Source organism: Streptomyces sp. R818 (assembly GCF_056172735.1).
The window spans coordinates 23,561-80,894 of the sequence record NZ_JAOCNE010000006.1; the positions used below are offsets into that span (position 1 = coordinate 23,561).

The following is a 57,334-nucleotide window of genomic DNA, read 5'->3' on the forward strand; positions in this document are numbered from 1 at the left end:
GGACTCGGCCAGGTCGATCGTGGTCAGGAGCAGGTCGACGGCGCGGCGCAGGGTTCCGGGCCGCAGGCACTGCATGACGCAGGCGAGCAGGCACTCGGCCTCGGTGTGCAGCCAGTCGAGCGCCTCGGCGGCGTCGGCGAAGGCCCGCCCCGGGTAGGCGGTGGCCTCGAGGTGGGTGACCGTACGGTCGCCGGGCCGCTCGGCCGCGTAGGAGTGGGTCGCCGTCGCCAGGTAGAAGTCCAGCAACCGCGACAGCGCCGCCTCCCGCTCCGCCGCCGGCAGCTCGTCCCGCTGGGCGCACGCACGCGCGTAGAGCCGGACCAGATCGTGGAAGCGGTAGCGGCCGGGGGCCGCCGATTCGAGGAGGGAGGTGTCGACGAGGGTCTCCAGGAGGTCCTCGGTCTCCTCGACGCCGAGGTCGAGGACGGCGGCCGCCGCGGCGAGCGAGATGTCGGGCCCGTCGGCGAGGCCGAGGAGGCAGAAGGCGCGGGCCTGGCCGGGCTCCAGGTGGCCGTAGCCGAGTTCGAAGGTGGCCTTGACCGCGAGGTCGCCGGCCTGGAGTTCGTCGAGGCGGCGGCGTTCGTCCCCGAGCTTCGCGGCGAGGACCGAGACCGTCCAGGTGCGGCGGGCCGCCAGGCGCGAGGCGGCGATGCGGATGGCGAGGGGCAGGAAGCCGCACGCCGCCACCACGTCGAGCGCGGCCTCGCGCTCCGCGGCGACCCGCTCCTCGCCGACGATCCGGGTGAAGAGGAGCAGCGCCTCCTCGGGCGACATGACGTCCAGGTCGACGAGGTGCGCGCCGACGAGGTCGACCATGCGGACCCGGCCCGTGATGAGCGCCGCGCACCCTTCGGTACCAGGGAGCAGGGGTCTGACCTGGGCGGCGTCACGCGCGTTGTCGAGCAGCACGAGCACGCGGCGGCCGTCGAGCGTCGAGCGGTACAGGGCCGCGCGCTCCTCCAGGGTGTCCGGGATCGCCGCGTCCGCCGTGCCGAGGGCGCGCAGGAACGAGCCGAGGACCGTCTCCGGCTCGGTGGCGCGGGCGCCCGCGCCCTGCAGGTCCACGTACAACTGGCCGTCGGGGAAGGCGGAGCGGGAGGCGTGGGCGACGTGGACGGCGAGGGTCGTCTTGCCGACGCCGCCGATGCCCGCGACCGCCGAGACCGCCATGACCGAGCCGGTGCCGTCGTCGGAGGAGGCCGCCGCGAGGACCTCGCTCAGCTCCTTGACGAAGGAGGCGCGGCCCGTGAAGTCCGGCACGCGGGCCGGGAGTTGTGCGGGGCGCAGCGGTGTCGAGGCGGGCTCCGGGACCGGTGCCGAGGTCTCCGCGAGCGCCGGGTCCGCGCGCAGGATGCGCTGCTGGAGTTCGGAGAGGCCGGGGCGCGGGTCGACGCCGAGCTCGTCGGCGAGGAGGCGGCGCGTGTCCGCGTAGACGGCGAGGGCCTCGGCCTGGCGCCCCGAGCGGTACAGGGCGAGCATCAAAAGTTCGCGCAGGCGCTCGCGCAGGGGGTGGGCCGCGGTGAGCGCGGTGAGTTCGGAGACGGCGTCCGCGTGGCGGCCCTGCTCCAGGTCCATGTCGAGGCGGGACTCGATGAGCTGGAGGTGCCGTTCGTCGAGGCGGGCGCGCTGGGTCTCGGCGTGCGGTCCGGGGACACCGGCGAGCGGTTCGCCGTCCCAGAGCCCGAGCGCCTTGTTGACGAGGGAGCGGGCCTGGCGCAGGTCACCGTTGTGCCGGGCCTTCTCCGCGTCGGCCCACAGCTCCTCCGCGACGGCCACGTCGAGGGCGCCCCGCCCGAGCGAGCGGATCGCGTAGCCGCCCGACTCGCTGACCAGGATGTCCGCGCCGAGTGCCTTGCGCAGCCGGGAGGCGTAGGTGCGGATCGCGGCGAGGGCCTGCTGCGGGGACTCCTCGCCCCACACCGCGTCGATCAGCTCGCCCGCCGTCGCGGTGCGGCCCTCGCGCAGGAGGAGCGTCGCGAGGAGCGCCCGCTGCTGCGGCGAGCCCGTCGCGAGCGGTTCGCCGCCGCGCCACGCCCGCACCGGGCCGAGCACGCTGAAGCGCAGGCCGGACGCGGCGGAGGGCGCCGCGCCCGGGCCGTCGCCGGACGCGGCGGGACGCCGCTGCTCCGGTACCCGCGCTCCACCGTCCATCACTGCCCCCTGCCGCCGCACCGCACCGGTTCACCTGTGGTTCCGCCGTCGTCCAGGCGGCGCGCCGTCGGAGAGACGGACCGGCGAGGACGACCCCGCCAGTTTGCCTTGTTCATGGCGGATACGTCAGCCGTGGGAGACAGCCATCACAGACACCTCACGCGTACGGGGCTCCTTGCGGACCGTTCCCGCTAGCTGACGGGTCGTCAGATCGGCGCTACCGTGACCCCATGGAGACCACGGAGACCGGAAACACGAGCAATGCCCTGATATCCGATGAGTTCCCCCTGATCATTTCCGTCGACGACCACACCGTCGAACCGCCGGCCGTCTGGTCCGACCGCCTCCCGAAGAAGTACCTCGACACGGGCCCGCGCGTCGTGCGGGCGCCACTGAAGGAAATGACCTTCCTGGGCGGCAAGTTCGCCCCCGTCATGGGTGAGAAGGGCGACGAAGGACCCATCGGCGACTGGTGGATCTACGAGGACCTGCACCGCCCGCTCACCCGCCTCGACACCGCCGTCGGCTACGACCGGGACGAGATCAAGCTGGAGGTCATCACCTACGAGCAGATGCGCAAGGGCTCCTACGACGTCCCGTCGCGCCTCGCCGACATGGACGTCAACCACGTCCAGTCCGCCCTCTGCTTCCCCACCTTCCCGCGCTTCTGCGGCCAGACCTTCACCGAGGCCCCGGACCGCGAACTCGGGCTGCTGTGCGTCCGCGCGTACAACGACTGGATGGTCGAGGAGTGGTGCGGTCCCGAGGCGCACGGCCGCCTCGTCCCGCTCACCCTCGTCCCGCTCTGGGACGCGGATCTCGCCGCCGCCGAGGTCCGCCGCAACGCCGCGCGCGGGGTGCGGGCCGTCGCGTTCTCGGAGATCCCGCCGCACCTCGGCCTGCCGAGCATCCACGGTGACGACTGGGACCCGTTCCTCGCCGCCTGCGCCGAGACCGGCACCGTCATCGCCATGCACATCGGGTCCAGCAGCAGGATGCCGTCGACGTCGGCGGACGCGCCGCCCGCCGTCGGCTCGACCATCACCTTCGCCAACTGCTGCTTCTCCATGGTCGACTGGCTGATGAGCGGCAAGTTCGAACGCTTCCCGCAGTTACGGGTCATGTACGCGGAGGGCCAGATCGGCTGGATCCCGTACATCCTGGAACGCGCCGACGTGGTCTGGGAGGAGAACCGCGGCTGGGGCGGCGTCGCCGACAAGGTCAGGAAACCGCCGAGCGAGTACTTCGCGGACCACGTCTTCGGCTGCTTCTTCGACGACGCCTTCGGGCTGCGGAACCTCGACGCCATCGGCCTGTCCAACGTCCTCTACGAGACCGACTACCCGCACTCCGACTCCACCTGGCCGAAGTCCAGGCAGGTCGGCGAGGCACAGATGGGCCACCTGGACCCGAGGACCGTCGAACGGATCGTCCGGGGCAACGCCATCGACCTGCTCGGCCTCACCCCGGAGGGGCTGTGGCAGCGGTGACCTCCCGGGGTGGCCGCACGGCGTACGGGATGCAGCTGCCGATCCAGTCGCAGAGCATGATCTACGCCGAGCCGTGGGAGGCGGACGCGGGCGCCGCCGAGCTGGCGGAGGTCGCCCGCGCCGCCGACCGGGGCGGCTTCGACTACATCGCCTGCTGCGAACACGTCGCCATCCCGCGCAGGCTCGCCGACGCCATGTCGACGGTCTGGTACGACCCGGTCGCCACCCTCGCCTTCCTGGCCGGCGTCACCGAACGGGTCCGCCTGCTCACCCACGTCGCGATCGTCGGCCTGCGCCACCCGCTCGCCTCCGCCAAGAGCTACGCGACCCTGGACCACCTCAGCGGCGGGCGGCTGATCCTCGGGGTCGGGGCCGGCCACGTCCAGGAGGAGTTCGAGGCGCTGGGCGTCGACTTCGCGCGCCGGGGCGCGGTGCTCGACGAGACGGTGGACGCGCTCCGGGCGGCGCTCGGGCCGGACGAGTTCCCGGTGCACAAGGGCGAGCGGTACGCGTTCGAGGGGCTCGGGCAGCGGCCCCGGCCCGCGCAGGCACGCGTCCCCGTCTGGGTCGGCGGCTCGTCGGCGCCCGCCGTCCGCCGCGCCGCGCTCAAGGGCGACGGCTGGCTGCCGCAGGGCGACCCGCGCGACCGGCTCCCCGAGAAGATCCGGACGCTGCGGCGGCTGCGCGCGGAGGCGGGCGTGGAGGCGCCGCTCACCGTCGGCGCGATCACCGAGCCGCTGTACGCGGGCGTGCCCGGCTGGGACGTCGGGCGGCGCACGCTCACCGGCGCCCCGGAGGTGCTCGCGGAGTCGCTGCGCGCGTACGCGGCCATGGGCGTCGACCAGATCCAGGTCCGGTTCCGGAGCCGGGCGTGCGCCGAACTGCTCGACCAGATGGCGGCCTTCGCGGCCGATGTCGTACCGCAACTCGACTGAGGGGCAGGAACCCATGGGCAAGCTCGACGGGCGCGTCGTCATCGTCACCGGTGGGGCGCGCGGGCAGGGGGAGCAGGAGGCGCGGCTGTTCGCGGCGGAGGGGGCACGGGTCGTCGTCGCGGACGTGCTCGACGACCAGGGGGAGACGGTCGCCAAGGAGATCGCGGAGGGTGGGGGCAGCGCCCTCTACGTCCATCTCGACGTCGGCGAGGAGGACGACTGGGCCGCCGCCGTCACCGCCGCCAAGGACGCCTTCGGCAAGATCGACGGCCTGGTCAACAACGCGGGCATCCTCCGCTTCAACGAGCTGGTCTCGACGCCCCTCGACGAGTTCCAGCGGATCGTGCAGGTGAACCAGGTCGGCGCGTTCCTCGGGATCAAGGCCGTGGCACCGGAGATCGCGGCGGCCGGGGGCGGCTCGATCGTCAACACGGCGTCGTACACGGGCCTGACGGGGATGGCGTACGTGGGCGCGTACGCCGCCACCAAGCACGCGATCGTCGGCCTGACGCGGGTCGCGGCGCTTGAGCTGGCGGCCAAGGGGATACGGGTCAACGCCGTCTGCCCCGGCGCCGTCGACACCGCCATGAGCAACCCGGCCCAGCTCGACCCGGACGCCGATGTCGCGCGGTCCGGCGAGGCGCTCGACCGGTACTACCGCAAGCTCGTACCGCTCGGGCGGGTCGGGAAGCCGGAGGAGGTGGCGCGGCTCGCACTGTTCCTGACGGCGGAGGAGGACTCGGCGTACATCACGGGGCAGCCGTTCGTGATCGACGGGGGGTGGCTGGCGGGGGTGTCGCTGCTCTGACCGCTGCCGTGGCTGTGACCGCTGAGCTGACGACGCGTCAGGTATTGACGCTCCACGGGGTCGGTGGAACAGTCGGGACATCCGATCTGACGTACCGTCAGAAACTGACGAGGACGGTGAACCTCCTTGGAATTCGGCCTCTTTGTACAGGGATACGTGGGCAAACAGGCGCTGACGGACCCGGCCGCCGAGCACCGCGCGCTCATGAACGAGACCGAGTACGTCATCCAGGCGGACAAGTCCGGCTTCAAGTACGCCTGGGCGTCCGAGCACCACTTCCTGGAGGAGTACTCGCACCTCTCGGCGAACGACGTCTTCCTCGGGTACCTGGCGCACGCCACCGAGCGGATCCATCTGGGTTCGGGGATCTTCAACCCGCTCGCCCAGGTCAACCACCCCGTGAAGGTCGCCGAGAAGGTCGCCATGCTCGACCACCTCAGCGAGGGCCGGTTCGAGTTCGGCAGCGGGCGCGGGGCCGGTTCGCACGAGATCCTCGGGTTCATACCGGGCGTCACCGACATGAATTACACCAAGGAGATCTGGGAAGAGACCATCGCCGAGTTTCCGAAGATGTGGCTCCAGGAGGAGTACCCCGGGTTCCAGGGCAAGCACTGGTCGCTGCCGCCCCGCAAGATCTTCCCCAAGCCGTACGGGAAGTCCCACCCGGCCATGTGGTACGCGGCCGGGTCCCCGCCCTCGTACGCGATGGCCGCCCGCAAGGGGCTCGGGGTGCTCGGGTTCTCCGTGCAGAAGGTCTCCGACATGGAGTGGGTCCTGGAGCAGTACAAGACGGCGATCCGGGACGCGGAGCCGGTCGGGGACTTCGTCAACGACAACGTGATGGTCACGTCGACGGCCATTTGCGCGGAGACGCATGAGGAGGCGGTGGAGATCGCTGTGAACGGTGGTCTCAATTACCTGCAGTCGTTGGTCTTCCGGTATCACGACACCTTCCCGCGCCCGGACGGGATTCCGGAGTGGCCGGAGATCCTGCCCGAGTACACCACCGAGATCATCGAGCTGCTCATCGCCGAGGAGCTGATGATCTGCGGGGATCCGGACGAGGTGCTTCAGCAGTGCAAGCGGTGGGAGCAGGCCGGGGCCGATCAGCTGTCGTTCGGGCTGCCCATCGGGATGGGGCACGAGGAGACGCTGAAGTCGATCCGGCTGATCGGGGAGCACGTCATCCCGAAGATCGATACGGATCCGGTCCACCGGACCAGCCGGTTCAGGGCGGCCGGGGTCTGATCGTCGCTGAGCTGCCCCGGCTTTCCTCCTCCCGGACAGGAGAGTCGGGGCCCTTTGTCGCTGAGGTCACGGGGGCTCCGCCCCGGACCCCGCTCCTCAAACGCCGGAGAGGCTGGATCGTCGTGCTTGATCACCTCATCAAAGGGGCCACTGTCGTCGATGGGACCGGGGCGCCCGGGTTTCTTGCCGATGTCGGCATCCGGGACGGGCGGATCGCCGTCGTCGCCGAGGCCGGGGCCGTCACCGAGGAGGCCCGCGGGACCGAGGACGCCACGGGGCTCGTGCTCGCGCCCGGGTTCGTCGATCCGCACACGCATTACGACGCCCAGCTGTTCTGGGACCCGTACGCGACGCCGTCGCTGAACCACGGGGTGACCACCGTCGCCGGCGGCAACTGCGGTTTCACGCTCGCGCCGCTGAACCCCGACCGGCCCGAGGACGCCGACTACACGCGGCGGATGATGTCGAAGGTCGAAGGGATGTCGCTGGTCGCCCTCGAACAGGGCGCGCCGTGGACGTGGAGTTCGTTCGGGGAGTACCTGGACGCGCTGGAGGGGCGGATCGCCGTCAACGCCGGGTTCATGGTGGGGCATTGCGCGCTGCGGCGGTATGTGATGGGGGCGGAGGCCGTGGGTGGTCAGCCGACGCCGGAGCAGTTGCGGGCCATGCTCGATCTCTTCCACGAGGCGATGGAGGCCGGTGCTTGGGGCTTCTCCACCACCCAGTCCTCGACGCACTCGGACGGTGACGGAAAGCCGGTCGCCTCGCGGCACGCGCTGCCCGCCGAGCTGATCGCGCTGAGCCAGGCGGTCGGGGAGCACGAGGGGACGCAGATCGAGGCGATCGTCGCCGGGTGCCTCGACCAGTTCAGCGACGCCGAGATCGATCTGCTGGTGGAGATGAGCGCGGTCGCGGGCCGCCCGCTGAACTGGAACGTCCTGACCGTCGACGCCGCCGTGCCCGAGCGCGTGCCCCGCCAGCTCACGGCGAGCGAGCGGGCGCGGAAGGCGGGCGGGCGGATCGTCGCGCTGACGATGCCGATCCTGACGCCGATGAACATGTCGCTCGGTACGTTCTGCGCGCTGAACCTGATTCCGGGGTGGGGGGAGGTGCTGGGCCTGCCGGTCGACGAGCGGATCGCCCGGCTCCGGGACCCGGAGGTGCGGGCGGAGATGCTGCGGCGGGCCGACAGCAAGGAGGCGGGGGTCTTCCGGCGGCTCGTCGACTTCGGGCGGTACGTCATCGGGGACACGTACGCATCGGCGAACGCCGGTCTGACGGGGCGAGTTGTACGGGACATCGCGGCCGAGCGGGGCCAGGAGCCCTTCGAGTGCCTGGTCGAGATCTGCGCCGCCGACCGGCTGCGGACGGTCCTCTGGCCGATGCCGACCGACAACGACCCCGGCTCCTGGGCCCTGCGCGCCGAGACCTGGCTCCACGAGGACGTCCTGCTCGGCGGCTCCGACGCGGGCGCGCACCTGGACCGGATGTGCGGGGCGCCGTACACGACGCGGTTCCTCGGGGACTGTCTGCGGGGCCGGAAGCTGATGGGGTTGGAAGCAGCGGTGAAGATGCTGACGGACGACCCGGCTCAGTTGTTCGGGCTGCGGGAGCGGGGGAGAGTGCGGGAGGGCTTCCACGCTGACCTGGTGTTGTTCGATCCCGAGACGATCGACGCGGGCAAGGCCACCCTCGTCCACGACCTGCCCGGCGACAGCCCGCGCCTGGACTCGAAGGCGGTCGGTGTCCGCGCCGTGTGGGTGAACGGCGTCGAGGCGATCCGTGACGACGTGGTCAGCGGGGCCGTGCCCGGCAAGGTGCTCAGGTCGGGGCGGGACACGCGGACGGTGAGCACGAGGTGAGCCGGCTGTTCGTGGGGGGTGAGTGGGTCGAGCCCGGCGGCGGGTACTACGACGTCGTCGACCCGGCGAGCGAGGAGGTCGTCGGGCAGGCGCCCGAGGCGTCCCGGCGGCAGGTGTACGAGGCGGCGCGGGCCGCGCGGGACGCATTCGGGGCGTGGTCCCGTACGTCGCCGGGGGAGCGCGCGGCGATCCTGGACCGGGCCGCCGACCTCATGCAGCGGGACTTCGCGGAGCACGCGCGCGTGGCGCAGGCCGAGAGCGGGGCGACGACGCCGACTGCGCGGGCGATGCAGGTGGGGGTGGGGGTGGCGCGGTTCCGGCGGTATGCGCGGGGGGCGCTCGAACCGGTGGAGGAGGGGTTGCCGCCGCAGATCAACGAGGCGGGCCCGATGGGCAGGGCGGCGGTGATCGGCGCACTGGCGGTCCGCCAACCGGTGGGGGTCGTCACCTGCATCACCTCGTACAACAACCCGTGGGCGAATCCGGCCGGCAAGGTCGCGCCCGCGCTGGCGATGGGCAACACGGTCGTCGTGAAACCGGCGCCGCAGGACCCGTTGTCGGTGTTCCGGATGGCGGCGGCGTTGGAGGAGGCGGGTGCGCCGCGTGGTGTGGTCAACGTCGTCAGCGGGGTGGATGTGGGGGTGGGCGAGGCCGCCGTCGACTCCCCGGACGTCGACATGGTCAGCTTCACGGGCTCGACGGCGGTCGGGCAGCGCATCGGCGAGGTTTGCGGCCGGTCGATGAAACGGCAGTTGATGGAGTTGGGCGGGAAGGGTGCGGCGATCGTCTTCGGTGACGCGGACCTCGACGCGGCCGTCGCCGGGATCGGAACGACATTCTCCTTCTACAGCGGGCAGATCTGCACGGCGCCGACGCGGGCGATCGTGGCTCGGTCGGTGTACGAGGAGTTCGTGGCGCGGCTGGCGGCGTACGCGGGTCGGTTGCGGGTCGGTGATCCACGGGCCGAGGGGACGGTGATCGGCCCGGTCATCTCGGCGGCGCACCGGGAGCGGGTGGAGGCGTATGTGGAGCTGGGGCGGAAGGAGGGGGCCCGGGTCGTCACCGGGGGCGAGCGCCCGGCCCTGGAACGCGGGTTCTACGTAGCCCCCACCCTCCTCGCTGACTGCACGCCCGACATGCGCGTGGTCCGGGAGGAGATCTTCGGCCCGGTCGTGGCGGTCGTCCCGTTCGACGGCGACGAGGACGAGGCGGTGGCTCTCGCGAACGACTCCGAGTACGGGTTGATCGACTACGTCTGGACGGGGGATGTGGCGCGTGGGTTCCGTGTCGCCCGGCGCCTGCGGTCGGGCGGGGTCGGCGTGAACACGATCGGCCGGAACATGGAGGCGCCGTTCGGGGGGTTCAAGAGGAGCGGCGTGGGCCGGGACGTCGGCTCGTACGCGCTGCACGCCTACAGCGAGGTGCAGTCGATCGTCTGGCCGGGGTGAGAGCCGCCGGAGCCGGTGTCGTGCAGGCCGGGGCGCTGGGCCCCGGCCCGGGTCGTTCTGTGCTCAGTCCCCCAGCACCGGCAGCAGCTCCGGCAGGTGTCCGTCCGATGCCGCCGCGGCCTGGACCCGCTCCTCCGGGACGGGGCCGTACAGCGTCGTCCGGGGCTTAGCAGGGCGGCCTGCCGCGTCCGCTACCGCGATCAAGTCCTTGACCGACTTGTAGGAGCCGTAGGAGGAGCCCGCCATGCGGGAGATCGTCTCCTCCATCAGGGTGCCGCCCAGGTCGTTCGCACCGGAGCGGAGCATTTCCGCCGCGCCCTCCGTGCCGAGCTTCACCCAGCTCGTCTGGATGTTGGGGATGTGGGGGTGGAGAAGGATGCGGGCCATCGCTGTGACCGCCCTGTTGTCGCGCATCGTCGGGCCGGGGCGCGCGATGCCCGCCAAGTACACCGGGGCGTTGGTGTGGATGAAGGGGAGCGTCACGAACTCCGTGAAGCCGCCCGTCTCCTGCTGGATCGCGGCCAGGGTGCGGAAGTGGCCGAGCCAGTGGCGGGGCTGGTCCACATGCCCGTACATCATGGTGGAGGACGAGCGGATGCCCAGCTCATGGGCTGTCTTCACCACCTCGATCCACGTCGCCGTCGGCAACTTGCCCTTCGTCAGGATCCAGCGGACCTCGTCGTCGAGGATCTCCGCCGCCGTGCCGGGGATCGAGTCGAGGCCGGCCTCCTTCGCCGCCGTCAGCCATTCGCGAATGGACATGTTGGTGCGCGACGCCCCGTTGACCACCTCCATCGGGGAGAACGCGTGGACGTGCATGCCCGGGACGCGGTCCTTCACGGCCTTCGCGATGTCGAAGTACGCCGTTCCGGGCAGGTCCGGGTGGATGCCGCCCTGCATGCAGACCTCGACCGCGCCGACGTCCCACGCTTGTGCCGCCCGGTCCGCCACTTGGTCCAGCGAGAGCGTGTACGCGTCCGCGTCCGTGCGGCGTTGCGCGAAGGCGCAGAAGCGGCAGCCCGTGTAGCAGACGTTCGTGAAGTTGATGTTCCGCGTGACGATGTAGGTGACGTCGTCGCCCACCACCGACTTGCGGATGTCGTCCGCCACCCCGCAGAGCGCGTCCAGCGCCGGTCCGTCCGCGTGGAGGAGGGTGAGGGCCTGGTCGTCGGTGAGGCGGGTCGGGTCGGCCGCCGCCACGGACAGGGCCTCGCGTACGTCGCCGTCGATGCGGGACGGGACCATGCCGGGGGCCGCCTGTTCGCGCAGGGCCTCCCAGTCGCCGTAGACCTCGTCGAAGTCGTCGCGCCGGTCCGACGTGCGGCCCTCGGTGTCGATCGTGCGGTGCAGGTCCGTGCGGCCGGTGGCGGTGAACTGCTCGTCCGGCTCCTGCCAGGGGCGGCCGACCACGGGCGCGTCCGCGATCGCCAGGCCCGTCTCCGGGTCGGCCAGGGCGCGTACGTGGGGCTGGAGGCGCGGGTCGAGCCACGGTTCGCCGCGCGTGACGAACTCCGGGTAGACGCAGAGCCGCTCGCGGAGCGTGAACCCCGCCTCCGCCGACTGCCGGGACAGTTCATCGAGGCGGGGCCACGGCTTCTCCGGGTTCACGTGGTCGATCGTCACGGGGGACACCCCGCCCCAGTCGTCGATCCCCGCGCCGATGAGCCGCGCGTACTCGCCGTCGACGAGGTTCGGCGGGGCCTGGAGGTTGCCCGACGGGCCCATGATGTGGCGGGCGACGGCCACCGTGGCGACCAGGTCGTCGAGGTCCGCGTCCGGCATACCGCGCATCGCCGTGTCCGGCTTGGCGCGGAAGTTCTGGATGATCAGCTCCTGGACGGAGTGGTACGAGCGGGCCACGCGACGCAGCGCGAACAGGGAGTCCGCGCGCTCCTCGTACGTCTCGCCGATCCCGATGAGCAGGCCGCTGGTGAAGGGGACGGAGGAGCGGCCCGCGTCCTCCAGGACCCGGAGCCGTACCGCCGGCTCCTTGTCCGGGGAGCCGTAGTGCGGCATCCCGGGCTCGGACCAGAGCCGCTCCGCCGTCGTCTCCAGCATCATGCCCATCGACGGCGCCACCGGCTTGAGCCGCTGGAAGTCCGTCCAGGACAGCACCCCCGGGTTGAGGTGCGGCAGCAGGCCCGTCTCCTCCAGGATGCGGATCGATATGGCGCGGACGTAGGCGATCGTGTCGTCGTAGCCGTGCGCGTCCAGCCATTCGCGCGCCTCGGGCCAGCGGTCCTCCGGCTTGTCGCCGAGCGTGATCAGCGCTTCCTTGCAGCCGAGTTCGGCGCCCTTGCGCGCGATGTCCAGGACCTCGTCCGGCGACATGAACATGCCGTGCCCGGCGCGGCGCAGCTTGCCCGGCACCGTCACGAACGTGCAGTAGTGGCACTTGTCCCGGCACAGCCGGGTGAGCGGGATGAAGACGCTCTTCGAGTACGTGATCACGCCCTGGCGGCCCGCCGCCTCCAGGCCCGCGTCGCGCACCCGCGCGGCGGACGCCGTCAGGTCCGTCAGGTCCTCGCCGCGCGCCTGGAGCAGGACGGCGGCCTCGGTGACGTCGAGCGCGACGCCGTCCCGGGCCCGTTTGAGCGCGCGGCGCATCGCGTTGGCGGTGGGGCGGTCCGCCTGTGGCGGTGTCTGGGGTCGGTCCTCGCTGCGTACGGCGTCGTCCGGATCACTCATGTAGCGAGCATACGAGTGCATGTGTCTCATACGTACTGGTCCAGGTCGTCCAGTGCCGTCAGCACGGTCCGCTCGTCGCCCGGCGGCAGTTGCAGCACCACCTCCCTCACGCCCAGGCCGGCGTAGTGCGCGAGCTTGCCGGGCGTCGGCACGACCGCGTACGGGACGACCTCCAGCGCCGACGGGTCCCGGCCCGCCGCCTCCCACCGGGCACGCAGCCCGGGCAGCGTCCGGCTCAGGCCGCCGCCCCCGATCGGCATCCAGCCGTCCGCGTACGCGCAGATGTGCTCGAAGAGGACGGGGCCCGCGCCGCCGCCGACGAGGATGCGGGGCGCGCCGCCGCGGACCGGCTTGGGGTGGGCGTGGCTCGCGCGCACGGACCGCTGCCCGGGTCCGTGCTCACCCGTGTACGGGGTCGGGTCCGGGGCCCACAGCGCACGCATCAGGCCGATCCGGTCCCGGGTGAGGTCCCTTCTCGTACGCCACTCGACACCGTGGTCGGCGGCCTCCTCCTTGTTCCAGCCGAAGCCGACGCCGAGCGTGAGGCGGCCGCCGGAGAGGTGGTCGAGCGTGGCGACCTGCTTGGCGAGGACGATCGGGTCGTGCTCGGTGACGAGGGTGACGCCCGTGCCCAGCGCCAGCCGTTCGGTGACCGCGGCGGCCTGGGCCAGCGCCACGAGCGGGTCGAGGAGGCGGCCGTACTCGCGGGGCAGGTCGCCGCCATTGGGGTACGGGGTGGTGCGCTCGGCGGGGATGTGGGTGTGCTCGGGGAGGTAGAGGCCGGCGAAGCCGCGCTGTTCGAGTTCGCGGGCGAGGCGGACGGGGGTGATGGTCTCGTCGGTCAGGAAGATCGTGGTCGAGATCCGCATGCGGCATTCGTAGCGGTGGGGGGTCGAGGAGTCCATGGCCGCGCCCGTGGCCGACAGCGAACGCGCAAGACGCAGGCCCCCTTCCCTTGCACGGGAGTTCACGGCTCAATGCCAGGGTCGCACCCGTCACGCGCGGCACACGTCACGCGCGACACCCGTCACGCGCGACACCCGTCACGCCAGACACCCGTCACACCTGACCTTCAGGGGAGCCGCGATATGTGCACCGATGACACGAACCAGCACGCGCCAGGTATCGGCAGACGGTCGTTGCTCGTGACCGGAGCCGCCGGCGCCCTTACGCTCACCACCATGAGCTTCGCCAGCGCCGCCGAGGGCTCGCCCGAGGGCTCGCAGTCCACGAAGACGCTCAAGGGGACGTTGCCGCCCGGCGCGCCCGACTACGTGTACCTGCCGGTGGAGGTGCCGCGCGGGGTACGGGAGATCAAGGTCGCCTACACGTACACGAAGGCGACGGTTCCGCCCGGCACCCAGAACAACGCGCTCGACATCGGCATCTTCGACGAGCGCGGCACGGCGCTCGGCGGCAAGGGGTTCCGCGGCTGGTCGGGCGGGGCCCGCACGGAGTTCTTCCTCCGCGTGGACGACGCGACGCCGGGCTACATCCCCGGGCCGGTACGGGCAGGGCTCTGGCACATCGTGCTCGGGCCGTACACGGTCGCGCCGGAGGGGCTGCCGTACGAGGTGACGGTGACGCTGACGCACGGGGCGCCGGGGAAGGCGCCCGCCCGTACGTATCCGCCCGCGCGTGCGCGGGGGCGGGGCCGCGCCTGGTACCGCGGCGACTGCCACCTGCACACCTGGTACTCGGACGGGCGCCGCACCCCGGCCGAGATCGGCGCGCTCGCGCGCGAGGCGGGCCTCGACTTCATCAACACGTCCGACCACAACACGCACTCGTCCCATGCCCACTGGGCGGACGTGGCCGGCGACGACCTCCTCGTACTGATCGGCGAGGAGGTCACGACGCGCAACGGCCACGTCCTCGCGCTCGGCGTCGAACCGGAGACGTTCATCGACTGGCGGTACCGGGCGCGGGACAACCGCTGGGCGAAGTACGCGCAGGAGATCCGGCGCGCGGGCGGCCTGGTCGTGCCCGCGCATCCGCACGCGACGTGCATCGGCTGCGGCTGGAAGTTCGGCTTCGGCGAGGCGGACGCCGTGGAGGTCTGGAACGGCCCCTACACCCCCGACGACGAGATCTCCCTCGGCGACTGGGACAACACGCTGGTCTCCTACGCCCGATCGGGACGCCGGTCGGGCTGGATCCCCGCGATGGGCAACAGCGACTCCCACCGCGACCCGGACCGCATCGGCGGCCCGCAGACGGTGGTCCTGGCCGACGACCTGTCCCGCGACGCGATCCAGGCGGGCATCAAGGCGGGGCGTTCGTACGTCGCCGAGTCCAAGGACGTGGAGGTGCGCTTCACGGCGACGGGCGGCAAGGGCGCCCACGCGGGCATCGGCGAACGGCTGTCGGTGCCTCTGGACACCCCGGTGACGGTCCGTCTGGAGGTGAAGGGCGCACCGGGCTGCACCCTCCACCTGGTCACGGACCAGGGCACCCTCTTCACCTCCCCCGCACTCCCCGCCTCCGGCGAGTCGACGGTGACTTGGCACACGACCCCGTCCTACGCGGCCTACGTCCGAGCGGAGATCCGCCACCCTTCGACGACCCCGGGCCTCCCCGGCGCGCTGGCGGCGTTCACGAATCCGGTGTTCTTGGGGGCGTGACGCCGGGTGAGTCCCGTACGCGGGGGTCGCGGCTGCGTGGGGCGCGGTTGTGTGGGGCGCGGTTGTGTGGCGCGCCCCCGGAGGCGGTGTCCGGTCAGCGGCCCAGGTCGCGGCCCAGTTGGGCGTTGGGTTCCGGGGCGTGGAGGGTGGCGGGGCCGAAGGAGGTGATGGCGGTGGTCGTGAGGCCCGTTGTCGTGCCGTGGAGGAGCCAGGCCGCGCCTGAGTCGCGGTAGGTGCCGTCCTCCAGGGGGGCGGCGGCGGTGAGGTCCGCGTGCTGGTCGCCGTCGAGGTCGGACAGCAGGACCTGGAGGCCGAACTGGTCGCCCTTCTCGCTGGCGCCGGGGACGCCGGGGGTGGACTGGTGGAAGGCCTGGGCGCCCGCGCCGGTCAGGCCTCCCCTGCCGCCCTTCAGGAGGACGACGGCGCCCGCGTCGGCCACGTCGCCGATCGCTTCGCCGGGGACGCCGACGGCGATGTCGGCGAACCCGTCGCCGTTGACGTCACCGGCGGCGATGTCCGTCCCGAACTGGTCGCCGCTCTCGCCGCTGCCCGGGACGCCGCTCGTCTCCTGGGTGATCGCCGTCGTACGGGTGGTGGAGGGCCCGGCGGCGCTGCCGTACAGGACCCGGACCGTGCCCTTCTCGTAGGCGATGTCCTCGTAGTTGCCGCCGATGTCGTGGACGACGAGGTCGCCGTAGCCGTCCCCGTCGACGTCGGCGACCGCTCCCGCGAGGCTGGAGGTGAGGGAGGTGGAGGTGTGGGCGACGCCGTTAGCCCCGCCCTTCCAGAACTTGCTCGCGTACGCCGCCTCCTCGAACCCGTGGCTCGTGACGATGTCGTCCGCGCCGTCGCCCGTGACGTCGCCGACGACGAAGTCGTGCGGGCCGAAGGTCTGGCTGGTCACGATGGTGTCGGTGCGGGCGGCGGCGCCGGTCGCCCGGTCGAAGGGGCCGTACGAGAGGGTCATGCCGGCGTCGTCGTCGTCCGGGTCGTCGCTGCGCGGGTAGTCGTCGGTGACCAGGTCGCGGTGGCCGTCCCCGTCGAAGTCCCCGACGGAGAACAGCCCGGAGCCGCCCGGCAGGCTGACCGCCCCGGCGCCGCCCAGGCCCGTCGCGGAGCCCCACAGCACGACGGGGTGCGACCCGTTCACCGACCCGACGACGAGGTCCGTGAACCCGTCCCCGTCCAGGTCACCGGTGGCGGTCCGCTCCCCGAAGTACTCCCCGCCGGTCGACGCCCCCGGCACCCCGGCGGAGTCCCGGCTCAGCACGCGCGCGTGGGCGACATCCGCGCCGTCCGCCGTTCCGTAGACCACGGCCACGGTCCCGGCCTCCTGCTTCCCGCCCACGGCGGCCCCGGGCGCGCCCAGGGCGAGGTCCGCGTAGCCGTCGTGGTTGAAGTCCGTGACGGGGGTGCGGGGTGGTATCGGTGCGGCGGCCTTCGGCGCGGCCACGGCCGTGGCGACCGCCAGCGCGGTCGTCGCCGTGAGGGCGGTGGTGAGGGTCAGCGCGGTCAGCAGTGTGCGGCGCACGTGGGCTCCCGGTTACGTCGAGGTGGATACGCGGGAAACGTCGGCATCCGTAGGGGAGACGTGTGGGGGGCGGGAAGCGTTGTACGGCTTCTCGGGGCGAATTTCGGCGGCCGTGATCGCCGCGAGGATTTCGGCGGCCGTAATTGCCGCGCCCCTTGTCAGTGGTGGTTGTTAGCCTCCTGCGGTCCGTGTGCGGAGCGTGCAGAGCGTGCGCAGCGGGACGACTGGGGAGGGGTACGACTTGATTGCCAGCGAGGTGTATGCGGGGAAGCTCAGACGGGCGTCCCTGGTGTGCTCGGCGGCTTTGGCCATCGTCGCAGCACCGACGGCGGCCGTGGCGGCTGACGAACTGCCGCCGCTGCGGCCGCTTGTGCAGGACCTGCACACGGACGGCAAGGAATGCGTCGCGGGGGCGGACAGGCCGTACGTGCGGACGCGGCCGACCTTGAACGCCGTGCTGCACGACGGCGGGGAGGACAGCGGGCAGGCTCAGCCCGTCCACGCCGAATACGAGGTGTGGTGGACGGAGAGCGGCGGTGACGTCCAGCGCCGCTCCTTCACGACTACTCCCCAGTCCTCCGGCTCGGCGTTCTCGCTGCCGCTGCGGGACGTGCCACCGGACACCGTGGTCGCCTGGCGCGTCCGGGCCACCGACGGGGCCGGAGCCTCGTCCGCGTGAGGTGACGAAGACGGCGGTCACGCCTGCGAGTTCAGCTACGATAACAAGGCCCCGGGGCAGCCGACCGTCTCGTCCCCCGACTACAACGGCACCGACCTGCGTGACGGTGTCGGTGTCTACGGCAGCTTCACCGTGAACCCCGGCCCGGACTCGGACGATGTCGTCCAGTACGTCTACAGCTTCGGCGGAGGGGCGCAGCAGACCGTCCTCCGCCCCGAGCACGCGGATGACCCGGTCACCGTCAGGTACATGCCGACGAAGCCGGGTACCGGGTTCATGTCGGTCCAGGCGCAAGACCGCGCGGGCAACCGCAGTGGCGAGACCACGTACCAGTTCCGGGTCCGTTCGGGGCGCGCCCCCGTCGCGCAGTGGGAGCTCGCCGACGCCGCGGGCTCGACCGCAGCCGCCGCGGTGCACGGCCCCACCGCCGAGGCCGGCGCGGGCGTGGCCTTCGGCGGGCCGGCACCGTCCGGCACCGCCTTGACGTCGACCGCCACACTGGACGGATCGCCGGGCGCCTTCCTCGCCGCGGACACCGGTGTGCTGGACCCCGGTGAGACGTTCGCCGTGGGTGGCTGGGTGCGCCCGGCCGCAACGGATGAGGACATGACCATCGCGAGCCAGGGCGACGCGGACGGGCCCGCCGCCTTCACCCTCGGGCTGCGCGCCTCGGAATCCGGACCGCAGTGGTCCTTCACGACCGGTTCCGCACAGCTGTCGGGCGGCCTCCCGGACGCCGGGGAGTGGGCCTACGTACTGGGGGTCCGCGACGCCGAGACAGGACTGGCCCGGCTGTACGTCAACGGCCGCGAAGTGGGAACGGCACAGCGGACAGGTCCGGACTCCGGCCCCTCCGACCGCACCGGTGTCTTCCACATCGGGCGCTCGACGGCCACCTCCGGGGACAGCGGCACCTGGCGGGGGCAGATCGGCGACGTACGGGTGCATGACCGCGTCGTGGTGCAGGACGAGATCGCGCAGCTCGCCGCCCGGAAGGCGGAGTTGCGGGGACACTGGTCGCTCGAGAGCGCCGAGTCGGGCACCAGCTCCGAACTGTACGGCGGCGCGCCGCTGCACCTCTCGGACGGTGCGTCCGTCTTCCGTACGGGTGACGACTGCGCGGGCGACCCCGACTGCACGCCGGGTGGGTACGCCCTTGTCGGCGACGGGCACCTCACGCTGGACGGTGCCAAGGGCCACGCCGCGACCGGGCAGCCGGTCCTCGACACGAGCGACAGCTACTCCATCGGCGTCGTCGTACGCCTGCGCGACAGCGAGCCGGACCGCCCCATGACCGTGCTGTCCCAGGGCGGTGCGCACGGGGACGCCTTCAAGGTGCGCTACTCGCCCGCCGACAGCAGCTGGCAGCTGGTGATGGCCGGTGCGGACGACGCGGGGGCACGCGAGACCGTCGTCGGGCACATCGAAGCTCCGGACGGCGGCGAAGGCCAGGGGCACCGGCTGACCGTGGTGCACGATGCCGCGGCCGACCAGGTGCGGCTGTACATCGACGGCTACACCAACGCCGGGGCGACCGCCTCCTTCCACAGTGCCTGGCACAGCGACGGTGGTCTGCAAGTGGGGCGCGGACACGTGGACGGCGCATGGGGCGAGTACCTGCGCGGTGACGTCGACGAGGTGCACGCCTTCTCCGGAGTGCTGAGCGCACAGCAGATCGCCGAGCTCGGGCAGGGCTACGAGCCCTGAGCCCGACCGGCGCGGCCGGAAAACCGTGCGTGTGGTGTCACAGGCGGGTGGCTGCCTGTGTCCAACCCCAGTGAAGGTCCCGGAAGAGGTCCGGGGCCGTAGCTGTCGGAGGCACGCAAATGACGAGCGCGTCGAGCAGTACGGGCATCCGTATGAACACCGTCCCCGTTCTCGGCTCCTTCATGGCGTACCAGGAGGTGGGAGCCGAGAACGGGGACGAGGGCGAACGGGGTGGCGGGCCCGTTGTGGTGTTTCTGCATGGGAATCCCACGTCGTCCCATCTGTGGCGTGGTGTCGTTCCGTACGTTGCGGGGCTCACGCGGCGGGTTCTTCTGCCTGATCTCGTGGGGATGGGGGCGTCCGGGAAGCCTGATATCGGGTACCGGTTCAGTGATCACGCCCGGTATCTCGAGGCTTGGGTCGACGCTGTCCTGCCCGGTGACGACGTCGTCTTCGTCGGGCACGACTGGGGCGGCGCCCTCGCCATGGATTACGCGGCCCGGCATCCGGGGCGGGTGCGGGGGCTCGCCGTCGTCGAGACCTTCCTGCGGCCGTTGGCCTGGAGCGAGCTGCCCGAGCTGGGGCGGGAGCTGTTCCAGGCCTTCCGTACACCCGGGAAGGGGGAGGAGATGATCCTGCGGGACAACGTCTTCATCGAGTTCAACCTTCCCCATGGGACACGGCAGTTGTCCGACGAGGATCACGACGTGTACCGCGCGCCCTATCCGACCGAGGCCTCGCGCATGCCGCTGCTCGTGTGGCCTCGCGAGATTCCGTTCGACGGTGAGCCGGCGGATGTGCACGCGCGCATGGTCGCGTACGGGGAGTGGATGGCGTCCGCCGGGTCCGCCTCCGTGCCGAAGCTCGTCATGCATGTGTCGGACGGGGTCGGGATGGGGGGCCCGGACGCCGTGGCGTGGGCGCGGGAGACGTTCAGCAACGTCGAGACCGCGGACATCGGTGACGCCGGGCATCACGCGCCCGAGGATCAGCCGGATGCCGTCGGGGCGGTGCTGTCCGACTGGCTGCGGCAGCATGCCGGAGTGTTCACACTGACCGTATGAGCCGTGATCGCGACGTTGTGGACCGCGAACTGTTGGATGGCGAGCGCGACTTGGTGCGTTCCGCGGTGGCCGGGGACAAGCAGGCCCTTGAGGATGTCGTGCTGCTTGTGCGGGATCCTCTGTATCGGCTCGCCCTGCGTATGACCTCGCGGCCCGCCGATGCCGAGGACGCCCTGCAGGAGATCCTCATCCGCGTCGTCACCGGGCTCGCCACCTGGCGGGCCGAGGCGCGGCTGCTCACCTGGGCCTACCGGATCGGCGTCAACCATCTGCTGAACCTCAAGCGGCGTTCGCCCCAAGAAGTCGTCGGGTTGGGTTTCGACGCGTTCGGGGAAGGGCTGGTCGCCGGGCTCGCACCCGAGGACTACGGCGGGCCCGACGCCGAGTTGCTCGCCCGTGAGGTGCGGCTGACCTGTACGCAGGCCATGTTGCAGTGCCTCGGGCGGGAGGAGCGGGTCGCCTTCGTGCTGGGGGAGGTCTTCGAGCTGCCCTCGCGGGAGGCCGCCTGGGTGCTCGATGTGTCCGCCAGTGCTTATCGCAAACGGCTTGAGCGGGCTCGTGCGCGGTTGCGGGCCTTCATGGACGCCACCTGCGGGCTGGTCAATCCCGACGCGCCGTGCCGGTGCGCGCGGCGGGTCGCTCCCGCTGTCGCCTCCGGGCGGGTCGTTCCCGGGCGGCCTGTCCTCGCCCGTCATCCCGTCAGTCCTGGTGGGCGGGGCGTCGCTCGGGCGTCCGCACAGATGGGGCGGTTGCACGACGCGGCCGTCGTGTTGCGGTCACATCCGGATTACGCGGCTCCTGGGGATCGGGCCGAGGTCATTTCCGGGTTGTTGGGGTCGGGGCGGTTTCCCTTGTTGTCGGAGGAATGAGGTGTGTGTTTTGTGTGTGCGCCTTTGTTAATCGGGCGAAGTCTGTCGCAGGTGATGTCAGGGGCGTCTCTTCGCATATGAGGTGAGGTCGCATTTGTTGCGCCAGCGAACGTATCCGGTCGCGCTCGGTCGATTACAGTGCTGCCCGGAAGGGGGGATCCCATGGGCGCACCGGTCGCCGCCGCGGCCGTCTGGGGCCGCGTCGAGCAGCAGGACTTCCGCAGCCGGGTACGGGGCACGCTGCTCGGTGCCGCGCTCGGGGACGCCTTCGGTGCTCCGCTCAGCGGGCTCACCCTCGACGCGATCCGGGAGGCGTACGGCGCCGCCGGTCTCACTCAGCTCGTGCCCGCTCACGGTCGTACGGGCGCCGTCACCGCGGCGACTCAGCTCGCGCTGTTCAGCGTCGACGGGCTGATCCGGGCGCAGGTGCGGCGCGACACCGGGGCCTGGCATCCGCCCACCGATGTGCACCGGGCCTATCTGCGGTGGGCCGCCACCCAGCGGGACTGGGGGCCCGACGAGCGCCGGAAGGAAGACGGGTGGCTCGCGCGGGAGGAGTGGTTGTACTCGCGGCGCGGTGCCTCTCAGGTCTGTCTGCTCGGGCTCGGCAACGACGTCATGGGGACCCTGGACAAGCCGAAGAATCCGGAGGCGGTCGGGGCCGAGGCGGTGACGCGGTCCGCGCCGTTCGGGCTGCTTGTCGGGTGGGAGCCGCAGCTTGTGCTTCAGCTGGCGGTCGAGTGTGCCGTCCATACGCATGGTGCCGCCGAGGCGTATCTCGCGGCCGGGGCGTATGCCGTGATCGTGCATGCGCTGGCGCGCGGGGAGTCGCTGGACGGCGCTGTGCAGCGGGCGCTGGTGCTGCTTGCCGCTCGGCCGGGGCATCCGCCTGTTGTCGAGGCGCTCAAGCATGCGGTGGGGGCGGTGCGGCAGGGGATGCCGAGTGCGGGGCGGGTCGGGGAGCTGGTCGGGGACGGTGGGGCTGTGGGGGCGCTTGCCGCTGCGGTGTACTGCGCGTTGGTGGGGGAGGACATTCGGCACGGGCTGGGGCTCGCCGTGCACCACGATGGGCCTTCGGCTGAGGTGGGGGCGTTGTGCGGGGGGTTGCTGGGGGCGATGCACGGGGAGACGGCGTTGCCTCCGGCGTGGGTGGCGGAGTTGGAGGGGCGGGCGACGATTCTGTTGCTGGCGGATGATTTCGCGATGGAGATGACGCAGGGCGCTGCGCTGCATGGGCCGGGGGTTTCGTCGCCGGGGTGGCTTGCGCGGTATCCGCGGGGTTGAGTGGGCGCCTCGATGGGTGGGTGGGGCGGGGCCGCGCCGGGGCGCCTCCTCGGCCGGATAGGCCTCATCCCCCGCGGTCCGCCATAGGCGAGTCGTCCTGGACTGCGTTCGGGCGGAGTCCTGCGCGGGCACCCCGACGCGTCCCCTCCGGCCGAATCGCGAGTGCGGACCGGTGCCCCCTCCCCAAACACCGCCCACCCCGGACGCCTCCCCTCCCTGGAACATGCGCCGCCGAGTGCCATGCACCCCGCCTCAGGCAACCTGCCACCCCGAGTGCCATGCACCCCGCCCCGGCAACCTCCGCTCCCCGCACCTCCCCACCCCGCCCCGCCCCGCCTTGGGCAATCTGCCGCCTGGGGCGGCAGGGTGGGCAAGGCGGCAGCCCAGCGCCGGGGGACCGTACAAGCTGGCCCTCGCAGGGGCTTCCTCGCTCGTCCGTGGCGCCGGGGCAGTTCGAAGGGAAGGGCGCGCGAGCGCCCCGGCGCTTCCCCCAAGCGCCGGGGCGCCCCGCCAGCAGGCCCGTACGGAAGGCCCGGTCACCTAGAGGCGTCGCACCTCGTCCCCCGCTGCCGTCGGCGCCGGAATCGCCGCCCCCGCCGGCGACGGACCGTCGTCGTCCGTGTTGAGGCGCTCGATCAGCGCATCCCGCTCAGGCGTGTCCTCCGGCTTGATGAAGCCGATGACGATGTAGAGGATGAGCGAGACGGCGAGCGGGATGGAGACCTGGTACTGGAGGGGGACGCCGCCGTCGACGTTCCAGTTGATGGGGTAGTTGACCAGCCAGAAGGCGAAGAGGCCCATGGCCCAGCTGGTGAGCGCGGCGGTGGGACCGGACTTTCGGAACGGGCGGAGCAGGCCGAGCATCATCGGGATCGCGATCGGGCCCATGAGACCCGCGACCCACTTGATGACGACCGTGATGATGTCCTTGAAGGTCGGGGAGTTGACCTGTGTCGCTACCGCCATGGACAGGCCCAGGAAAATCACCGTCGTCAGGCGCGCGGCCAGCAGGCCCTTGTTGCCGACCCACTGCTCCTTCGCCTTGCGCGACAGCGCCGGCGCCAGGTCCCGCGTGAACACGGCCGCGATCGCGTTCGCGTCGGAGGAGCACATGGCCATCGTGTGGGAGAAGAAGCCGACGATGACCAGGCCGAGCAGACCGTGGGGGAGGAGTTGTTCGGTCATCAGGCCGTACGAGTCCGAGCCGTCCGGCTTCTGCGCCTTCACCAGGAGCGGTGAGACCCACATCGGGAAGAAGAGGACGACCGGCCACACCAGCCAGAGGACGGCGGAGAGACGGGCCGAACGGGTGGCTTCGCGCGGGCTGTTGGTGGCCATGTAGCGCTGGGACTGGTTGAGCATGCCGCCGTTGTACTCGAACAGCTTGATGAAGAGGAAGGCCAGGAGGAAGACCGTTCCGTACGGGCCGACGAGCGGCTTGCCGTGGCCCGCCAGCTCCGGCTCGTCCCAGACGCCGAAGATGCCGCCGAACGGGCCGAGCTTCGAGACCACGGCCACGAACATCGCGATGCCCGCGATGAGCTGGATGATGAACTGGCCCAGTTCCGTGAGTGCGTCCGCCCACAGGCCGCCGATCGTGCAGTAGACGGCCGTGATGGCGCCTGTGATCAGGATGCCCTGGTTGATCGAGATGCCCGTGAAGACGGCCAGCAGCGTCGCGATGGCGGCCCACTTGGCGGCCACGTCCACGATCTTCAGCAGCATGCCGGACCAGGCGAGCGCCTGCTGGGTCCCCAGGTTGTAGCGGTTCTTCAGGTATTCGAGCGGCGAGGCCACGTGGAGCCGTGAGCGCAGCCGGTTGATGCGTGGCGCGAACAGGTTGGCGCCGATGGCGATGCCGAGCGCGATGGGGAAGGACCAGGTGATGAAGGACGTGACGCCGTACGTGTACGCGATGCCGGCGTAACCGGTGAACATCACCGCGCTGTAGCCCGACATGTGGTGCGAGATGCCGGAGAGCCACCAGGGCATCTTGCCGCCGGCGGTGAAGAAGTCGGAGACGTTGTCCACGCGTTTGTGCGACCAGATGCCGATCGCGACCATGATGCCGAAGTAGCCGATGAGCACGGCCCAGTCGAGACTGTTCATGTGCCCCCTCCAGGGGTCCGCCTTGTGAACGTTGCGGCTCTTCGTCAGTACGTCCGTTCCAGCGGGCGCCCCCTTGCGGGAGTGGGGACTTCCGGGATTGAACCGCTTGTTCGGGCAGCCGGTCAAGAGCCCCATGGGTCATGGATGTGAACCCAGATCAGCAAGTCGAACGATTTTGCTTTTTCGTTACTCGACGGGGAGTTGTCGTGAACGTGACGCCGCCCACACCATGAGCGGGCACTTCGTCAGTAGTCGCACACACGCGAACAGCCGCACGGGATGCGGGTCCCGTGCGGCCGTCACATGAGGCAAAGAGGTGGTTCCTTCAGCGCATCAATTCTCCTGCGTTCACCAGGAGTTGCTGGCCCGTGATCGCTCGCGCGCGGTCCGACGCCAGGAAGATCGCCGCCTCCGCCACGTCGCCGTCGGTGGCCAGCTCCGGCAGCGCCATTCGCTCGGTGAGCCGCATCAGTACCTCGTTCTCCGGCACGCCCTCGCTGTGCGCCGTGAACTGGACGTACGCCTGCACCGGCGGGCCCCACATCCAGCCCGGCAGCACCGTGTTGACCCGGATCCGGTGCGGTCCGAGCTCGCGTGCCAGTGAGTACATCGCGCTGGTCAGCGCCCCCTTCGACGCCGCGTACGCCGCCTGCCGCACCTGCGAGGGAGCGGCCACCGCCGACTGCGTCCCGATGATGACGACCGCGCCGCCGCGCTCCTTCAGCGCGGGCAGACAGGCCCGGGTCATCCGCAGGGTGCCGAGCAGGTTCACGTCGATGACCTGGCGCCACGTCTCGAAGTCCGCGTCCTCCAGGCCGCCGAAGTAGCTGTCCCACGCCGCCACGTGCACCACCGCGTCAAGGCCGCCGAACCGCTCCCGCGCGAGCGCCGCCAACGCCTCGCACTGCGCCTCGTCCCCGATGTCCGTTGCCCGGTACGCGGTCCGGGCGCCCTCCGGGTCCAGTTCGGCCGCCGCCTTCGCGAGGTTCGCCTCCGTGCGTGCGCCGAGCACCGCGTTGCCGCCGTCCCGCACCACGGCCGCCGCCACCTGATGGCCGAGCCCCGCCCCGACCCCCGAGACGATCACGGTCTTCCCGGCGAGCAGCTCACCTGCGCCCATTGGGGCCCTCCCGAGTCTGGCCATCTGTCTGACGGCCCGTCAGAGTATGGGCGACGCGTCGAGTACGGAAGACACGTGAAGCAGGAGAAGGAGGGGTCGTTCGTATGGACACGGGGTCCGGATCAGGTACCCGGAGCGAGACCTACGCGGAGCTGGCGGCCCTCGGGCCCTACGGCGTCCACCCGGGCCACGCCCTGATCACCATGGTGGAACCGCACCCGGGGCACGAGTACGCGTACAACCGCTGGTACGAGGACGATCACTACTACGCCGGCGCGATGGCGATGCCCTGGATGTTCGCCGGGCGGCGCTGGGTCGCGACGCGGGACCTGCAACTCCTGCGCCTCCCCGAGAAGTCGGCCGTCGCCGAACCCGTCACCGCCGGGTGCTACCTCTCCACGTACTGGATCACCGAGGGGCGCTACGACGACCACATGAAGTGGACCGTCGGCATCAACAAGCGGCTCAACCGCGACGGCCGCGTCCATCAGGAGCGCACCCACGTCTTCACCGCGTTCCAGGACCACGAGGCGACGGTCTACCGGGACGGGGCCACCGGGCCGCGCGACTTCCACGCCCTCGACCATCCCTACGCGGGCCTCGTCCTGGAGGTCATCGATGTCGAGCGAGGTGAGCGGCGTCCCGAGGTGGTGGAGTGGCTGTGCTCGCGGCATCTGCCCGGTGTTCTGGGCGGGTCACCCGCCGCGATGGTCACCGTCTTCCGGCCCACCCCGCTGCCGGGCGACCGGATGACCTACGTGAAGCAGGTCGAGGGCATCGACACCCGCCTGACGCTGCTGTGGTTCCTGGAGGCCGACCCGCGCGACTGCTGGCGAGAACGGTTCGCGAGGCTCCCCGAGCAGGTGGCCGGGGCGGGGCTCGGGGCGCGGGTGGAGCTCTTGGCGCCGTTCATACCCACCGTGCCGGGGACCGATCGCTACGTGGATCAATTGCGGTAGCGAAGACTCTGACGGCTTTCGCGAGACGTCCGGGCACAAGCCGAGCCCCCTCGGCCGGGACGGCGGGCCAGTCGAGAGGGCTCCCACGGTGGTGCCTGTACTGCACTGCACTGCACTGCACTGCTGCTGAATAGTGCTGGGCGGTGCTGGGTGGTGCTGGGTGGTGCTGTGGTGCATTTGTGCCTGTGGTGCCTGTGGTGCATTTGTGCCTGTGGTGCAGATGGTGCTTGTGCGGTTGTTGTGCCGTTCCTCGTCCTTTAGAACGAACCCGTGCTCACCCTCCGCACGAACGCGGTCCACGTCTCGGGGCCGAAGTCGATCGACGGGCCTTCGTCGACCTTGGAGTCCCGCACCGCGATCGCGCGCAGTTCGGGAGACCGGACCTCTACGCACGCGCCGTTCCCCGTGGAATAGGAGGACTTGACCCAGGATTCCGTGGCGCCCTGCTGGATTGCCATGATTGCTCCGCTTTTCAGCCGGTGGTCGAATGCATCCCCGCCTGGAGGTCCAGAGCGGTTCTCGCCAACGATGTTGTCTTGATGGCGTGATCGACGCTACTCGCCAACCCGGTTACGTGAAGCGGGCATTCACCCGACCGGATGGCATATTCCATGGGAGTCTTCCATTCCTCCGAGGAGTAGGTGTACCGTGCGGCGCCCTTGCCTCGGAGGCCTGCAATTCTGGTCCTGCGGAGGGGAATCCGGCCTTCGGCGCGCGTGGTCTCAGCGCGCGTACTCCTTGGCGATCTCCGAGATGAACTGCCGGGATTGCTCCACATTCAGCGCCTGTGCGCGCAAGTGCTCGTACATGACGCTGTACTTCTGGACATCGTTGGCCTTCTCCAGATACAGGTCACTGGTGACGCCCTCGATGTAGACGACGCTGGAATCCGCCGCGTCGGGGAACTCCAGGATCGCGTACTGCCCGTTGAGACCCGGGTGCGCGCCCATGTCGAACGGGATCACCTGGACCGTCACGTGCGGCAGCTGCGACTGCTCGACCAGATGCTCCAGCTGCTCGCGCATGATGTTCCTGCCGCCGACGAGCCGGCGCAGCGCCGCCTCGTCGAGCACCGTCCACAGGCGCAGCGGGTTGTCCGGCGCCTGGATGCGCTCCTGCCGGCGCATCCGGACCTGGACGCGCTTCTCGATGTCCTGCGGCGTCGTCTCCGGCAGCGCGCCGTTGATGAGCGCCTCCGCGTAGCCGCGGGTCTGCAGCAGGCCGGGCACGACCTGCGGATCGTAGACGCGCAGGCTCGCGGCGTCCGTCTCCAGGCCGATGTAGACGCTGTAGGGGATGTCGCCGAAGGAGTGCCACCAGCCCTGCTGGCGCGAGTCCTTGGCCATCTGCATCAGCGATTCGACGATCCGGTGGTCCTCGACCTCGTAGACCCCGCACAGATCGCGTACGTCGCGCTGGCTGATGCTGCGCCGCCCGTTCTCCAGGCGGCTGATCTTCGACTGCGACACCAGCAGGCGCTCGGCGACCTCTTCGGCGGTCATGCCCTTGAGCTCACGGAGCCTGCGCAGCTCCTGGCCCAACCGGCGTCGCCTGACGGTGGGATTGACGTTGGACGCCACGGGACGTGCACCTCCGGCTGCGTGCATCTTTTTGTACGTTGCGTATCTGCTGCTCAGCAGATTGCCACTCGGAAGCCTTTGTCGCTGGGAAACAGCGGATGTGTGTACGGACGGCCCGCACGGGCTGCCCACGTGGACTGCCCGCTCGGGCTGCCCGCTCGGGCTGGCTGTACGAACGCGACCGCGCGGGGCGATGGCCGTCTGCCCGTCACTGTTCACGGACGTCCGGATCATCGCCCCGCGCGGTACAGCGGCTCCCGGACCGGGTCGTGGGGACTGCGGCGCGGCGCTGTTGCGGGTTCTTGCGGGTGTTGATGGTGATGCGGGTGGTGCGGTTCTGCGGTGTGCGGTCGTGCCTGGTGCCGCCGGTGCCTAGTGGGCCACGGCGCGGGCCATGGAACCGTGGCGCGGCTGCATCGGAACCCCCCTGGCGGGCTCCGGTGCTCCCCGTCCCGCCGGGGCGGCGGGCGAGCGGCGTGGCTGAGCGGCCACACCGTTCTGGACGTCCATCACGGCGTGTGCCACGAGGCCGCCCATCGGGTCGTGCCTGATCAGGTCCCGTAGCCGCGAGCGGGACGAACGTCCCTCATTGCCCGGGTACAGGTGCTTGCCGAGACCGACCGCATGGGCCAGCGCGGCGAGCGCCGCGGTCCGTGGGTCCGGCGGTACGCCGGTACGGATCGCTGAATCCAGCCGGGACCTGATCTCCCGGCTGATCGCCGTGTCCGTCGCCTGATAGCGAGTCGTCGGCAGTACCCCGCACATCTGGCCCGCCACGGCATGCACCATGCCGCACCGCTCCAGGTGCGAGAGGTAGGTCTGGCGCAGCCCGAGACGCGGCCCGCCAATCCAGTGGACCGCCCGCACAGGAGCGCCGCGCCTTCGCAGCAACTCCAACGCGCAGTCCAGAGTCGGATCTCCGGTCGGCCGTGGTGCCACCACGGCGATACGATCCCCGTCTGGGGCTATCCGTCCGGCCAGCGCCAGCTCTACTAGCTGTGCTCCGGCCAGACCTAGGTCGAGCGACTGCGGCTGTGCGGTGGTACCCGTGGTCGGGTCCAGCGCCAGCAGCAGAAGCTCCTCCGGAAGTGTTCTGCGGCTCCTGCCCATCCATGCCTCCCCGCGTGGATGAATGACAGGGTGACCCCTCTCACATTGGTCTGTCGAGAGTGCGTGGGGGCTTTGGACGGGAACCAGTAGGTATGTCGTTCTCGTCTACCACGGGGGTTAAGCCCCCACACAGGACACTGGTACATGGTTCGGACAGGGCCGCCGGGCAGGATCGGCCTGTCCGGCGCTTAGTGGTGAGTGGTCGAGGAGGCATCGGTGGCGGGGACCCCGGACAGGTCGGGCGAAGAGCAGAAGGCGTCGGGCGGCCCGGCCCGGGACGAACAGGACCCGCGCCTCGCGGTGGCGCGGGAGACTCCGTCGGCGCGTGGTGTGGATCAGGCGACGGCGGTGTTCTCCGTCCGGGACGTGGCGAAGGCGGAATCCGGTTCCGGTTCCGGTTCCGGTTCCGGTTCGGAGACGGGCTCGGACTCCGGTACGGGGTCCGCGTCCGCGGGTGAGCCCGGGGACGAGCGGCTCCGCGCCGCTGTGGCGGCCTGGGTCGGTACGGCCGGGCCGGGGGACGGCGCGGCGGACGACGCGGATGCAAAGGGCTCCGCCGGTGAGCGGGATGAGCCCGAGCCGGGCGAAGCCGCTGGGGCGGACAGGACCGGGCCGGATTCCAGCGCGGCCGATGGCGAAGACCCCGAGTCGGGTTCCAGCGCGGCCGATGGCGAAGACCCCGAGTCGGGTTCCAGCGCGGCCGATGGCGAAGACCCCGAGTCGGTTTCCAGCGCGGCCGATGCCCAGGGCCCCGAGCCGGTGTCCGGCGCCGCTGACGGTGAGGACCGTGAGTCGGTGTCCGGCGCCGCTGGCAGCAAGGGCGCTGAGTCGGTGTCCAGCGCTGACGTCGACGAACCGGCGGTCAGCGCCTCCAGCGCGGCGAAGTCCGGCGGGGCCGGTGCCGAGGGCGCCGAGCCTGCGGACGGCGCCGCCGAGAAGGCTCAGCCGGAGTCGCCCGTTGACGCTGCCCCCGAGGACGCCAAGCCGGAGGCGTCCGCCAAGGTTGCCCCGGGGAAGGCCGATGCCGGGGCCGGCGCGGTGAAGTCCGGCGGGGCTGGTGCCGAGGTTGCGGACGGCGCCGCCGAGAAGGCTCAGCCGGAGTCGCCCGTTGACGCTGCCCCCGAGGACGCCAAGCCGGAGGCGTCCGCCAAGGTTGCCCCGGGGAAGGCCGATGCCGGGGCCGGCGCGGTGAAGTCCGGCGGGGCTGGTGCCGAGGTTGCGGACGGCGCCGCCGAGAAGGCTCAGCCGGAGTCGGTTGCTGACGCTGCCCCCGAGGACGCCAAGCCGGGTGCGCCCGCTGAGGCTGCCCCGGCGAAGGCCGATGCCGGGGCCGACGCGGTGAAGCCCGCCGGCGGCGACGCGGAGGACGCCAAGCCCGCGGCCGGCGCCGTATCCAAGGCCCCCGGCGCCAAGCCCGGCGCGGACGTCGCCGAGGGAGCGCCGGGCAAGCCCGAGCCCGTACCCGGCAAGGACGCCAAGGCCGATGCCGAGCCCGCCGGCGAAACGCAGGGGGTCGATCAGGCCACCGCCGTCTTTAAGGCCGTCGCACCCCCGGTCGACCAGCCCACCACCATGCTCAAGGCCCCCGGCGCCAAGCCCGGTGCCAAGCCGGCCAAGGAGAGCGAGGCCGAGCGGACCAGCAAGTTCGTGCCGCTCAAGCCGCTGGACGACAAGGCCGCGGACAAGGGCAAGGCCGCTACACCCGCCCCCGGCGCCCCGGGCACAACCGCACCCGCTCCCGGCGCCCCCGGCGCCCCCGCCCCCGCCGAACGCACCACCCAGCAGCCCCTCCCCCCCAAGCCCCCGCTCGACCTGCTCGCCGAGCTGACCAACACGCCGCCGCCCCCGGAGACCCGGGTCCGTACCACCGTGCGGCGGGTCAAGATCTGGACGCCGCTCGTCCTGCTCCTGATCGTGATCTTTGCAGTCGTACAGGTCGTGCGTCCGCTGCCGACCCCGACGCTCGATCTGACCGCGAAGAGTTCCGTCTCCTTCGAGGGCGACAAGCCGTCGGTGCCGTGGCCCGGCCAGGGCCAGGCGGCGATGGACGTGAACGGCATCGGCACGTTCGGCACGTCCGGTACGCAGAAGCCCGTACCGATCGCGAGCATCGCCAAGGTCATGACCGTCTATCTCATCCTGCGGGACCACCCGCTCAAGACGGGTGAGAAGGGTCCGAAGATCCCGGTCGACGCGGCGGCGCAGAAGCACTACGAGACCGGCAAGGCCGAGAACGAGTCGGTGGTGAAGGTCACCGAGGGGCAGCAGCTCAGCGAGTACGAGGCGCTCCAGGCGGTCATGCTCCCGTCGGCGAACAACGTCGCCAAGCTGCTGGCCCGCTGGGACACCGGGAAGTCCTCCGAGGACGCGTTCGTCGACAAGATGAACAAGATGGCCGACGACCTCGGGATGAAGAACACCACCTACACCGACCCGAGCGGACTCGACAAGACGACCGTCTCCACCGCCGACGACCTGGTGAAGCTCGGCCGCGCCGCGATGGAGAACCCGGTCTTCAAGGAGATCTCCCGCCAGCCCAGCTACGTGGACCTGAACGGAGAGAAGCAGAAGAACTTCTTCGGGCTCGTCCCCACCGTCGCCATCGGTATCAAGACCGGTACGACCACCGCGGCCGGCGGCAACATCCTCTTCGCCGCGGAGAAGAAGGTCGGCGGCGAGACCCAGACGATCATCGGCGCGGCCCTCGGCCAGTACGGCCAGAACGGCACCGCCAACATCGACGAGGTCACCGGCGTCGTCAGGAAGCTGATCGAGTCCGGTCAGGAGGCGCTCACCGCGAAGACCATCGTGAAGAAGGGCGATGTCGTCGGTGAGGTCGACGACGGTCTCGGCGGGACCACGCCGGTCGTCGCCACCAAGGACGTCTCCGCGGTCGGCTGGTCCGGTCTGACCGTCCGTCTGAAGCTGGACGGCAAGACGGGCGAAACGCTCCCGCACACGGCGAAGGCGGGCACCGTGGTCGGCGTCCTGAGCGTCGGCGACGGCAAGAACGACGCCACCGCCGTCGAGGTCCCCGTGGCACTGCAGAAGGACCTCGCCGAGCCGGGCTTCGGCGCGAAGATCCGCAGGATCGGCTGACCCCCCGACGCAAAAAAGAACCCAGACGGAGAACCCAGACGGAGAACCCAGACGGAGAACCCAGACGGAGAACCCAGACGGAGAACCCCGACGGAGAACCCCGACGGAGAACCCGGACGGAGAACCCGGACGGAGAACCCCGAAGACCGCGCCCGCTGATCAGCCGACTCCCCGGCGATCAGCGGGCGCGGCCCGTTACCGCCGACGCCGCCCGCCCCTCACCGCCGTACCTCCGGGCACCGCGGCATCTCCTTGCCCTTCGGCCCCCGGTACGCCGACGTGATCCGGACCTTCCCCGGCTGCTCCACCGTGAGCCGCGTGAACTCCCCGGACGGCGCCAGGCACCCCGCGTCCGCCCACAGCCAGGGCGAGTAGGCGATCCGTACGGTGACCGAGCCGGCCCGCGGCATCGACACGACGAGGTTGGCCCCGTCGGAGCTGGCCACCGTGGCGGGCGGGTCGACGAGCGGCACCGCGTCCCGGACCCCGTAGATCTGCCAGTTGGCGTCGTGCCAGAGCAGCTTCAGATAGGGCGGCTCGCTCCTGACCAGAGCGTGTTCCAGTGTGGCCGGGCCGTCGGGCGCGCCCTTGGGCAGGACCACGTAGCCGACCGCCCAGTGGGAGAGCCAGGCGCGGTAGGAGGCGGACGTGAACGAGCCCTCGGGCACGTCCGTCCCCTCGCGTCCGCCGTAGAAGAGACGGCCGCGCTCGACGTCGGCCTGCCGGTTCCAGCCCCGCGCCATGTTTATGTACGGGGCGAGGATGGCCGCCTCCCGGTGGTCGCGGGCGGGGACCACCTCGACGCGGGTGCGCTGCGCGCCGAGGCGCTTGAGCTCGGAGACGACGCCGTCGGTCTGCACGGCCCAGGCCGGGACCTTCGTGTTGGCCGCTATGTCGGCGATCGTCTTCCCCGTGAGCCAGGTGAGGGAGAGCAGGAGCGCCAGGCCGCAGAGCGCGCTCCGGCGCCGTGCCGTGAACCAGCCGCCCGGCACGGAAGCCCGCCGGCCGTACCGGTCCGTCGCGATCACAAGGAGTGCGACCGGCGCGCCCAGTTCCGTGAGGCGTTCGACGTTCGTGCCGACCGGCGAGGCGATGAAGAAGGTGAGGACGACCCCGAGCCCGTACACGCCCGTCCCCCACCGCAGGAGACGCCACGCCCGCGGGGCCGTCAGCAGGATCACCGCGCAGAACAGCAGCGGCGGCCAGATCCGCCCGAACGGCATCGGCTGCTCGCCCTTGAACGGGAACAGCCAGGTCGTCAGCGCCACGACGACGACCGGCGGCGCGAGCAGGACCGCCGCCCGGCTCCCGTCGCGGGTCAGCAGGTGCGCGGCCCCGACCACGACGAGGAACAGGCCGGCGACCGGGCTGGCCATCGTCGCGAGCGCCGCGCACAGCGCCGAGGCCGCGAGGCGCGGGGCGCCGCGTCCGCCGATGAGGACGACGAGCGCGGCCAGGCCGAGCGCCACGCCCAGCATGAAGGTGGAGCGGCCCGAGACGACCTGGCACCAGAGGCAGAAGGCGAGGACCAGCGCCGGTGCGAGGGGGCGGCGGACCTTGGCGTGCAGCATCAGCGCCCCGGCGAGCCAGGAGGACGCGAGCCCGGAGAGCAGCGTCATCGGGACGACGCCGATGGCCGCCATCACGTAGGGCGAGATCACGCTGTAGTTCGCCGTGTGCAGGCCGCCGTACCAGAAGAGGTTGTACGCGTAGCCCGGGTACTGCCGCGCGAACTCCGCCCACGCCACCTGCGCCGCGAGGTCGCCGCCGCCGGTCGCGAAGACCGCCCACCACAGCCCGTAGAGCGGCAGCGCGCACGCGGTGACCAGGAGCGGCACCCGGAGGCGGACGTGCCACGGCGCGGGGCGCGGGCCGGGGAGGGCGGCGGCGAGTGCGTCGCCCGGGGCGGGCAGTTCGGTGGAGTGCACTGAGCGTGTCCGTCTCGGGTCGGGGACGTGATCGTCGGTCCATGGGCGGGGCGCTAGGGAAGAGTGTGCCGGGCCCGGAAGGGTTGGGCCTCCGCCCGGAGGAGGAGGGGCGCGGAGGGGCGCGGGCGACCGGGCCGCTCCCGCGCCGCCCGTGCTAGCGTCGCGAGACCGGGGCAGGACCGGGACGTTCCCTCGGTCGGTAAGACGGTACGTACGGGAGTGTCAGCAGTGACGACAGCGGAGCCGACGCGCGCCGGCGGCGACGGGCCGGACGCCGGGAGCGTACGAATACGGCAGCCGGAGGGGCCCGCCCGCCCCGTCCACGGCGACGGCGGCCGGAGGCCGTCCTCCTGGCTCGCGCGCGCCGAGGCGCACCCGATCGTCGTCGCCACCGCCGTCGCCGCGGTGCTGCACCTCGTCTGGTTCTTCACTTTCGCGAACAGCGGCGGCGACCTCGCCGCGCAGGACGCGTGGGCCGAGTTCGTCGGCCGCCACCCCGACTCCGCGTACAACCTCGCCTGGTACGGCGGCATGCACCCGGTCTCGTACAGCGTGGTGTCGCCGTATCTGATGTCGGTGCTCGGTGTCCGGACGACGATGATGATCGCGGGCACGCTCTCCGCCACCCTGCTGACGCTTGTCCTGATCCGTACGCGGGTCCTCGCGCGGCCCCTGTGGCCCGCGCTCGCCGGGGTCTTCGCCCTGCTGTGCAACTCCGCCTCCGGGCGCGTCACCTTCGGGCTCGGGATGCTGTTCGGGCTCGCGGCGGTCGCGGCGGTGTTCTGCTGGCCTTACCGGTGGCGGTACAAGCGGTGGGCGAAGGCCGCCGTCGCCGCGCCGCTCGCCGCGCTCGCGACGGCGTCCTCGCCGGTGGCGGGCCTGTTCGTCGGGCTCGTCGCGGTCGCGCTGTTCCTGCAGAAGCGGCGGCCCGGGGCGTACGCGCTCGGGATCGCGCCCGCCGTCGTCGTCGGGCTCTCGGCGTGGCTGTTCCCGTTCTCGGGCACGCAGCCGATGTCGTTCTGGTCGGCGCTGCTTCCGCTCGTCTACGGCGTCCTCGTCCTCCTCCTCGTGCCGAAGCGGTGGAAGACGGTCCGGATCACCTCCGCCGTCTACCTGCTGGCCGTGCTCGGCGTCTGGCTGATCAGTTCGCAGATCGGCACCAACATCACGCGGCTGCCGATGCTCTTCGCGGGCGTCGCGCTCCTCGCCGTCCTGCCGTTCACCGTGCCCCGCTCGCGCAAGTGGTACGTCGTCGTGATCGCGTTCATCGGCTTCAACGGCTGGGTCGGCGGCAAGATGGTCTACGACGTCGTGCACACCGTCCCCGCCGCCTCCTGGGCCCGCGAACTCGCCCCGCTCGTCAACGAGCTGCAGGAGGTCAAGGCCGAGCGCGGCCGCGTCGAGGTCGTCCCCGCCCGCTCGCACCGCGAGGCGTCCGCCCTCGCCCCGTACGTGAACCTGGCGCGCGGCTGGACCCGGCAGGCCGACATGAAGCGCAACCCGCTCTTCTACGACGACACGCTCAACTCGGCGAACTACCACGAGTGGCTGAAGCGCTGGGCCGTGCACTACGTGGTCCTGCCCAAGGGCGCGCCCGACGGGGACGGCGGCGAGCGCGAGCGGGAGCTGGTCCAGCGCGGCCTGCCCTACCTCAAGCAGGTGTGGGGCGACGACAACTGGCAGCTCTTCGCCATGACGGACCCGACGCCGATGGCCGAGCCGAACGCGACCGTGGACGCCGCCGAGCAGGCCGAGCTGACCCTTGAGGTGACCAAGCCGGGCCGCGTCCTCGTCCGCGTCCCGTACTCGCCGTGGCTCGCGGTCGTCGACGGGGACGGCAAGGCCCTTGACGCCCCGCAGGAGACCGAGGCGTCGAAGCAGGCGCGGGAGAGCGACGAAGAGGCGCCGAGGCGGTACGAGAACGAGCACGGCTGCCTCCTGGAGACCGAGGAGGACGACTTCGGCGATCAGTGGACCGAGCTGATCGCCCCGCGCGCGGGCACGTACCACCTGGCCGCGCCCTACGTGTGGTGGTCGCGGGGCACGCCCTGCCCGGAGGAGCTGAAGTAGCGGCGCGGGGGCCTGGTGTCCGTCGGCGGTCGAGGCAGCGGCGCAGGGGCCAGGTGTCCGTCGGCGGCTGAGGCAGCGGCTCAGGGGCCAGGTGTCCGTCGGCGGCTGAAGCAGCGGCTCAGCGGCAGATGTCCGTCGGCGGGCGGATGCCCTCCGGCGTCCGCGTCGCCGCGATCTCCGTGCGCACCGTCTCCAGCTGGCCGAGCAGCTTCTTCAGCGTCTCGGGGTCCCTCGCGCGGAAGTACTCCAGGACCGCGCGGTAGAACGCGTCGCGCAGCACCGGCTCCATCACGTCCGAGGCGTCGAAGCAGAGCGTGTTGTTCTCGTCGGTGAGGATGGAGGCGATCGCGTGCGCCGCCGCGTTGTCGTCGGGCCGGGGGTCCGAGCGGTCGGGGAAGAACGGGCGCAGGTGCTCCGTGGCCGCCTGTGACCACTTCTTGCGTCCTTCCTCGTCGGTCAGGCGTTTGACCAGCTCCTGCGCGCCCGGGGTGTCGGTGAGCACGGCGGCCATGTCGCCCGACACCTCGAACGCCTTGCCGTAGGCGGCCGAGCCCCTCAGGTAGGGGGCCGCGGGCTCGAGCCGGATGTCGCTCCGCGTCGCGTACACGTACCGCACGAACGAGCCCTGGTGCTCGTGCGTGCAGCCGGGCATCGAACCGCCGAGCAGACCGCGCGGGTCGCCGTCCGGGTCGCGCGGGCCTGGCGTGCCCCAGAACGACATGGTCAGGGCGCGTTCCACGGCCGAGCCCCGGGGCCCGCCGTCGTCAAGGAGCTTCCCCCACGTGGTGAAGGCCCGCCGCACCTCGGGCGACCTGGCCCAGTTCAGCTGCCCGGTCGCCCACCGCTCGTACGTCTCCGGGCCCGCCTGGTGCAGCAGGATGTCCTCGACCCAGTCGGTGCCGGGCCACCCGGACGTGGCCTGCGCCGCCATGCCCACGCACCAGCGGGGACGGGCGTCCGACGCCTTCTTGTCGCTCCACACCAGGGACTTCAGGTCTACCTTGAGCGGCACCCAGAACGTCCGGAGCCTGCCCTCGACCATCAGCCCCGGGGACCAGGGCGGGTAGGCGCGTTCGGCGGTGGACTGGTCGAGGCGCTTGAGCTTGTTCTGGGTGGCGTACTCGGTGAGCTCGCCGATGCTGTTGAGGATCGCGACGTCCGGCGGCGCGTCGGCGGCGAACTGCGCGACGAGCGTCTCGCGCAGCGAGCGGGTGCCCTTGTAGACGTAGTGGTGCCCGGAGCCCTTGGACAGGTCGTCGAGGATCCGCTCGAACGCGTCGCCCTCCGGTCCCGTCCACGGGCCGAGCACGACGATCTGGCGGCTGTCAGCGTCATCGGCGTCCTCGGAGGAGCAGCCGCCGCTGAGCACGGCGATCCCCAGGAGACAGGCGGCGAGGAGCAGCCGCAGGACGCGTCGTGTCCGGTTCATCATGTGCTCCCGCCCCGGCCGACCACCAAGTACTCCCGTCGGTAGACGTGCAGCGCGCCCGCGAGGACTCCGCCGGTCACGAGCCCCGCCGGCGCGACCCAGCCCGCGAACGACCCGATGTCACCGAACCGGCCCCGTGCCACCGTCCGCTCCATGCGCGCCGTCGCCGGGCGGATCGCGGTCGGCGCGGGCGCGGCGAGGGGGTCCTCGTCCAGGGCGACCTCGACGGTCGGCGACGCCTCGTCCGCGAGCACGCGCGCGTACGGCACGGCGTCGCGCTGCGCCTGCCACGCCCGCGCCCCGTCGGCGACCACCCACGGCACGAGGAGCAGCGGCAGCGCCGCGGCGACGAGGGGCACGCTCACCCGGATGCGCATCCGGCGGCGCAGGAGGACGAGCGTGCGCCACAGCCCCACCGACAGCAGCGTGAAGGACACGAGCGAGACGGCGACCGCGGTCAGCACCCCGGGGCCGAGCGTCGCGCGTTCGGCGAGGCGGACGTGGAGTTCGCCCTCCAGAGCGGCGATCCGGTCGACGACGGTCGTGGCGTCGTTGCCCCGCGCCACCCCGCACGGCGGGTAGGGGGCGTGCCGGTCCGTGGCGGGACGGGCGGCGGCGTCGGAACAGAGCATGCTCTGCGCGTACGTGAGCCCGGCCCTGCGCAGGGAGGGGTTGCCCACGTTCGTCCGGGCCCAGGCGATCCACTCCTCGTAGCCGTCGATGAGTCCGGAGACGACGTCGAGCTCCTGGCGCTGCGCCTCGGTGAACGCGCCGCCCCGGGAGAGCCGGGCGATGTCCTGGGCGGCGGCGCCGGTGCGGGCGGCGTAGCGGGGGCCGAGCCCGGACAGCTCCACCGCGTCCCCCGCGTCGAGGCTGACCTCGGCCTCGCGCTGGGCGATCCGCAGCGAGATACGGGCGTCGGCCAGGTCGCCGAGGGCGGGTGCGAGCTGGGTGCGGATGGCGGCGGAGTCGTCGCGCACGTCGGCGTAGGCCCAGCCGAGCGTGGTGAAGGCGACGACGGCGAGCAGCGGCAGCGCGATGAGCCGGTCCCGCAGGTAGCTGCGGTTGCGGACGCGGTCGGAGGGCGGCCACAGGAGGCGGCGCAGGACGAGGAGCCAGGCGGGGACGGAGCGCTGGCGCGGGCGCGACGGGGATTGCGCCTGTGGTCGTGGTCGTGGTCGCACGCGTGGTCGTACTCGTGGTCGTGGAAGCGACCGTGATGGTGTCGGTCGGCTCCCGTCCGCCGCCCGCGGGCGCAGTCGCCTCGCCGTCCCGTCCGCCGTACGCGGGCGCGGTCGGGCGTTCATCCGGACCGCCGGTACAGGGGGCGCAGCAGGACGTGCAGGGGGCGGCGCTCGCGGTGGTGGCGCAGGGCGAGGGGCCGCACCAGGTAGGCGCGGTCGAGGAGGCGCTCGGCTATGCGGTCGGCGTGCGGCAGGTCCGGCGAGCGGGCGGCCTGGCGGGCGAGGAAGAGGTAGAAGCGGGACAGGTCCCGGCCCAGGGCCCGCTCGTGGTCGGGGAAGAGGAGCCGCGCGCCCGCGTCGAGCGCCGCGTCGTCCCGGGCCGCCGTCTCCCGGGCGAGCCGCCGCAGCCCGTCCGCGTCGATGATCCGGCCCGCCACGAGCTGCTGCGCCGCCTCCCACACCTCGGCCTTCATCCGTACGCGGGCCGGTTCGTCGGTGAGGCCGTGCTCGGTGAACAGGCGGGAGAGGCGGACCAGGGCGGCGCCGAGCGAGTCGGTGCCCGCCGCGTACTCGACGGCGACCCTGACCGTGGCGGTGCGGGCGGCCGTACGGTGCCGGGAGTGCTGCGGCACCGCGTCCAGGGCCTCGATCGCGGCGGCGCTGGCGCGCGGCCCGCCGAGCGCGAGCCGCGCCCGCGCCGCCCCGAACGCGGCGCTGCCGAGCGAGGGGTTGCGCAGCCGCACGGCCTCGTACAGTTCGAGCGCCTGGTGGTGGCGGCCGAGCCGCTCGGCGCAGTGGCCGAGGGCCAGCTTGGGCGCGTACTCGCCGGGGATCGCCCCGTAGACCTGGTCGAAGTGGTCGCGGGCCATGACGACGTCGTCGTGGGCGAGCGCGAGCAGGCCGCGGTGCCAGTCGACGCGCCAGTCGTGCCGCGCCCGCTGCGCTCCTATGGCGTCGACGGCGGCGCGCAGCTCCTGCTCGGCGAGTTCCAGCCCGGCCGGGTCCCGCTCGCCGCGCAGGGCGACGCGGAGGGTCAGCCGGCAGCGCAGCAGGTGCACTTCGGGGGAGGCGCGCCAGTCGGCGGTGTTCTGCAGCAGCGCGGCCGGGTCGGCGTCGGCGAGGCGGCTGAGTTCGGCGTGGTGGTCGTCGTGCGGGTCGGGCCGGGGCACGGGCAGGCTCGCGGCGGCCTCGGCGGCGGCGGGCGGTTCGTGCAGCGGCCCCGGCGGGTCCTCGCCGGGCGGGACGGCCCAGCGGGGCAGCGGGGGAGCGGTGCCGAGCCCGCTGTCGAGGGCGTACGGCGACTGCAGGAACAGCGGCGACGGCTCGAACGTCTCGTCCCCGGTGCGCAGCGACCGCAGCTCCCGCCACACGCCGCGCAGTTGTGCCTCCATCTCGTGGGCGTCGGCGAACCGGTCGGCGGGGGCGGAGCGGGTGGCGCGGCGCAGCACGCGCGCGAGAGAGAGCAGGCCGAGCCCCTTGGGCGCGGGCGTGGTGGTCATCAGCGCGGCCCGGGCGGCGACCGCGTCGCCCTCGTGCAGCCGGTCGAGCGCGCCGAGGGGGCCGAGGTCACGGGCGTGTTCCCCGAGCCCGCACAGCCTGCGCAGGGTCTCGCCGAGCCCGAACAGATCGTCCTGCGGCTGACTGGCGCCCGCCACGTCACCGGGCCGCAGCCGCACGTTCGGGGCGCGGAAGCCGTACGTCGTCAGGCCGGGCGCCCCGGCGGCCCGGATGGACCCGACGTCCACGACCTTGATGGCGGCCCCGTCGTGCATCACGTTCTGCGGCTTCAGATCCCCGTACACCAGGGCGGCGGGCCGTGCGTGCAGATGGTCAAGGGCGGAGAGGATGCGCACCCCGTACGCGAGCACGAACTCGTGGAACCGGGACTCGCCGAACCGCGCCGGGTCGAACCGGGCCAGCGCCCGCACCTCGTCGAGGTTGAGCCCGTCGACGTACGGCAGGACGAGGAAGTCGCCGACGGCCTCGTGGCTGCCGTAGTTGAAGACGGGGATGATGCCCTCGTGGTTGAGGTCGGCGAACGCCTGCCGCTCCTCGGCCAACGCGTGCGCGGCGAGCGCCAGTTGGCCCGGACGCAGAGTCTTCACGGCGACTTCGCGGTCGTCGACCTTCTCGTCGAGCGCGAGGTACACGTCCCCCATGCCGCCGAGCCCGAGCCGTCGCACCACCCGGTACTGCCCCGCGAGCAACGCCCCCGGCGCGAGCCCCGGCCGCCGGTCCTCCGCGTCGCCCTCGACCGGGTCCCGCGGCCGTATCTCCGGCAACGCCGTGACGTCGGGCCCTTCCGCGGGCAGCCCGACATCGGCGTCACGCGGCCTGCCCGGCGGCGGCATGACGAACAACGGCCCCGATCCCGAGGAGTCCCCCTCCATGACGTTCCACCATAGGTGCGGGGTGGGGGTGAGGGACCCGGAATGGAGTGTGTGGGTTCGGTGGTCCACACGGTGGGTCCGCGGCGCCCATCAAGCCCCTCCGGACTTCCAGCCCCTCCGGCGTTTGAGGAGCGGGGTCCGGGGCGGAGCCCCGTGTCAGTGCGCCAAGAGGGCAGCAAGCCGCTCAAGCTGAGCCGCATCCTCCAGCGCGGACCCGACGGCGACAACCCGAGCCCCGGCCCCCAGGTAAGCGGACGCGTTCCCCGCGTCGATCCCACCCGTGGCCACGAACGGCACCTCCGGGAACGGCCCCGCCATCGCCCGGAACCACCCCACCCCGAGCACACTCGCCGGGAACGCCTTGAGCCAGGTCAGCCCGATCGCCCGCGCCGCCTGCACATCGGTGGCCGTGGCGACCCCGGGCAGATGCGGCAGCCCGGCCGCGACACTGGCCCGCGCCACCTCGGCGTCGAACCCGGGCGCGACGGTGAACGCGGCCCCGGCCGCGACCGCCCGTTCCAGCCGCTCGGCGGAGGTGACGGTGCCCGCGCCGACGGCCTTGCCACGCTCGGCCCCCGCGGCGACGACAGCGGCGAGCGCCCGTCCGGCGGCCTCGTCCTGCACGGGCACCTCGACGCACTCGATGCCGAGATCCCAGGCGCGTACGGCGAGTTCGACGGACTTGTCGGGGGACAGGCCGCGGAGGATGGCCATGACGGGCACGCGGCCGAACAGGTCGTCGAAGGTCGTGTCGGCCCCGGGGGTCGTGTCGGCCTGGGGGATCGTGTCGGCCTGGGGGGTCGTGTCGGCGCGGGGGGTCATGGACGCCATCCCAACTCCTTGGAGATCGTCGCGGCGGTGGCCACCAGATCAGGCAGCACGCCGATGTCGAGGGCGGCCAGATCCGCCTTGGCCTTGAGCGAGGTCACGGACACGGCGGCGACCACGTCACCGCCGCTGTCCCGGACGGGAACGGCGACACAGTTCACGTAGTCCTCGTACTCACCGTCGTCGACGGCCCACCCGCGCGCCCGGGTCACGTCGAGGACCTCGCGGTACGCGACGGGGTCGGTGAGCGTCGTGCCGGTGTGCGGCGCGAAGTCGCAGCCGGCGAGCAGCTCGTCGGCGCGCTCGCGCGGCAGGAACGCGAGGATCGCCTTGGCGACCCCGGCGGTGTGCAGGGAGACCGGCCGCCCGATCTGCGAGTACAGCCGCACGCCGTCGACGGGGTCGATCTTGTCCACGTAGACGATCTGATGCCCTTCGAGGGCGGCGAGATGCACGGTGTGCCCGCACCGCTCACCGAGGCCGCGCAGGTGCTCGCCCGCGATGTCCTTGATGCCGAACTGTTCGAGCGCGAGCTGGGCGAGTCCGGCGAGCCGGTGCCCGACCGCGTACCGCCCGTCGGGCAGCCGCCGCGCGAGCCCGCCGTCGGTGAGCGACTCCAGGATGCGCAACGCGGTCGACCGGTGCACGCCCAAGTGCTCGCCGACCTCGGTCTGGGTGCGGGGCTGCCGGGCGACGTACTCGAGGATGTCGATGGCGCGCCGTACGGTCTGCGACACGGGTCAGCCCCTTTCGGTCACGGGCACGTAGTCCTCGATGCTGCGCAGGGTGCGCCCGGCGAGCCGGTGACCGAGGGCGAGCCGTTCGCGCGGCCCGGCACCGTTCAGCAGCCCGCTGAGGTACCCGGCGGCGAAGGCGTCCCCGGCGCCGACGACTTCGACGACGTCCACGACGGGGGCGGCGACGAAATGCGTTTCGTCGCCGCTGTACTCGGTGGCGCCTATGTCTCCGTCCTTGACGACGAGGTTGCCGCGGGGCTTGAGATGGTCGCGGATGCCGTCGGCGGTGGAAGTGCCCCAAAGGGCTTCGGCTTCGTCGCGGCCGACGAGTACGAGGTCGGCGAGGCGGGCCAGTTCGAGGAGGGTGGTGGCGGCGTCCCGGGTTGAACCCCACAACGTCGGACGGTAGTTGACGTCGAAGGAGACAAGGGTGCCGCTGCGTCGGGCCCGCTCCATCACCGTACGTATGAGGGCGGCACACCCCTCGGACAGTGCGGGCGTGATCCCGGTGAGGTGCAGTAGCCGGACGCCTTCCAGGTCCACGCGGTCGGCGTCGTCGGCGGGCATGCGGGAGGCGGCGGACCCGGCGCGGTAGTAGTGCACGCGGGTGCCGTCGGGCCCGGGGTCCTTGAAGTACACGCCGGTCGGCGCGCCGGGATCGACGACGACCCCGCTCACATCGACCCCCCGGGCCCTGACGGCCGCCACGACCCGCCGCCCGAACGGATCGTCCCCGACGCGGCTGACCCAGGCGACCTGGTGTCCGAGATCGGCGAGGTACTGGGCGACGGTCGACTCGGCCCCGGCGACGGCGAGCCGCAGCGCGCGGCTGTGTTCGAGGGGCAGCCCGTCGACGGGCCCGACCTGCGCCATGGTCTCGCCGAGGCAGACGACGGCGGTACCGGTCATGCGGACTCCTTCGGTGAGCGAGGGTGCCTGGCCATGGCATGGACCGTAGCAGTGCGAACGCAACAGGCGTGCATATGTCGCAACAGCACTGTAAAAGCCAATGCGGGGAGGTCTGCGGGGGAACGATGATGCGCCCATGCCGATCGAGATCGCCCCGGTCATCAAGCCGGGCACGCTGGCCGCGACCCCTCAGCCGACCCTGCACACACCGGACGGCGAGTTGACCCTCCGCGCCTTCGAACCGTCGGACGCGCCAGCCGTCCACGCGGCGTTCCAGGACCCGACCCTGCGCTACTGGCACGCGCGCAGCATGGAGACGCCGGCCGAGGCCGAGGAGTGGGCGCGGACGGCCAGCGAGGGCTGGGGCAAGGAAACGTCGGCCCAGTGGTGTGTGACCCGTACGTCCGACGGCGCCCCGCTCGGCCGGATGGCGCTGCGGGAGATGGACCTGATGGAGGGCCTCGCGGAGGTCGCCTACTGGATGCTCCCGGAGGCGAGGGGCCAGGGCGCGGCCCCGCGAGCTCTGCTCACGCTGACGGACTGGGCCTGGGCAACGGGCTTCCACCGCCTGGAGCTACGCCACTCCACACGGAACGAGCCGTCGTGCCGGGTGGCCCTGAAGGCCGGGTACGACCTGGAGGGAACGCGGCGCAGCTCGGCGCTGCACACGGACGGCTGGCACGACATGCACGCCCACGTACGGATCGCGCCGGGTGCGCTGGTGAGTACGAAACCTGAGTAGCCGTGCTCAGGCGCCCCGGCGCCGCTCCGACGACCCTGTCCCCATGACCAACGAACCCCGCACCCACACCCCACTCCACCAGGCCCTCTCCGCCCTGACCCTGGCGGCGGTCGCAGGAGCGGCCTGGGCCGGCTGGCTGGGCTGGGACCAGCACCGCGACATCAGCGCCGACGGCACGGAGACGGGCCCGTACGAGGCGTGGCAGGTCCTGGGCCTGGTGGTGACCTTGCTGATCCCGGTGGCTTGGGCGGCATCCCGCGCTTACGTGCCGGGCGCCGTCATCGGCACGACGGCGGGCCTGACCGTCGCCGCGTACATCGACTGGTCGGACGACGCGAGCGGCCTGTACGGGGTCGGGGTCCTGCTGGTCCTCCTCGGCAGCCTGGCGGCGACGACGGTGGTCTCGACGGTGGTGAGTGCGGCGACATCGGGCCGCGGCAATCCCCCGCGCACACACGCGACGGCGTAACCACGCCCCAAGCTCCTCGCCCGCCTCACAACGGACCTCGCCCGCCCTACAGGCCGAGCGTGTCGAGCATGTGATCGTCCAACTCGGTGACGAAGTCCTCACGACGCCACGGCCGCAGATCGCGCCGGGCTTGCCGAAGCCGCATCGAGGCCACGCGGCCTCCCGTGGAAGCGGTGGCATCGACGCACTCATGCAGAAGAACAGCCGCCGCCTGCGGATCGTCGAGGCGAATACACGCGGCTGCCTGGTCAGTCATCACGATCGCGCGTTGTACTCGGTCCCTGGGCGCGGACAGCGAGGCCGCTGAGCGGACGAAGTAGGCGTGCGCCTCGGACGGGTCACCGACGTACAGCGACGCCACTCCTTCGAAGCCCCGTAGATGAGCGGGGGCGAAGTCTGTGGTCGCCGCCGCGGGGTCGCCGTCGCGGTCGCTGTTCATGTCGTACCAGGCGAGCCCGAGCGCCGCCCTCGCGTGGTTCGCCGTTCCGGTCCGAGCGGCGACCTCCGCCTGCAACGCGTGAGCGCGGGCGCGGACAGTCACGCTATCCCCGGCCCGAGCGTCATGCACAGCCGCATCGACCAGCGTTCTCGCGCCATCGAGCCCCGAGGACGAGTAGAGCGTCACGAGTGCGTGACTGAGGTGCACCATGGCTCGCCGCCAAGGTGCGCCGGTAGCCCCCGCTGCTGTCGTGGCCTCGGTGTACAGGGACCGCGACGCCTGATCGTCGTGGGTCTCGAAGGCGAACCGTCCGGCCAAAGTGCAGGCATGCGCCGCGACCGCCCGCAGGTCCGGCAGGAAGGCGGCCGGGACGGACGCTGTCCCGCGCCCGTCGTCGAGCAGGCGTCGGCACGACTCGACGACCGGCGCGAGACAGAGCTGAAGCCGTACGAACGGGACGCTTCCGACCTGGTCGTCAATGTGCTTGATGGCGATGCGCAGCGCCTCGATCAGCCCCTCGTCCACACGGGCCGGATCGGCCAGCGCCGACGCGAGAGCACTTTGGGCAGTCGGCCCGAGCAGAGCGAGCAGCCCTCCGCCTGTCTCCGTGGCCGTACGCGCGAACAGGATGCGCAATTCCCCGAGCTGCCGCTCGCCTTCACCAAGGTGTGCGAACGCGTCGAGCAGTTCGGTGAAGTCCGACCCTGGGCCGAGTGCCATGTGCCCGTCGGCGTCGCGCGCGTACAAGTGCGCGAGCAGGATCTGGTAGCGCTCGCTGGGCAGGACCGGCGATGTTCGGCTCTCCCAGCGGGCGACGGATCGCTGCACGCCGGCGAGGCCGGCGTCGAGTGGCTGTCCGAGCTGGGCGGAGGAATCGATCAGAGCGCGTGCGGTGTCCCGGAGGGACCAGCCATGACGCTGCCGGAGTCTTTTGAGCGTGGCCGCACCGAGGGTGCTGTCGTGAGTGCTCACGGCTGCATCATGCCCACCCGAGCGGATCAGACGGGCACGATCAACCGCGGTTTGCCTCGATGCGCCCCGTAGTCGATCGTCTGCCAGGTCCCGGACGTACCCTTCGGGCCTTCCGCCGGAAACCCGATGACCATGTCTGAACGGTCGACCATCCATCGGTTCCGCGCGTGATAGGCGGCGGCCCGTAGCTCCGCAGCGCCCAACTCGACGAACTCAGCGATCCGTTCGCGGCACTCGTCCATCACCCGCTGCGCTTCGGCCGGTTGCTGCACCACCGCGCCCGGCACGACGACCGTGATCCGCGATGCCGAGTTCCGGGCCAGCCACAAGAGGGCCAGGCTGTCGATCCCCTTCGCACCGCCGACGTGGAAATGAGACGCACTGCTGTCGGCGAAGGGGCCCATGTAGCGAGCGAAGAGCGCCGCATACCAGGTGACATCTCGGTGCCCGGTTGACCGCGTGCCGGTGATTGTCACGGTCAGAGGCATGATCCACTCCGCGTCATAGGTTGTCATATCCCCCGTTGCGCGACTTTGCGGTGGGATCGAGGCATGGAAGCGAACACCGCAGCCATTCTGGCGGAGCAACGTGCAGCGCATCAGGTCGGACCGCCCATGCAGCGGCCACACGAAAGGCGCTTCGACCTCCGGCCGGTGTCCGTCGGGCACGCGCGGTCGTTCGTCATCGACAGTCTCTCCGGCTGGCTGTCGAAAGACCGGATCGACGACGCGAAGCTCTGCGTCTCCGAACTCGCCACGAACGCCGTCAAGTACAGCGATCGCGGCCGCCCTAATGACGGCTTCCTCGTCCATGTGGCGCGGAGTGCTGAGCGGTTGCGCGTAGAGGTGCGCGATGGCGGCGGTGGCAAAGGCGCGGCCCCGCATGTGCGATGGCCCGCTGATGACGACCTCACGGGGCGCGGCCTCTTCCTCGTCGCGGCCCTGGCGGACGACTGGGGCGTACGGCGTGGCGCAGGCTCCGGATACACCGTCTGGATCGAGTTCCGGGCGACCGTGCCCGCCGATTGCGAGGTGGGCAGCCAGGTGACGGCCATCACAGCGCACACCTCGACCGAACCACAGAGAGGGTCAACGATGTTCGACTACGCAGAACGCATTCCCACGGGTACCGCCGTCCCGACGGGACTTCTCACGCCACCGCCCTGGGGACTCGGCCGGCTCATCCCGTACCCGTCCTCCGGGACGCCTCAGCACACACGCGTGGAGATCGACCCGGATTCGCAGACCGCCCGCTACTTCGATGCGGCCGGCGTCCCGGTCGCCGCACCCGGTCACGGAACGAGCAGCGGCACCAATCCGTCGACCGGCACGTCTCCCGACGGCCACGGCGGCGGCGACACCGACACCGGCAACGACACCGACCAGTGACACAGGACCGCGGCAACGACGTGCGGCCGGTCGCGGTCGTCACGAACGACGACGATCCGACCGCCGATCTCGTGATCACCGAACTGTACGTACGGGGCATCCCCGTCGTGCGCTTCGACAGCGGCCATTTCCCCGCCACCTTGTCCTGCTCCGCCCGCATCGGCGGTGGCACGACTGGCTGGCGGGGGAGCGTCGCAACGCAAACCCGTGCCGCTCGTCTGGACGGCGTACGAGCGCTGTACTACCGCCGCCCATCCGGGTTCAGCTTTCCGCACCTCAACACCCAGGACGCTCGCTTCGCCGCAGCCCAGGCCCGGTACGGACTCGGCGGCGTCCTCGTCTCGCTCCCCGATTGCCTGTACGTCAACCACCCGCACCGCATCGGGGACGCCGAGTACAAGCCGGCGGGGCTCGCCGCGGCGGCCACCTGCGGCTTCACTCTGCCGCCGACGCTGATCACGAACCGGCCGGACGACGCCCGTGCGATCGGCCGACGGGTGTTCGCGGTGCGCATCGACTCGGGCCTGCTCGACTGGCGCATCGACTACGGCACGCACACCTACTCCAGGCTCGACGTCCCCTCGCCGGTCGAGCGCGCGCTCTTCGCGTACCTGCGGCACTTCGGGCTCATCTTCGGCGCGTTCGACTTCACTCTCTCCGACGACGGCACGTGGACCTTCATCGAGTGCAACCCGTCAGGCCAATGGGCATGGCTCGAACCACCGACCGGTCTGCCGATGACCGCAGCGCTGGCCGACCTCTTGGAACGAGGCACCCACCGATGACAGACCCCTCCTCCCTCGAACCAGCCGCCACCGAGCTACGACGAGGGCTCGCCGACCGCTTGTCCACCGAGAGATGGTCGACGTGTTCCGCGTGGCGCGCGGCCCTCGCCGCGGTACCCCGCCACGAGTTCACCCCACGGTTCTACGTCCCGACAGACACTCCGCACGGTGCCCCCACGACGACGTACGTACCGATGACTCGCGAACTCGTCGGCACCGACGCATGGCTGCGCAAGATCTACAGCGATGCGACGCTGATCACGCAGTTCGACGGGCGAGGCATCGACTGGTCGAAGCCGCAACCGATCCACGGCGCCTCACCGACCTCGTCGTCCACACTGCCGTCATTGGTCGTGCAGATGCTGGACGTGCTGGCGGCCGAGGACGACGGCAGCACGGTCACCGAGTACGGCACCGGCACCGGCTACTCGACCGCGCTCATGTGCCACCGGTTCGGCGCCGAGAGGATCACGTCGGTCGAGACGGACCCGGGAGTCGCCGACCGGGCCCGCGCGGCCCTCGACCGCTGCGGTTATGCCCCGCGGCTGATCGTCGGCAACGGGCTTGTCGGCACGGGCCGTAAGGACGTGGCGGCGCGAACGATCGCCACGATGGGCGTGCGTGGCATCCCATGGGCATGGCTGCGCGAGACGGAGCCGGGCGGATTCATCGTGACCACGCTGCGCGGCTGGCTGCGCTCGCTGGGCCTGGTACGACTGAGTGTCATCGACGCACAGAACGCGACGGGCCGATTCATCGCAGCGGACCCGGCGTTCATGATGGCGCGACAACAGCAAGCCCCGACCAACCTCGGCCTGCTCCCGAGCGACGACGAAGGCACCACACGCGAGACGGCATACGGCCCGGAGGCGCTGCACAGCCCCGGCCCCGCTTTCGTGGCACAACTCGCGCTACCGAACGCCCGCGCCTTCGACATGTCGGACGCTGATAAACACCCACGTACGTTCATCCTCGACGCCGCGAACGCCTCCTTCGCGGTGCTCTCCCCGGACGGCGCCGGCTGGACGGTCCGGGAGGGCGGCCCCGTACAGCTCTGGACGGAAGTCGAACGGTCCCTCACTCTGTGGCACGCGTCCGGCTCACCACCCGCGACCGCGTTCGGAGTGACTGTCGAAGCGGACAGACAGCGGGTGTGGCTGAGGGATGCGAAGGACGGACCGAGCTGGCAGTTGCCGGTAGTGCCGAGCAGAGCGCAGAGGCAACAGCAGAACTGATGGGCGAACCTGTGACACCCGCTTCAGAGGTTCGATGGATCACTTCGAGGCACGATGCTCACCGCGCGGTAGTCGTACCCGTCCTGCTTGAAGCCGGGAGCTTCCCATGTGAGGTCGACCAACTGTCCGGCCGACAGGGTGCGGAAGCCGGCCGCCTGGATGTCGGCGTAATGGCCGAAGCAGCCGCCAGGGGTCTCGGGAGAGTCGAGCACGCCCCACCCCTGCTCGTCGTCCCACTCACGGACAGTCGCAATCACCATGGACGGCACCTTAGGACTCGGCGCCTGCCGACCCGCCGCTGGGAGGGCAGGTGAGGCCCCTTGCGGGCTACGAGAGACCGAGGTGCGTAGCGCGTGACCGCCCGCGTTGAGGTGAGAACTAGATGTCAAAGGCCCCGGACAATGATCGGTCCGGGGCCTTTTGCCTGGTGCCCCCGGCAGGATTCGAACCTGCGACACCCGCTTTAGGAGAGAACGTAAAGCGATCATGAGCCTCAGTGAGGGGGTGTGCGCCTCGGTGAGCCCACGATTACAGGGGCCTGACCTGGGAAAACCAATCTCAGTGAGTCTCGGTGAGGCTCAATGAGGGGGCGTTGTGGAGTCCATGTGGATTCCCACCCCTATACCGCCCTCAGGTTTCGAACACCCTCGGACTCTGGCGCCATCCGAGCCCGCACCTGAGCCGCCACATCCTCCGGCGCGTGCTGGTACAGCCACGTCACCTTCGACCCCCGCTCGTGGCCCATCACCGTCTGCGTCGCCTTCTCGTCGATCCCCAGATCCTTCAGCCACGTAGCGAAGACGTGCCGCAGATCGTGCACCCGCGGCCACCACTCCAGCCGCCCCGTCTCTGGGTTCTTCACCTTCCGCGCGAGACCCGCATCCTGGATCGCAGGCAGCCAGACCCGATGGAAGTTGTGCCGAGTGAGGGTGCCGCCCTGCGGCCCACGCCAGACGAGTTCCTCCGGCATCAAGACGTACGGATCATCACCGATGGGCGTCACCGTCTTCGGCGGACGCCACCGGTCCACCATCGTCTGCATCGCGGCGGCGGCCTGTGGCGTCACCGGCACGGTGCGGAACCCCGCGACGCTCTTGGGCGCCGGCTTCCGGAAGAGGCGCCCGTGATCGTCACTGAGCACTTCCTTCACCTTGAGGTGCTGAGCCTCCAGGTCCACGTTCTCCCACCGCAGGCCCGTCGCCTCACCCCACCGCATCCCGGTGTGCTCCAGGAAGATGACCAAGGGTCGGTAGTACATCGGCAGGTGCTCAACGATGAGCGCCACTTGTTCCCGCGTCGGTGGACGGACGTCGTCGGGGTGCTTGGCCCGCGGCTCACCGATGTCGAGGTCGGCGGCCGGGTTGAACGGAATGCGCCGGCCGTCCTTGACCGCGGCCCGGAGCATCGAGTTCAACACCTCGTGCACCTTCTTACGGGTGTGGTAGCCCTTCACCTCCTTCGTGAGCCACGCCTGGAGTTCGATGTACTCCAGGTCGCACAGCCGCCAGTCGCCCCACTTCGGTTTGATGTGCGCGTTCCAGTTGGACACCTTGCGGTTCGTGGTCGTCACGGCCTTCGTCGACTGCGCTTCCCACCACAGTTCCCACCAGGCGCCGAGCGTGATCTCGCCGCGCTTGGGGTCGCCGTACGTCCGCTTGCGGACCTTGGTGCGTACATCGTCAAGGAACGCGTCGGCGGCCTTCTTTCCGCCGTCCTTGATCGGGAAGTGCTTGGCCTTCTGCTTCCCGGACGGGTCCCGGTACCGGGCCTGCCACGAACCGATGCAGTCCCGACGGCGGTTGCGTTCGCCGTACTCCTCCGGCGGATACTTCTCCATGCACAGGGTGCAGCCGCAGCCCTTCTCGCGCAGCTGCCTCGGGTTGTTACTTCCCCTGGACGCCATGGCGCTTCATCACCTCACCGCTCTTCCGCTGGTTGGGTACCTGAGCGAGGAGCCGCACCGGCGCCCCGCACCAGCAGACTGCACCCAACGAACGCTGGGGGATGCGGAGTTCGGTGAGTACCGCTCGAACGGCGGTGAGGACCCGGTCGCCCTCCAGCTGTGCTGGCACGGTGATGATCTGCCGGGACGCATCCCACGGCACGAGCGAGTCAAGCGGTGCGTACTGCACACGGATGCACATACGGTCCCCCGTTACGCCAGGCTTCCAGAGTGAGCCGCGGGGGAGGACATCGGCCGTGTGCTCGACCGTACCCCCTGATAGTGGAATATGCGACCACTCAGCGCACACTTCGCGACCAGGGTTTCACGCTGTGTGTAAGGCGCCTTGAGTACGACGCACGACGCAGCGAAAGGGTTGTACGCGCGCGACCGGTCAGGACTTGTTGGCCTCGTTGAGCGCCTTCAACTGGATCTCGGTGACGCGCTGTTGCTCCTCGGTGAGGCCGCGGTACAGGCGGAGAATGCGCTCCTCGGCTTCCTCGTCGAGCGGTCCGGGGGTCGCGCGGCCGGCGGCCGCGAAGATCTCGTCCTCGCTGAACTTGGGGAAGGCGGCATGCAGTGCCCGGAGCTTGTCGAGGTTCGGGCCGCGCCCGGTGCCGCGTTTGCGGTGGACCCAGGAGTTGACGGTGGCAGGGGCGACCCCGATGCGGCGCGCGATCTCGGAATCGCTGACGCCGTAGTCGTCCTTGAGTCGCGCGAGGAGTTGCGCAAGATCCTCGGCGGGGTGCTCTGTGTCTGCCACGGGCTTAAGAGTGCACGTCAGACTTCTACTTTCGCAAGTGAAAGTAGAAGCGTGGCGGGTTGTAGTCGCAGCGCGCAACCTCCCCGTCACGCGCCGGTGCGAATGTCATATGCACCGAGACTAGAACACCCTTTCGAGCGACGCCACCGACTTGCAGTGCTCACCGAAACTCACGCCAACCTGCTTGCGCTCACTGACACTCACACTGTAGAAATGTGTCAACGGCAGCCGGAACGGCAGCCAAGTCCAGCCAATTCGGCACGGGGTGCATCCATGACCAACCTGATCCGCAAGGGCAAGGGCCAGCCACTCAGAGAAGCCATGGCTGCCCGAGGGCTCAAAGCCCCCCAACTCGCCGCAGCCACGCGCCGCGTCGACATCAAGGGGCGCGGGATCAGCACGGCCACGGTGTACAAGCTCGCCGACAAAAACGGCACGGACGAGTTCAGGCTCCGGACCGCATGGCTCACCGCCGACGCACTCGGCGAACCCCTCCAAGGCCTGTTCCTCATGCCCTCAGTTTCAACTGACACAGTAGAAAGGTCTAGCCCCCATGGCGAGCAAGACCCTCGCTGAGCGAGCGGAAACCCTCCGCCCCACCGGACTCGCCCCCCTGCTCACCACCGCCCAGCTCATGGCGCGCTACGGCGTCTCGAACTGGACGGTCAACGAGTGGGTCAAGGGCGGGTGCCCGGTCGAGCCCGTCGCGTTCCGCGGCCGGCGCTTCGACCTGGACCGAGTCCGCGACTGGATGGCGACCCGCGCTGAGCAGCAGACGCCCGCGTCCGCCTGATCCCCCTGAACGCGCCGAAGGGCCCGCCCGACTTCCCGGCCCGGCGAACCCCTCGACTCGGCGCCCCTACCCAATCCAGAAAGAGAGGCTCCCGTGGCTCAACAGCTTACGGAACGCCCGCCCGTCAGCCCGACCTCCCTGCCGCGGATCTTCCGCAGCGCCGCGCGGATCATCGCCGCGAACGGACTGCACCAGGGCGACTTCGTCCAGGACGGTTTCGACCGGCAGATGAGGACCCCGCACGCCACGCGGCCCATGTCGATCGTGGCCGCGCTGAACTGCGCGGTGACGGGCGACCCGCACCGGTCGGCGGCCGAGTCCCGTGAGGCGATCCGGGTGCTCGCGCACCGGCTGACCGTCCGCGGCTCGGGCCCGTACGGGGAGGACGAGCGGGCGCTCGCGTTCCACGTGGACGAGTGGGGCGACGAGGAGTCGCGCACCACGGAGTCCGCGGTCGCGGTGCTGGAGGCGGCGGGCGACGCGTGCGAGGTGTCCTCGTGAAGGCGTCGCTCGTGACCTCGGCGGCCGGGGTGATCTGTGCCGCGTTGGAGCAGACGCGGACGCCGGCGGGTATCGCGCTGGCTCTGGAGTCGGCTGGTCTGCTCATGTCGCCGGAGACGGCGCGGGAGTTGGAGGGGCTGCGGGCCCGGGTCGCCGAGCTGGAGGCCGACCGTTCGGCGGACCGGCTGACGGCGATGCTCGCCCCGACGCAGGCCCTCACCGTCGACGACGCGTGCAAGCAGTGCGGGATGGCGCCCGAGCAGTGGTGCCCCGGCTGTGCGAAGTGCGCGTGCGCCCCGGCCCATGACGACGGCTGCCCGCAGGTCGGCGGTGCGTCGTGAACACGCCGCCCCTGTTCTGGCCGCTGTTCCTCGCGCTGCTCGCCGCGTACGGCCTCGGTGCCGTCGCCGTCTGCGGACTCGCCGACCAGGGCTTCACCCCATACACGAACCCGAAGGGCGACGCCCGATGAACCGCATCCGCCTGATCCTCCACCGCCTCTTCCGCCGCCCCGCCATCACCCAGCCGTTCCCCATCTACCTGCGGCGCGTCCCCGTCGGCGTCTTCCTCGACCTGGAGGCGTACTTCGAGCACGTCATCACCACGATCGCCGACGACCCCGACCTCCTCGACCTCCTCCTGGAGTTCGCCGAGGACCGTGGGACGAGCGGCCAGTACGACGGGCACGCCCCGGAGAAGCTCCTCGTCGAGCGACTCGGCTCGGCGGTGGGTTACGAGATCCCGCTGTACGGGGACAAGGCCGCGAAGTTCGCCGACCGGCTGCGCGCCGCGGCCCCGGCCCCGGCTGTCGTGGTCCCGGCGCAGCGCGAGGGCGGTGCCGCCGCGTGAGCGCGCCCAACGGCCCGTTGGGCGCCGGCCGTCGCGCCCGCCTCACGGTCCTCCGCCACGCCGTCAAGACCTACCAGGGCGAATGGAACACCGGCCGCGCCGCGGCCCTGTACCACGCCACCTACGGGCCCGAGCACTGGCGAGTAGCCGCCCGCCGCGACCTCGCGCAGCTCTGCACCGAGGGCCTCCTCGTCCTCCACGACGACCCGACCAACCGCCACTACCTCCTCGCCACCCGAAACGGCGGTGCCTCCGATGCCTGAACTCGTCACCCGCCGCGGCTACCTCCTCGCCGCCATACAGCAGCACGGACGGCCCGTCACCGCCGCCCTCGCCGTCGGCCTGATGGACGGCTCCCCGTGGCCCACCACCGGCCGGAACACCGCCCGCAAGGACCTCCGCTCGCTCGCCGCCAGCGGCCTCCTCACCACCGCAGACATCCAGGGCCGCCGCACCTACAACCCGGCGGCCGGAGGTGACCAGTGAAACGCGCACGCAGCATCAACCACGCGGCCGTATCCGCTGCCGCACGCCAGACCCCGAACCGCTGGCACCTGGCGGGCGAGTACAGCTCCAGCCAGTCCGCGAAGAGCACGGCCGTCTGCGTACGGACCGGGGTCGGCAACTCGCTGAAGCGGGCGGCCGAGTACTACGGCCCGGCTGGTTCGTTCGAGGCGCGCACGGAGCTGACGGAGTGGGGCTGTGCCCTCCACGTCCGCTACATCGGGGCGGGCGCGGACGACGCACAGGCTGACGCGCTCGGCGCCGTGGCTGGTGGTGCGCGATGACGACGACCGCGCAGGCCGGGGCCACCACCCCGGCCGCCGGCCTCGGCCCCATCACCGAGCCCGGCATCTACGACATGACCAACGAGGAGTACCACTCACACCGGTACGCGCTCTCCTCCAGCGGAGCCCGAACGCTCATCACTTCCAGCCCCGCGCACTTCCGCTACGAGCAGGACCACCCGCAGCAGCCCAAGAAGGTGTGGGACATCGGCAACGCCGCCCACAAGCTGGTGCTGGGCAACGGGCCCAAACTCCGCAAGATCAAGCACGACGCCTGGACCACCAACGTGGCGAAGGCCGCTGTCCGCGAGGCACGCGAGGCCGGCGAGATCCCGCTGAAGCCGATCGAGTACCAGACGGTGCACGACATGGCCGACGCCCTGCGCCGTCACCCCGTCGCGAGCCTGCTGTTCGACCCTGAGCACGGCACGCCGGAACGGTCGCTGTTCTGGCGGGACGAGAAGACCGGCGTCATGCGACGCGCGCGTCTCGACTGGCTGCCCAACCCCCGGTCCGGGCGGCTGATCATCCCCGACTACAAGACGTGCGTCTCGGCGAACCCCGAGAAGCTCACCCGCGTCATCGACGACCTCGGCTACCACCAGCAGGACGACACCTACCGCTCCGGCTGCCACGCCCTCGGCATCGCCGACGACACGGCCGCGTTCGTCTTCGTCTGCCAGGAGAAGACGCCGCCGTACGTGATCACCGTGATCGAGGTCAACGCCACGGCCCGACGCATCGCCGCCGCCCGCAACCGGCGCGCCCTCGAAACCTTCGCGAAGTGCACCGCCACCGGCTACTGGCCCGGCTACAGCGACGACGTCGTATCCGTCGCCGTGCCGCCGTGGGCCGAGACCCGCGACACCTTGGAGTACCTGTGAACTACCCCGCAGAGCAGCAGTTCGCCGCCCCGGCCGCGCCCGCCCCGTCCTTCGTCGGGCAGGGCACAGCAGTTGAGCAGTCCCGCGCGGTCGCCGAGGTTCAGGCCGCCGTCGTGGTGGCCCGCCAGTTCCCCCGTGACGAGGCACTGGCCGTCAAGAAGATGCGCACCGGCTTCTCCCAGCACACCCTCGCCGTGCGCTCCTTCTTCCGGTTCCCGCGCGCAGGCAGCACCGTCTCCGGCGAGACGATTCAGTTCGCGAAGGAACTCGCCCGCTGCTGGACGAACATCCACTACGGCGTACACGAGTTGCGGCGTGACGATGCGGCCGGCGAGTCCGAGATGCAGGCGTGGGCGTGGGACCTGGAGACCAACGAGCGCGCCTCGACCACGTTCATCGTTCCGCACGCCCGGTGGTCGAAGGACTACGGCAGCAGCCGTCTGGAAGACCCGCGGGATGTGTACGAGAACAACTCGAACAACGGTGCCCGTCGCCTCCGGGAAATGATCTTCAGTGTGTTGCCGGACTGGTTCCGCGAGCAAGCGAAGTCGATCGCGACCAACACCCTGGAGAAGGGGCAGGGCGACAAGCCGCTCGCTCAGCGCGTCGCCGACTGCATCAGCCACTTCGAGGGCCTCGGCGTCACCGTCGAGCAGCTGGAGGAGAACCGGTCCGGCCGCGCCTCCGGGAAGTGGACGAACCTCGACCTCGGCCAACTCCAGATCATCTCGGAGTCGATCCGCCGTGGCGAGCTGACGGTCGAGGAGGAATTCCCACAGCAGCGCGTGACCGTCGCCGAGATCACGCGCCAGCACGCGGACCAGACCACGGCCGAGCCTGCCAACGGCGGGGGCCAACCGGCCGAGTGGCCGACGGCCGCGCAGCCCGGATCGGGGGCCCGCGCATGAGGTGGCCTTTCGTCTCCCGTCACCGCCACGTCCAGG

Annotated in this window: 53 protein-coding genes and 1 tRNA gene (1 of these 54 only partly in view); 32 read left to right on the forward strand and 22 right to left on the reverse strand. The window is 71.2% G+C overall.

Annotated features, from left to right (window positions below):
• On the reverse strand, positions 1-2,151 hold a 2,151-nt coding region (locus N5I75_RS16370; RefSeq protein WP_476678210.1), incomplete at its 3' end, for an AfsR/SARP family transcriptional regulator.
• A 230-nt stretch (positions 2,152-2,381) separates the two neighbouring features.
• On the opposite strand from N5I75_RS16370, the gene N5I75_RS16375 reads away from it, so the two are divergent.
• The 6 genes from N5I75_RS16375 to N5I75_RS16400 all read left to right on the forward strand — a co-directional run bounded on the left by N5I75_RS16375 (position 2,382) and on the right by N5I75_RS16400 (position 9,942).
• Positions 2,382-3,641, forward strand: coding sequence for an amidohydrolase family protein (locus tag N5I75_RS16375; protein ID WP_476678211.1), 1,260 nt, complete (start codon positions 2,382-2,384; stop codon positions 3,639-3,641).
• Positions 3,642-3,670: 29 nt separating this feature from the next.
• Positions 3,671-4,576: an LLM class F420-dependent oxidoreductase gene (locus N5I75_RS16380; RefSeq protein WP_476679516.1), complete on the forward strand. Its 906-nt coding sequence runs from the start codon at positions 3,671-3,673 to the stop codon at positions 4,574-4,576.
• Positions 4,577-4,589: 13 nt separating this feature from the next.
• Positions 4,590-5,384 (forward strand): SDR family NAD(P)-dependent oxidoreductase, encoded by a 795-nt coding sequence (locus N5I75_RS16385; RefSeq protein WP_476678213.1) that lies wholly within the window; start codon positions 4,590-4,592, stop codon positions 5,382-5,384.
• 126 nt (positions 5,385-5,510) lie between these two features.
• On the forward strand, positions 5,511-6,632 hold the full coding sequence (locus tag N5I75_RS16390; protein WP_476678215.1) for an LLM class flavin-dependent oxidoreductase: 1,122 nt from the start codon (positions 5,511-5,513) through the stop codon (positions 6,630-6,632).
• Positions 6,633-6,754: 122 nt separating this feature from the next.
• Positions 6,755-8,494, forward strand: coding sequence for an N-acyl-D-amino-acid deacylase family protein (locus N5I75_RS16395; protein WP_476678217.1), 1,740 nt, complete (start codon positions 6,755-6,757; stop codon positions 8,492-8,494).
• A complete protein-coding gene (locus N5I75_RS16400; RefSeq protein WP_476678219.1) occupies positions 8,491-9,942 on the forward strand; it encodes an aldehyde dehydrogenase family protein in 1,452 nt (483 codons plus the stop codon). The genes N5I75_RS16395 and N5I75_RS16400 overlap by 4 nt, the downstream gene beginning before the upstream one ends.
• Before the next feature lie 63 nt (positions 9,943-10,005).
• Here N5I75_RS16400 and N5I75_RS16405 read toward each other — a convergent pair whose 3' ends face one another.
• Positions 10,006-12,630 carry a bifunctional FO biosynthesis protein CofGH gene (locus N5I75_RS16405; RefSeq protein ID WP_476678221.1) on the reverse strand — a complete coding sequence of 875 codons (2,625 nt, stop codon included), beginning with the start codon at positions 12,628-12,630 and terminating at the stop codon, positions 10,006-10,008.
• Between the two features lie 26 nt (positions 12,631-12,656).
• A complete protein-coding gene (locus N5I75_RS16410; protein ID WP_476678223.1) occupies positions 12,657-13,499 on the reverse strand; it encodes a TIGR03619 family F420-dependent LLM class oxidoreductase in 843 nt (280 codons plus the stop codon).
• A gap of 219 nt (positions 13,500-13,718) precedes the next feature.
• Here N5I75_RS16410 and N5I75_RS16415 point away from each other — a divergent pair, with 219 nt between their 5' ends.
• The gene (locus N5I75_RS16415; RefSeq protein ID WP_476678225.1) at positions 13,719-15,254 is read left to right on the forward strand and encodes a CehA/McbA family metallohydrolase; all 1,536 of its coding nucleotides are present in this window, start codon (positions 13,719-13,721) and stop codon (positions 15,252-15,254) included.
• A gap of 94 nt (positions 15,255-15,348) precedes the next feature.
• On the opposite strand, the gene N5I75_RS16420 is transcribed toward N5I75_RS16415, so the two are convergent.
• Positions 15,349-16,785, reverse strand: a complete 1,437-nt coding sequence (locus N5I75_RS16420; RefSeq protein WP_476678227.1) for an FG-GAP-like repeat-containing protein — start codon at positions 16,783-16,785, stop codon at positions 15,349-15,351.
• A gap of 334 nt (positions 16,786-17,119) precedes the next feature.
• On the opposite strand from N5I75_RS16420, the gene N5I75_RS16425 reads away from it, so the two are divergent.
• The 5 genes from N5I75_RS16425 to N5I75_RS16445 all read left to right on the forward strand — a co-directional run bounded on the left by N5I75_RS16425 (position 17,120) and on the right by N5I75_RS16445 (position 22,388).
• Positions 17,120-17,464: a hypothetical protein gene (locus N5I75_RS16425; RefSeq protein ID WP_476678229.1), complete on the forward strand. Its 345-nt coding sequence runs from the start codon at positions 17,120-17,122 to the stop codon at positions 17,462-17,464.
• Between the two features lie 132 nt (positions 17,465-17,596).
• Complete coding sequence (locus tag N5I75_RS16430; RefSeq protein WP_476678231.1) at positions 17,597-19,171, forward strand: LamG-like jellyroll fold domain-containing protein; 1,575 nt, start codon at positions 17,597-17,599, stop codon at positions 19,169-19,171.
• Between the two features lie 119 nt (positions 19,172-19,290).
• Positions 19,291-20,235, forward strand: a complete 945-nt coding sequence (locus N5I75_RS16435; protein ID WP_476678232.1) for a haloalkane dehalogenase — start codon at positions 19,291-19,293, stop codon at positions 20,233-20,235.
• Positions 20,232-21,104 (forward strand): RNA polymerase sigma factor, encoded by an 873-nt coding sequence (locus tag N5I75_RS16440; protein WP_476678234.1) that lies wholly within the window; start codon positions 20,232-20,234, stop codon positions 21,102-21,104. Before N5I75_RS16435 ends, N5I75_RS16440 begins: the two co-directional genes overlap by 4 nt.
• A gap of 162 nt (positions 21,105-21,266) precedes the next feature.
• Positions 21,267-22,388, forward strand: a complete 1,122-nt coding sequence (locus N5I75_RS16445; RefSeq protein WP_476678236.1) for an ADP-ribosylglycohydrolase family protein — start codon at positions 21,267-21,269, stop codon at positions 22,386-22,388.
• A gap of 540 nt (positions 22,389-22,928) precedes the next feature.
• Here N5I75_RS16445 and N5I75_RS16450 read toward each other — a convergent pair.
• Entirely contained in the window at positions 22,929-24,497 is a 1,569-nt protein-coding gene (locus tag N5I75_RS16450; protein ID WP_476678237.1) for a sodium:solute symporter family protein, read from the reverse strand.
• A gap of 325 nt (positions 24,498-24,822) precedes the next feature.
• Positions 24,823-25,617, reverse strand: coding sequence for an SDR family oxidoreductase (locus tag N5I75_RS16455; RefSeq protein ID WP_476678239.1), 795 nt, complete (start codon positions 25,615-25,617; stop codon positions 24,823-24,825).
• A 104-nt stretch (positions 25,618-25,721) separates the two neighbouring features.
• Between N5I75_RS16455 and N5I75_RS16460 the strand changes: the two genes are divergently transcribed.
• Positions 25,722-26,576 carry a hypothetical protein gene (locus N5I75_RS16460; protein WP_476678241.1) on the forward strand — a complete coding sequence of 285 codons (855 nt, stop codon included), beginning with the start codon at positions 25,722-25,724 and terminating at the stop codon, positions 26,574-26,576.
• A gap of 257 nt (positions 26,577-26,833) precedes the next feature.
• Here the strand turns inward: N5I75_RS16460 and N5I75_RS16465 are convergent, their stop codons facing one another.
• The 3 genes from N5I75_RS16465 to N5I75_RS16475 form a co-directional block, all read right to left on the reverse strand.
• Complete coding sequence (locus N5I75_RS16465; protein ID WP_476678242.1) at positions 26,834-27,034, reverse strand: DUF397 domain-containing protein; 201 nt, start codon at positions 27,032-27,034, stop codon at positions 26,834-26,836.
• Between the two features lie 264 nt (positions 27,035-27,298).
• On the reverse strand, positions 27,299-28,156 hold the full coding sequence (locus tag N5I75_RS16470; RefSeq protein WP_476678244.1) for a helix-turn-helix domain-containing protein: 858 nt from the start codon (positions 28,154-28,156) through the stop codon (positions 27,299-27,301).
• A gap of 372 nt (positions 28,157-28,528) precedes the next feature.
• Positions 28,529-29,266, reverse strand: a complete 738-nt coding sequence (locus N5I75_RS16475; RefSeq protein ID WP_394431708.1) for a GOLPH3/VPS74 family protein — start codon at positions 29,264-29,266, stop codon at positions 28,529-28,531.
• Positions 29,267-29,482: 216 nt separating this feature from the next.
• On the opposite strand from N5I75_RS16475, the gene N5I75_RS16480 reads away from it, so the two are divergent.
• Entirely contained in the window at positions 29,483-32,365 is a 2,883-nt protein-coding gene (locus N5I75_RS16480; protein ID WP_476678246.1) for a D-alanyl-D-alanine carboxypeptidase, read from the forward strand.
• Between the two features lie 218 nt (positions 32,366-32,583).
• On the opposite strand, the gene N5I75_RS16485 is transcribed toward N5I75_RS16480, so the two are convergent.
• Complete coding sequence (locus tag N5I75_RS16485) at positions 32,584-34,293, reverse strand: hypothetical protein (protein ID WP_476678248.1); 1,710 nt, start codon at positions 34,291-34,293, stop codon at positions 32,584-32,586.
• A 228-nt stretch (positions 34,294-34,521) separates the two neighbouring features.
• On the opposite strand from N5I75_RS16485, the gene N5I75_RS16490 reads away from it, so the two are divergent.
• A complete protein-coding gene (locus N5I75_RS16490; protein WP_476678250.1) occupies positions 34,522-36,363 on the forward strand; it encodes an MFS transporter in 1,842 nt (613 codons plus the stop codon).
• A 118-nt stretch (positions 36,364-36,481) separates the two neighbouring features.
• On the opposite strand, the gene N5I75_RS16495 is transcribed toward N5I75_RS16490, so the two are convergent.
• The 6 genes from N5I75_RS16495 to N5I75_RS16520 form a co-directional block, all read right to left on the reverse strand.
• Entirely contained in the window at positions 36,482-37,792 is a 1,311-nt protein-coding gene (locus N5I75_RS16495; RefSeq protein WP_476678252.1) for an alpha-glucoside ABC transporter substrate-binding protein, read from the reverse strand.
• Positions 37,792-38,976, reverse strand: coding sequence for a hypothetical protein (locus N5I75_RS16500; protein ID WP_476678254.1), 1,185 nt, complete (start codon positions 38,974-38,976; stop codon positions 37,792-37,794). Before N5I75_RS16500 ends, N5I75_RS16495 begins: the two co-directional genes overlap by 1 nt.
• Positions 38,977-39,095: 119 nt before the next feature.
• Entirely contained in the window at positions 39,096-41,366 is a 2,271-nt protein-coding gene (locus N5I75_RS16505; protein WP_476678256.1) for a serine/threonine protein kinase, read from the reverse strand.
• 156 nt (positions 41,367-41,522) lie between these two features.
• Complete coding sequence (locus tag N5I75_RS16510; protein WP_476678258.1) at positions 41,523-42,197, reverse strand: bifunctional 4-hydroxy-2-oxoglutarate aldolase/2-dehydro-3-deoxy-phosphogluconate aldolase; 675 nt, start codon at positions 42,195-42,197, stop codon at positions 41,523-41,525.
• On the reverse strand, positions 42,185-42,931 hold the full coding sequence (locus tag N5I75_RS16515; RefSeq protein ID WP_476678260.1) for an IclR family transcriptional regulator: 747 nt from the start codon (positions 42,929-42,931) through the stop codon (positions 42,185-42,187). Before N5I75_RS16515 ends, N5I75_RS16510 begins: the two co-directional genes overlap by 13 nt.
• 3 nt (positions 42,932-42,934) lie before the next feature.
• Positions 42,935-43,840: a sugar kinase gene (locus N5I75_RS16520; RefSeq protein WP_476678261.1), complete on the reverse strand. Its 906-nt coding sequence runs from the start codon at positions 43,838-43,840 to the stop codon at positions 42,935-42,937.
• A gap of 136 nt (positions 43,841-43,976) precedes the next feature.
• On the opposite strand from N5I75_RS16520, the gene N5I75_RS16525 reads away from it, so the two are divergent.
• Both N5I75_RS16525 and N5I75_RS16530 read left to right on the forward strand, forming a co-directional pair.
• Positions 43,977-44,582, forward strand: a complete 606-nt coding sequence (locus N5I75_RS16525) for a GNAT family N-acetyltransferase (RefSeq protein WP_476678263.1) — start codon at positions 43,977-43,979, stop codon at positions 44,580-44,582.
• 43 nt (positions 44,583-44,625) lie between these two features.
• Positions 44,626-45,051 carry a hypothetical protein gene (locus N5I75_RS16530; RefSeq protein ID WP_476678265.1) on the forward strand — a complete coding sequence of 142 codons (426 nt, stop codon included), beginning with the start codon at positions 44,626-44,628 and terminating at the stop codon, positions 45,049-45,051.
• A gap of 46 nt (positions 45,052-45,097) precedes the next feature.
• Here the strand turns inward: N5I75_RS16530 and N5I75_RS16535 are convergent, their stop codons facing one another.
• Positions 45,098-46,462: a hypothetical protein gene (locus tag N5I75_RS16535; RefSeq protein WP_476678267.1), complete on the reverse strand. Its 1,365-nt coding sequence runs from the start codon at positions 46,460-46,462 to the stop codon at positions 45,098-45,100.
• Between the two features lie 26 nt (positions 46,463-46,488).
• Positions 46,489-46,950, reverse strand: a complete 462-nt coding sequence (locus tag N5I75_RS16540; RefSeq protein ID WP_476678269.1) for a DNA-processing protein DprA — start codon at positions 46,948-46,950, stop codon at positions 46,489-46,491.
• 63 nt (positions 46,951-47,013) lie between these two features.
• Between N5I75_RS16540 and tgmA the strand changes: the two genes are divergently transcribed.
• The 3 genes from tgmA to N5I75_RS16555 are packed head-to-tail and all read left to right on the forward strand — an operon-like array spanning position 47,014 to position 49,870.
• Positions 47,014-47,850, forward strand: a complete 837-nt coding sequence (tgmA, locus tag N5I75_RS16545) for a putative ATP-grasp-modified RiPP (protein WP_476678270.1) — start codon at positions 47,014-47,016, stop codon at positions 47,848-47,850.
• Positions 47,847-48,635 carry an MvdC/MvdD family ATP grasp protein gene (locus N5I75_RS16550; RefSeq protein WP_476678272.1) on the forward strand — a complete coding sequence of 263 codons (789 nt, stop codon included), beginning with the start codon at positions 47,847-47,849 and terminating at the stop codon, positions 48,633-48,635. Before tgmA ends, N5I75_RS16550 begins: the two co-directional genes overlap by 4 nt.
• Positions 48,632-49,870 carry a methyltransferase domain-containing protein gene (locus N5I75_RS16555; RefSeq protein ID WP_476678274.1) on the forward strand — a complete coding sequence of 413 codons (1,239 nt, stop codon included), beginning with the start codon at positions 48,632-48,634 and terminating at the stop codon, positions 49,868-49,870. Before N5I75_RS16550 ends, N5I75_RS16555 begins: the two co-directional genes overlap by 4 nt.
• 23 nt (positions 49,871-49,893) lie before the next feature.
• Here the strand turns inward: N5I75_RS16555 and N5I75_RS16560 are convergent, their stop codons facing one another.
• From N5I75_RS16560 to N5I75_RS16575, 4 genes are all read right to left on the reverse strand, one after another.
• A complete protein-coding gene (locus N5I75_RS16560; RefSeq protein ID WP_476678276.1) occupies positions 49,894-50,130 on the reverse strand; it encodes a S1 domain-containing protein in 237 nt (78 codons plus the stop codon).
• 165 nt (positions 50,131-50,295) lie between these two features.
• Positions 50,296-50,408, reverse strand: a tRNA-OTHER gene (locus N5I75_RS16565).
• An 81-nt stretch (positions 50,409-50,489) separates the two neighbouring features.
• On the reverse strand, positions 50,490-51,773 hold the full coding sequence (locus N5I75_RS16570) for a tyrosine-type recombinase/integrase (RefSeq protein ID WP_476678277.1): 1,284 nt from the start codon (positions 51,771-51,773) through the stop codon (positions 50,490-50,492).
• Positions 51,774-52,206: 433 nt separating this feature from the next.
• Positions 52,207-52,575, reverse strand: a complete 369-nt coding sequence (locus N5I75_RS16575) for a helix-turn-helix domain-containing protein (protein ID WP_476678279.1) — start codon at positions 52,573-52,575, stop codon at positions 52,207-52,209.
• A gap of 273 nt (positions 52,576-52,848) precedes the next feature.
• Between N5I75_RS16575 and N5I75_RS16580 the strand changes: the two genes are divergently transcribed.
• From N5I75_RS16580 to N5I75_RS16635, 12 genes are all read left to right on the forward strand, one after another.
• Positions 52,849-53,151, forward strand: a complete 303-nt coding sequence (locus N5I75_RS16580; RefSeq protein WP_476678281.1) for an XRE family transcriptional regulator — start codon at positions 52,849-52,851, stop codon at positions 53,149-53,151.
• A complete protein-coding gene (locus N5I75_RS16585; RefSeq protein WP_476678282.1) occupies positions 53,129-53,368 on the forward strand; it encodes a hypothetical protein in 240 nt (79 codons plus the stop codon). The genes N5I75_RS16580 and N5I75_RS16585 overlap by 23 nt, the downstream gene beginning before the upstream one ends.
• Positions 53,369-53,461: 93 nt before the next feature.
• Positions 53,462-53,869, forward strand: coding sequence for a DUF6197 family protein (locus N5I75_RS16590; RefSeq protein WP_476678284.1), 408 nt, complete (start codon positions 53,462-53,464; stop codon positions 53,867-53,869).
• Positions 53,866-54,210, forward strand: coding sequence for a hypothetical protein (locus tag N5I75_RS16595; RefSeq protein WP_476678286.1), 345 nt, complete (start codon positions 53,866-53,868; stop codon positions 54,208-54,210). The genes N5I75_RS16590 and N5I75_RS16595 overlap by 4 nt, the downstream gene beginning before the upstream one ends.
• The gene (locus N5I75_RS16600) at positions 54,207-54,341 is read left to right on the forward strand and encodes a hypothetical protein (protein WP_476678288.1); all 135 of its coding nucleotides are present in this window, start codon (positions 54,207-54,209) and stop codon (positions 54,339-54,341) included. Before N5I75_RS16595 ends, N5I75_RS16600 begins: the two co-directional genes overlap by 4 nt.
• Positions 54,338-54,718, forward strand: coding sequence for a hypothetical protein (locus N5I75_RS16605; protein ID WP_394425522.1), 381 nt, complete (start codon positions 54,338-54,340; stop codon positions 54,716-54,718). Before N5I75_RS16600 ends, N5I75_RS16605 begins: the two co-directional genes overlap by 4 nt.
• On the forward strand, positions 54,715-54,981 hold the full coding sequence (locus N5I75_RS16610) for a hypothetical protein (protein WP_476678290.1): 267 nt from the start codon (positions 54,715-54,717) through the stop codon (positions 54,979-54,981). Before N5I75_RS16605 ends, N5I75_RS16610 begins: the two co-directional genes overlap by 4 nt.
• Complete coding sequence (locus N5I75_RS16615; RefSeq protein WP_476678291.1) at positions 54,974-55,204, forward strand: hypothetical protein; 231 nt, start codon at positions 54,974-54,976, stop codon at positions 55,202-55,204. The genes N5I75_RS16610 and N5I75_RS16615 overlap by 8 nt, the downstream gene beginning before the upstream one ends.
• A complete protein-coding gene (locus N5I75_RS16620; RefSeq protein ID WP_476678293.1) occupies positions 55,201-55,506 on the forward strand; it encodes a hypothetical protein in 306 nt (101 codons plus the stop codon). The genes N5I75_RS16615 and N5I75_RS16620 overlap by 4 nt, the downstream gene beginning before the upstream one ends.
• Positions 55,503-56,390, forward strand: a complete 888-nt coding sequence (locus N5I75_RS16625; protein WP_476678295.1) for a PD-(D/E)XK nuclease-like domain-containing protein — start codon at positions 55,503-55,505, stop codon at positions 56,388-56,390. The genes N5I75_RS16620 and N5I75_RS16625 overlap by 4 nt, the downstream gene beginning before the upstream one ends.
• Positions 56,387-57,298: a hypothetical protein gene (locus N5I75_RS16630; RefSeq protein ID WP_476678297.1), complete on the forward strand. Its 912-nt coding sequence runs from the start codon at positions 56,387-56,389 to the stop codon at positions 57,296-57,298. The genes N5I75_RS16625 and N5I75_RS16630 overlap by 4 nt, the downstream gene beginning before the upstream one ends.
• Positions 57,295-57,334: the beginning of a hypothetical protein gene (locus N5I75_RS16635; RefSeq protein WP_476678299.1), read on the forward strand. Its footprint extends 479 nt past the window's final position; only the first 40 of its 519 coding nucleotides appear in the window; it begins with the start codon at positions 57,295-57,297; its stop codon lies off the right edge, out of view. Before N5I75_RS16630 ends, N5I75_RS16635 begins: the two co-directional genes overlap by 4 nt.

Excerpts from the sequence above, each read along its gene's own strand:
- N5I75_RS16375 (WP_476678211.1), top strand. The coding sequence starts at position 2,382 with ATGGAGACCACGGAGACCGGAAACACGAGCAATGCCCTGATATCCGAT.
- N5I75_RS16380 (WP_476679516.1), top strand. The coding sequence starts at position 3,671 with ATGCAGCTGCCGATCCAGTCGCAGAGCATGATCTACGCCGAGCCGTGG.
- N5I75_RS16385 (WP_476678213.1), top strand. The coding sequence starts at position 4,590 with ATGGGCAAGCTCGACGGGCGCGTCGTCATCGTCACCGGTGGGGCGCGC.
- N5I75_RS16405 (WP_476678221.1), bottom strand. The coding sequence starts at position 12,630 with ATGAGTGATCCGGACGACGCCGTACGCAGCGAGGACCGACCCCAGACA.
- N5I75_RS16410 (WP_476678223.1), bottom strand. The coding sequence starts at position 13,499 with ATGCGGATCTCGACCACGATCTTCCTGACCGACGAGACCATCACCCCC.
- N5I75_RS16415 (WP_476678225.1), top strand. The coding sequence starts at position 13,719 with ATGTGCACCGATGACACGAACCAGCACGCGCCAGGTATCGGCAGACGG.
- N5I75_RS16435 (WP_476678232.1), top strand. The coding sequence starts at position 19,291 with ATGACGAGCGCGTCGAGCAGTACGGGCATCCGTATGAACACCGTCCCC.
- N5I75_RS16440 (WP_476678234.1), top strand. The coding sequence starts at position 20,232 with ATGAGCCGTGATCGCGACGTTGTGGACCGCGAACTGTTGGATGGCGAG.
- N5I75_RS16445 (WP_476678236.1), top strand. The coding sequence starts at position 21,267 with ATGGGCGCACCGGTCGCCGCCGCGGCCGTCTGGGGCCGCGTCGAGCAG.
- N5I75_RS16450 (WP_476678237.1), bottom strand. The coding sequence starts at position 24,497 with ATGAACAGTCTCGACTGGGCCGTGCTCATCGGCTACTTCGGCATCATG.
- N5I75_RS16455 (WP_476678239.1), bottom strand. The coding sequence starts at position 25,617 with ATGGGCGCAGGTGAGCTGCTCGCCGGGAAGACCGTGATCGTCTCGGGG.
- N5I75_RS16460 (WP_476678241.1), top strand. The coding sequence starts at position 25,722 with ATGGACACGGGGTCCGGATCAGGTACCCGGAGCGAGACCTACGCGGAG.
- N5I75_RS16465 (WP_476678242.1), bottom strand. The coding sequence starts at position 27,034 with ATGGCAATCCAGCAGGGCGCCACGGAATCCTGGGTCAAGTCCTCCTAT.
- N5I75_RS16475 (WP_394431708.1), bottom strand. The coding sequence starts at position 29,266 with ATGGGCAGGAGCCGCAGAACACTTCCGGAGGAGCTTCTGCTGCTGGCG.
- N5I75_RS16495 (WP_476678252.1), bottom strand. The coding sequence starts at position 37,792 with ATGAACCGGACACGACGCGTCCTGCGGCTGCTCCTCGCCGCCTGTCTC.
- N5I75_RS16505 (WP_476678256.1), bottom strand. The coding sequence starts at position 41,366 with ATGGAGGGGGACTCCTCGGGATCGGGGCCGTTGTTCGTCATGCCGCCG.
- N5I75_RS16510 (WP_476678258.1), bottom strand. The coding sequence starts at position 42,197 with ATGGCGTCCATGACCCCCCGCGCCGACACGACCCCCCAGGCCGACACG.
- N5I75_RS16520 (WP_476678261.1), bottom strand. The coding sequence starts at position 43,840 with ATGACCGGTACCGCCGTCGTCTGCCTCGGCGAGACCATGGCGCAGGTC.
- N5I75_RS16525 (WP_476678263.1), top strand. The coding sequence starts at position 43,977 with ATGCCGATCGAGATCGCCCCGGTCATCAAGCCGGGCACGCTGGCCGCG.
- N5I75_RS16530 (WP_476678265.1), top strand. The coding sequence starts at position 44,626 with ATGACCAACGAACCCCGCACCCACACCCCACTCCACCAGGCCCTCTCC.
- N5I75_RS16540 (WP_476678269.1), bottom strand. The coding sequence starts at position 46,950 with ATGCCTCTGACCGTGACAATCACCGGCACGCGGTCAACCGGGCACCGA.
- tgmA (WP_476678270.1), top strand. The coding sequence starts at position 47,014 with ATGGAAGCGAACACCGCAGCCATTCTGGCGGAGCAACGTGCAGCGCAT.
- N5I75_RS16555 (WP_476678274.1), top strand. The coding sequence starts at position 48,632 with ATGACAGACCCCTCCTCCCTCGAACCAGCCGCCACCGAGCTACGACGA.
- N5I75_RS16560 (WP_476678276.1), bottom strand. The coding sequence starts at position 50,130 with ATGGTGATTGCGACTGTCCGTGAGTGGGACGACGAGCAGGGGTGGGGC.
- N5I75_RS16570 (WP_476678277.1), bottom strand. The coding sequence starts at position 51,773 with ATGGCGTCCAGGGGAAGTAACAACCCGAGGCAGCTGCGCGAGAAGGGC.
- N5I75_RS16580 (WP_476678281.1), top strand. The coding sequence starts at position 52,849 with ATGACCAACCTGATCCGCAAGGGCAAGGGCCAGCCACTCAGAGAAGCC.
- N5I75_RS16585 (WP_476678282.1), top strand. The coding sequence starts at position 53,129 with ATGGCGAGCAAGACCCTCGCTGAGCGAGCGGAAACCCTCCGCCCCACC.
- N5I75_RS16605 (WP_394425522.1), top strand. The coding sequence starts at position 54,338 with ATGAACCGCATCCGCCTGATCCTCCACCGCCTCTTCCGCCGCCCCGCC.
- N5I75_RS16615 (WP_476678291.1), top strand. The coding sequence starts at position 54,974 with ATGCCTGAACTCGTCACCCGCCGCGGCTACCTCCTCGCCGCCATACAG.
- N5I75_RS16625 (WP_476678295.1), top strand. The coding sequence starts at position 55,503 with ATGACGACGACCGCGCAGGCCGGGGCCACCACCCCGGCCGCCGGCCTC.